Source organism: Mycobacterium hubeiense (genome assembly GCF_002838065.1).
Lineage (GTDB): Bacteria > Actinomycetota > Actinomycetes > Mycobacteriales > Mycobacteriaceae > Mycobacterium > Mycobacterium hubeiense.
This window is the reverse complement of the sequence record NZ_PIZU01000004.1, coordinates 56,694-110,961: the sequence shown is the minus strand read 5'-3', so window position 1 is coordinate 110,961 and position 54,268 is coordinate 56,694. Positions and strand designations below refer to the sequence as shown.

Genomic DNA, 54,268 nt, shown 5'->3' with positions numbered 1-54,268 from the left:
GCCGAACGCATTGTTTACGGTGCGCTCGAACAGGCCCGCGAGAAGACCGGCACCGATCCGGTCGTCACGCTCAAGCGCGCTCTCGACAACGTCAAGCCGGCGCTGGAGGTGCGTAGCCGCCGCGTCGGTGGCGCGACCTACCAGGTGCCCGTCGAGGTGCGTCCCGATCGTTCCACCACGCTGGCCCTGCGCTGGCTGGTCAGCTTCTCGCGGCAGCGCCGGGAGAAGACGATGGTCGAGCGCCTGGCGAACGAGATCCTCGACGCCAGCAACGGCCTGGGTGCCTCCGTCAAGCGGCGTGAGGACACCCACAAGATGGCCGAGGCGAACCGGGCCTTCGCGCACTACCGCTGGTGACCTAACGCGCCCGCGGCAGTGCTGCCGTCCGGCGCATTGACAGACACCAACCAAGCAAGCGAAAGAGAAGACTTCTGTGGCACAGAAGGACGTGCTGACCGACCTGACCAAGGTCCGCAACTTCGGCATCATGGCGCACATCGATGCCGGTAAGACGACGACCACCGAGCGGATCCTCTACTACACCGGAATCACCTACAAGATCGGTGAAGTCCATGACGGCGCCGCCACCATGGACTGGATGGAACAGGAGCAGGAGCGGGGTATCACCATCACCTCGGCTGCCACCACCACCTTCTGGAAAGACAACCAGCTCAACATCATCGACACCCCCGGGCACGTCGACTTCACCGTCGAGGTGGAGCGCAATCTGCGCGTGCTCGACGGTGCCGTCGCGGTGTTCGACGGCAAGGAAGGTGTGGAGCCGCAGTCCGAGCAGGTCTGGCGCCAGGCCGACAAGTACGACGTCCCGCGCATCTGCTTCGTCAACAAGATGGACAAGATCGGCGCCGACTTCTACTTCTCGGTGCGCACCATGGAGGAGCGTCTCGGCGCCAACGCGGTGCCGATCCAGCTGCCGATCGGCGCGGAGGCCGACTTCCAGGGCATCGTCGATCTGGTCGAGATGAACGCCAAGGTGTGGAGCGCCGAGACCAAGCTCGGCGAGAAGTACGACGTCGTCGACATCCCGGCCGATCTTGCCGAGAAGGCCGAGGAGTACCGCACCAAGCTGCTCGAGACCGTCGCCGAGAGCGACGAGACGCTGCTGGAGAAGTACCTGGGCGGCGAGGAGTTGACCGTCGAGGAGATCAAGGGCGCGATCCGCAAGCTGACGATCGCCTCGGAGATCTATCCGGTGCTGTGCGGCAGCGCATTCAAGAACAAGGGCGTGCAGCCGATGCTCGACGCGGTGGTCGACTACCTGCCGTCGCCGCTGGACGTGCCGCCGGCCGTCGGCCATGTGCCCGGCAAGGAGGACGAGGAGGTCGTGCGTCACGCGACGACGGATGAGCCGTTCGCCGCGCTGGCGTTCAAGATCGCCACGCACCCGTTCTTCGGCAAGCTGACCTACATCCGCGTGTACTCGGGCACCGTCGAATCGGGCAGCCAGGTCATCAATGCCACCAAGGGCAAGAAGGAGCGGCTGGGCAAGCTGTTCCAGATGCACTCCAACAAGGAGAACCCGGTGGAGCGGGCGTCGGCGGGGCACATCTACGCCGTCATCGGCCTCAAGGACACCACCACCGGCGACACCTTGTCCGACCCGAATGACCAGGTCGTGCTCGAGTCGATGACCTTCCCCGATCCCGTGATCGAGGTGGCCATCGAGCCCAAGACCAAGAGCGACCAGGAGAAGCTGGGCACCGCGATCCAGAAGCTCGCCGAGGAGGATCCGACCTTCAAGGTGCACCTGGATCAGGAGACCGGCCAGACCGTCATCGGCGGCATGGGCGAGCTGCACCTCGACATCCTCGTCGACCGGATGAAGCGCGAGTTCAAGGTCGAGGCCAACGTCGGCAAGCCGCAGGTGGCCTACAAGGAGACCATCAAGCGTCCCGTCCAGAACGTCGAGTACACCCACAAGAAGCAGACGGGTGGCTCGGGCCAGTTCGCGAAGGTCATCATCAACCTCGAGCCGTTCACCGGCGAGGACGGTGCGACCTACGAGTTCGAGAACAAGGTCACCGGCGGCCGCATCCCGCGCGAGTACATCCCGTCGGTGGACGCCGGCGCGCAGGACGCCATGCAGTACGGCGTGCTGGCCGGCTACCCGCTGGTGAACCTGAAGGTAACCCTGCTCGACGGGCAGTACCACGAGGTGGACTCGTCGGAAATGGCGTTCAAAGTTGCCGGTTCACAGGCGCTGAAAAAGGCTGCGGCCCAAGCTCAGCCGGTGATCCTCGAGCCGATCATGGCGGTCGAAGTGACCACACCCGAGGACTACATGGGTGACGTGATCGGTGACCTGAACTCCCGCCGTGGTCAGATCCAGGCCATGGAGGAGCGGGCCGGTGCGCGCGTCGTCAAGGCGCACGTGCCGCTGTCGGAGATGTTCGGCTACGTCGGAGACCTTCGGTCGAAGACCCAGGGCCGGGCGAACTACTCCATGGTGTTCGACAGCTATGCCGAGGTTCCGGCGCAGGTGTCGAAGGAGATCATCGCGAAGGCGACGGGGCAGTGAGGACACGAGGCCTGACCGGCCGAGGCCCGGAGCTGACCCGGAGCCGAGCAATGGATGGCGCGAAGGCGACGGGGCAGTGAGGACACGAGGCCTGACCGGCCGAGGCCCGGAGCTGACCCGGAGCCGAGCAATGGATGGCGCGAAGGCGACGGGGCAGTGAGGACACGAGGCCTGACCGGCCGAGGCCCGGAGCTGACCCGGAGCCGAGCAATGGATGGCGCGAAGGCGACGGGGCAGTGAGGACACGAGGCCTGACCGGCCGAGGCCCGGAGCTGACCCGGAGCCGAGCAATGGATGGCGCGAAGGCGACGGGGCAGTGAGGACACGAGGCCTGACCGGCCGAGGCCCGGAGCTGACCCGGAGCCGAGCAATGGATGGCGCGAAGGCGACGGGGCAGTGAGGACACGAGGCCTGACCGGCCGAGGCCCGGAGCTGACCCGGAGCCGAGCAATGGATGGCGCGAAGGCGACGGGGCAGTGAGGACACGAGGCCTGACCGGCCGAGGCCCGGAGCTGACCCGGAGCCGAGCAATGGATGGCGCGAAGGCGACGGGGCAGTGAGGACACGAGGCCTGACCGGCCGAGGCCCGGAGCTGACCCGGAGCCGAGCAATGGATGGCGCGAAGGCGACGGGGCAGTGAGGACACGAGGCCTGACCGGCCGAGGCCCGGAGCTGACCCGGAGCCGAGCAATGGATGGCGCGAAGGCGACGGGGCAGTGAGGACACGAGGCCTGACCGGCCGAGGCCCGGAGCTGACCCGGAGCCGAGCAATGGATGGCGCGAAGGCGACGGGTCAGTAGCCCGGTTGTCGAGCGGCGAACAACAACTGCAAAGATCAACCCTGCTTTAACAAGCACCAACAAGAAGTCCAGGAGGACACCACAGTGGCGAAGGCGAAGTTCGAGCGGACGAAGCCGCACGTCAACATCGGGACCATTGGTCACGTTGACCACGGCAAGACCACGCTGACCGCAGCAATCACCAAGGTTCTGCACGACAAGTATCCCGATTTGAACGAGTCGCGCGCGTTCGACCAGATCGACAATGCGCCTGAGGAGAAGCAGCGCGGCATCACCATCAACATCTCCCACGTGGAGTACCAGACCGAGAAGCGTCACTACGCGCACGTCGACGCCCCGGGCCACGCTGACTACATCAAGAACATGATTACCGGCGCCGCCCAGATGGACGGTGCGATCCTGGTGGTCGCCGCCACTGACGGCCCGATGCCGCAGACCCGCGAGCACGTGCTGCTGGCCCGCCAGGTGGGCGTGCCCTACATCCTGGTGGCGCTGAACAAGGCCGACGCGGTCGACGACGAGGAGCTCATCGAGCTCGTCGAGATGGAGGTCCGCGAGCTGCTGGCCGCCCAGGAGTTCGACGAGGAGGCCCCGGTCATCCGCGTTTCGGCGCTCAAGGCGCTCGAGGGTGACGAGAAGTGGGTCAAGAGCATCGAAGAGCTGATGGAGGCCGTCGACGAGTCCATCCCGGACCCGGTTCGCGAGACCGACAAGCCGTTCCTGATGCCCGTCGAGGACGTTTTCACGATCACCGGCCGCGGCACCGTGGTCACCGGTCGTGTGGAGCGCGGCGTGATCAATGTGAACGAGGAAGTCGAGATCGTCGGCATCCGCCCGGAGACCACCAAGACCACGGTCACCGGTGTCGAGATGTTCCGCAAGCTGCTCGACCAGGGCCAGGCCGGCGACAACGTCGGTCTGCTGCTGCGCGGCATCAAGCGTGAGGACGTCGAGCGCGGCCAGGTTGTCGTGAAGCCCGGCACCACCACGCCGCACACCGAGTTCGAGGGCCAGGTCTACATCCTGTCCAAGGACGAGGGCGGCCGGCACACGCCGTTCTTCAACAACTACCGTCCGCAGTTCTACTTCCGCACCACCGACGTGACCGGTGTGGTGACGCTGCCGGAGGGCACCGAGATGGTGATGCCCGGTGACAACACCGACATCCATGTCAAGCTGATCCAGCCCGTCGCCATGGACGAGGGCCTGCGCTTCGCGATCCGCGAGGGCGGCCGCACCGTCGGCGCCGGCCGGGTTACCAAGATCATCAAGTAACCCTTAGCTGCAGAAGCGGCGCTCACCTCACGAGGGTGGGCGCCGCTTTTGTGTACGACGGCTGTAACGCATGAGACTCGTGTGACGATGGTCATGGCAACGAGCTTGTGGGCCGGGCTTGTGGTCAGTGAAGGGTAGGGGGTCCGGGTGTTATCACGTTTAGGCGCGCTGAGCAGCGCAATCGCCATCGGTTCCGCGTTGTTCGGTCTGACGACCGGTATCGCGCACGCGGATCCCAGCTGTCCCGATGTCCATTGGATCGGGGCGGCGGGCTCGGGTGAGCGCGGTCCCGAAGCGACCCTCAACGGCGGGATGGGACGCGTGGTGTACCAGTCGTACAACGCGGTCAAAGAGCTCGTGGAGCGTGACGGCCGCACCATCACCGCCGAGGCCGTCGAGTACCCGGCGACCGAGGTGCCCGAAGACGGCGGCGTGCTGGATTGGGCCAACTTCATGAGCAGTGTCGACGCGGGTACCGCCGCGCTGGGCGGCCAGTACGCGGGGTTCACGCAGCGCTGCCCGGCGACCAAGGTGGTGTTGGCCGGTTACTCGCAAGGAGCGATGGTCGTGCACCGCAACCTGCATGCGCTCGGCGCGCATCCGAATCTGGCTGCCTCGCTGTTGATCGCCGACGGCGACCGGTTGCCGGCCGATCCCACCGTCAACATCGGTTCGGTGACGTCGGTACCGGGCCGCGGGAAGGGCGTCGCGCAGGATTGGCCGATCTTGGCCCATGCGCCGGCGCCGCTGCCCCCGGCGATCGGCGGCAAGACGATCAGCGTGTGCGACCTCGGCGACGTCGTGTGCGACTACCGCGAGGAATCCGAGGAAACCGAGGCGGTGATGGCCACCGCCGTGGCGATCCACACCGGCTACGACGTGACCACGCGTGCCGGCCAAGCCTGGACGTCCCAGCTGCACCAACTGCTCGGGCCGGCACCGGCGGCGCGCGAACTCGTTTTGGCCGGCGCGGACGGCACGCCTGCTGAGTAATCTGACACGCGAACCGCCGGCCAACCCGGGGAGCGTGGCTGATGTTGTGGCGTTATGTGAAGGCCCAACTCTGGGTTCTGTTGTGCGGCGGGTTGGTCGGGCCGATCTTCCTGGCGGTGTACTTCGCGACGGGCCAAGACAGCCTGCTGCGGTGGATGTTCTGGGTCGGCCTGCTGATCACCGCCGCCGACGTCCTGATCGCCTTGGCGCTGGCGAATTACGGCGCCCGCACGGCGGCGAAGACCCAGGTGCTCGAGCAGCAGGGCGTGCTGGCGCTGGCCGAGGTCATCGGAATCGGCGAAACCGGTACCCGCATCAATGACCTGCCGCTGGTGACACTCGATCTGCGGATCTCCGGGCCTGGCATCACGCCGTTCACCACCACCGACCGCGTGCTCGCATCGGTGTCGCGGTTGCCGATGATCACCAACCGCAAACTCGTCGCGCTCGTCGACCCAGCCACCAACGAATACCACATCGATTGGGAGCGAAGCAGTCTCGTCAGCGGGCTGATGCCTGCGACGTTCAACGTGGCCGAAGACAACACGACCTACGACCTCACCGGCCAAGCCGAGCCGCTGATGGAGATCCTGCGGATTCTCAAGGCCCACAACATCGGGCTGGACAACATGATCGATCTGCGGTCCAACCCCGCCGCTCGCCAGCAGGTGCAGGCCGTGGTCCGCCGCGCCGCCCCGCAGCAAGCTGCGCCGGCCGGAGTCCCTCAACCCGTGGCCCCGTACATCGCAGCGCCGGCCTCGTCGACCGCGCAGCGGTTGCAGGAGCTGGAGACCCTGCGCGCCACCGGGACGATCACCGAATCGGAGTACGCGGCCAAGCGCCAGCAAATCATCGCCGACTTGTAACCGGCTGGTACCCAACGCTGGCCTACCTGCCGTTCGCATTCTTCAACATCGCCACCCCGTTGCTGAGCGTGATCTACGGTTACATCGGCTTCGAGATCGTCAAGATACCGTCCACCGAGAAGGCCGGAGACGACAGATGGCGTCAACCGAACCGCGCATCGAGCAAGCCGGCGACAAGGTGAGCCTGCCAACCCTGACCGCGATGGTGGTCGGGTCGATGATCGGCTCCCGGCGCGGCACTGTATTTCGTCGCACGGCGTGAGCGCGGCCTGCGCGTCTTCACACCCGCCGAAGCGGTGCTGTTCGGCGTGATCGTCTTGGGGGCGGTCGCGGGGGTGGCGTCCCTGGCAACCGGCGCGATCGAAATCTAGAGACAGGAGCGACGATGACCAATCCATCCGCCACCTACGGTGTGCATTCCGAGGTGGGCAAGCTACGCAAGGTATTGGTGTGCTCGCCGGGTCTGGCGCACGAGCGGCTGACGCCCACCAATTGCGACGCATTGCTTTTCGACGACGTGCTGTGGGTGCAGAACGCGCGCCGGGATCACTTCGACTTCATGGACAAGATGCGCGATCGCGGCGTCGAAGTGGTCGAACTGCACGATCTGCTCACCCAGACCATGGAAATCCCCGAGGCCAAGGCGTGGCTGCTGGACCGCAAGATCGTGGCCAACGAGGTCGGGCTGGGCCTGGTCGACGACACGCGTGGCTTCCTGGACTCGTTGGTGCCACGCCGGCTGGCCGAACTGCTGATCGGCGGGATGTCCATTCGCGATCTGCCCGCCGAAATCCAGTCCGGCTACCGGGCATTGGCGCGCGAGGCCGCGGGCGTCACCGAATATCTGATGCCGCCGCTGCCCAACACGCTCTACACCCGCGACACCACCTGCTGGATCTACGGCGGCCTGACCCTGAATCCACTGTTCTGGCCGGCGCGTCACGACGAAACACTGTTGATGAAGGCCATCTACGAGTTCCATCCCGATTACGTCGGGTCGACGGTGTGGTGGGGCGACCCCGAACAGTCGTGGGGGCTGTCGACGTTCGAGGGCGGCGACGTTTTGGTGCCCGGCAACGGTGTGGTGCTGGTCGGGATGAGCGAGCGCACCTCGCGCCAAGCCATCACCCAGGTGGCCGCGAAGCTGTTCGCCGAGCAGGCGTCCAACAAGATCGTCGTCGCGGGGATGCCCAAGCTGCGGGCGGCCATGCACCTGGACACCGTATTCACGTTCGCCGACCGTGACGTGGTCACCATTTACCCCGATATCGTCGACTCGATCGAGACCTTTGTGCTGCATCCCGCCGACAACGACACCGGCGTGGAGGTGGAGACGGCCACCAAACCCTTCGTCGAGGTGGTGGCCGACGCTCTGGGTCTGGCGAAGCTGCGTGTGGTGGAAACTGGTGGCACCAAATACGATTCGGAACGCCAGCAATGGGACAGCGGCAACAACCTGGTCGCGGTCGAACCCGGCGTGGTGTTCGCCTACGACCGCAACACCCACACCAATTCGCTGCTGCGCAAGGCGGGCGTCGAGGTGATCACCATCGTCGGCGCCGAACTCGGCCGGGGCCGCGGCGGCGGGCACTGCATGACCTGCCCCATCATCCGCGATCCCATCTAGAACACGTTTCAGTTCGGCTGTTAGCCTGGTCCGCAAGCTGGCGATTTCGGCGCGCTGGGTCGCGCTGAGCGCAACCAGGCGCGCCGAAATCGCCGCGGACGAGAGGAGCAGCGGTGACGGCAGCTGGCGGACCCCTGGACGGACGGGTCGCATTCATCACCGGGGCCGCGCGCGGGCAGGGCCGCGCGCATGCGGTCCGGCTGGCCAGTGAGGGCGCCGACATCATCGCCATCGACATCTGTGGGCCGGTCTCCGACACCATCACCTACCCGGCGGCGACGCCCGAGGATCTGGCCGAGACGGTGCGCGCGGTGGAGGCCACCGGCCGCAAGGTGCTGGCGCGTGAGGTGGACATCCGCGACCTCGCAGCCCAGCAGCAGGTGGTCGCCGACGGCATCGAGCAGTTCGGCCGGCTGGACATCGTGGTGGCCAACGCCGGGGTGCTGAGCTGGGGTCGCATCGCCGAGATGTCCGCCGAGCAGTGGGACACCATCATCGAGGTCAACTTGAACGGCACCTGGCGCACGGTCCGCGCGGCCGTGCCCGCGATGATTGAGGCCGGCAACGGCGGGTCGATCATCATCGTCAGCTCGTCGGCCGGACTGAAGGCCACCCCCGGCAACGCCCACTACGCTGCGTCCAAGCACGGCCTGGTCGCGCTGACCAATTCGTTGGCACTGGAGGTGGGGGAGTATGGAATTCGGGTGAACTCAATCCACCCGTATTCGATCGACACCCCGATGATCGAACGCGAGGCGATGATGGCCGTCTTCGCCAAGCACCCGAGCTACCTGCACAGCTTCGCGCCAATGCCGCTGCACCCGGTGCAACACGAAGGCAAGAAGGGCCTCAAGGAGTTCATGACGCCCGAAGAGGTGGCCGACGTGGTGGCGTGGCTGGCCGGCGACGGCTCGGCCACCATCTCGGGCAGCCAGATCGCCGTCGACCGCGGCGTGATGAAGTACTAGCTCGGCAGCACCAGCACCGGAACGGGGCTGTGCCGGATGATCTTTGCGCCGTGTGAGCCGAGAAACACGCCCTTGATGCTGCGGCGGCTGGTGGTGCCCAACGTGAGCAACTCACCGTCTTCCCACTCGGCGCGGTCCAGCGCCTCGTCCCAACCGTTACCCGTAACCACTTGCAGCACAACATCTTCGCCGACGATGCCGTCCGACTTGAGCTTGGCCAGCATTCCGCGCAGCTGTTCTGCCCACGCCTCCAGCAGCGAATCCTCGGCGTGTAGGCCCACTTCCGGTGGGAACATGGTGCGCCCGCGGATGGCGAAACTGATAACCCGCATGGCGACGTCGAGCCGCGCGGTGAGAGCGACAACCCGCTCCACCACGCGGACGGATTCGGGTGTGCCCGAATAGGCACACGTGATGCGGGTCAGCGTGCCGGTGCGCACGCCGCGGTACCCCCGCGGGCTGATCGCCACCGGCACCGGGGAGGCGTGCAACAGCCAGTCGGTGGTCGATCCGAGAACGATCTGACCCAGCGCGCCGTTGGTCGACGACCCGACCACCAACACCTCGGCGTTCAGTTCTTCGGCGGCCTCGAGTAGACCTTCGCCCGCGGTGCGATTGGCCACCTTGTGATAGCCAATCTCCAAACCCTCGGCGATCTGGTCCAGGCAGTGCTTCGCCTCACGGTGCGACTCGGCGCCCAATTGGTCTGCCCACGCGGCATATTCGGCGTCGATGCGGGCCGGAGACGGTGTCATCCACGGCTTGGGCACCACGGTCACGACGGTCAGTGACGTCTTGAGCACCCGCGCCGCCTCGACCGCAAGATGCAGCGTGGAGCGTCCGCTTCTTCCGGCGAGATAGCCGACGACGATGGTCACGTCTGATCCTTCGGTGGGGTGACGAAGTGGTGATTCTCCGGTTCGGTGACGAACATGACGTCGTCGTCGCCCGGCACCGCCGATGGGATATAGCCGTCGCTGGCACCGGGATTCAGTGCGCTGTGATGCCGGCCCCAGAACACGTAGAACAACAGCGCCACCCCGACCCACACGCCGAACCACACCCAGGTGTACCAGCGCAGGCCCGACAGAATCCAAATGCACGCTGCGATAGACAGAATCGGTGTGATGGGATATAGCGGCACCTTGAACCCGCGTTCCAGATCGGGTTCACGCACCCGCAGGATGATGACGCCCAGCGACACCACGATGAAGGCCACCAGCGTGCCGATTGACACCATGTCGAGCAGGTAGTCCAGCGGGATGAATCCGGCCAGCAGAGCCACCACCACGGCCACGATGATGGTGTTGTTCACCGGAGTCATGGTGCGCGGATTGACTTTTGCGAACATCGACGGCAACAGGCCGTCGCGGCCCATCGCGAACAGGATGCGCGTCTGCCCGTACATCACGACGAGGCTGACCGAGAAGATCGAAATCACCGCGCCCGCTGCGAGAACCATGCTCGCCCACGTGCCCCCGGTGATGTTCTCGAGGATTACCGACAGCCCGGCGGTGGCCTGTTCCTCCGACGAGAACTCCGCGGTGGGTTGCGAGCCCAGCGCCGCAATGGCCACCAGGACATAGACGGTGGTGACGACGATCAGCGCGCCGATGATCGCGCGCGGCATGGTGTGCTGCGGGTCCTTGACCTCGTCGCCGGCGGTGGAGACGGCGTCCAGGCCGATGTAGGAGAAGAAGATGGTGCTTGCCGCGGCGGTAATGCCGGCGAAGCCCGAATCCCAGAAGCCGGCGAAATGGTCGGTGTTGAACGCCGTGAACGCGATGACCGCGAACATCAGCAGCACACCGAGTTTGATGATCACCATGATGGTGTTCACCAGCGCGGATTCGCTGGCGCCGCGGATCAACAGCAGCGCGCACATCGTGATGAGGATGACGGCAGGCAGGTTTACGAAGCCGGGATTGGCATCCCACGGCGCCGCCGACAGTGCCTGCGGGATCTGCACGCCGAACAGGTTGTCCAGCAGATTGTTCAGATAGCCGCTCCACCCGACCGCGACGGCGGAGATGGACACGCCGTACTCCAGCAGCAGGCAGGCGGCCACACCCATGGCCACGAATTCGCCGAGTGTGGTGTAGGCATAGGAGTAGGTGGAGCCCGATACCGGTACGGCAGAAGCCAATTCGGCGTAGCAGATCGCCGACAGACCGGCCGCGATACCCGCGATGATGAATGAGATGATGACCGCCGGGCCGGCCTCCGGGACCGCCGCGGACAGGACGAAGAAGATGCCGGTGCCGACGGTCGCGCCGACGCCGAACATCGTCAGTTGGAATGTGCCGATACTGCGTTTGAGGTGGTCGGATGCGCCGTGGGCGACCGGGGCGCCGATCACCGGACGGCGCCGCAACATCTGCTCGGAGAGGCTCATCGATGGGGCGGTCATGCTGCCTCCTGCCTAGTGCTATGTATCGGTCAAGTGTGAACCCGTTTCGGCCAGTACGTAGGCGAACTGGCCAACCGCCCAGTCGATTTCCTCAGCGGTGATCACCAGCGGTGGCGCGAAGCGCAACGTCGAACCCTGGGTGTCCTTGACCAGCACGCCGCGTTCAGCCAGCCGCAGGCTGATCTGTTTGCCGGTGCCGATGCGGGGGTCGACGTCCACGCCGGCCCACAGCCCCATACCGCGCACGGCGACGACGCCGCGTCCGATCAGTGCCCGCAGCCGCGCATGCAATCGTTCACCGAGTTCAGTTGAGCGGGCCTGGAATTCGCCGCGCTGCAGCATTGCGACGACGGTGCCGCCGATCGCGGCCGCGAGCGGATTGCCGCCGAACGTCGAGCCATGTTCGCCGGGATGCAGCACGCCTAGAACACCGCGATCGGCCACCACCGCCGACAGCGGGACCACCCCACCGCCGAGTGCCTTTCCGAGCAAATAGATGTCAGGCACGACGCCCCAGTGCTCGCAGGCGAATGTCCGGCCGGTGCGCGCCAGCCCGGATTGGATCTCGTCGGCGATCATCAACACATTGCGCTCGGTGCAGATTTCGCGTACCCGCGGCAGGTAGTCCTCGCGCGGCACAATGATGCCTGCCTCACCCTGGATGGGTTCGAGCAGCACGGCCACGGTGTGCTCGTCGATCGCTGCGGCCACCGCGTCGGCGTCGCCGAACGGCACCGGGCGGAACCCCGGGGTGAACGGCCCGAAGCCGCGACGGGCCACCTCGTCGTTGGAGAACGACACGATGCTGATCGTTCGTCCGTGAAAGTTGTTCTGCGCCACCACGATATTGGCCATACCTGCCGGCACGCCCTTGACGTCGGTGCCCCACTTGCGGGCCACCTTGATGCCGCTCTCGACGGCCTCGGCGCCGCTGTTCATCGGCAGCACCATGTCCTTGCCGCACAGCTCGGCCAGCGCCTGGCAGAAAGGTCCCAGCCGGTCGGAGTGAAACGCCCGGCTGACCAAGGTCAGAGCGTCGAGCTGAGCGTGTGCAGTCGCCGTGATCTCGGGGTTGCGGTGCCCGAAGTTCACCGCGCTGTAGGCCGCCAGGCAGTCCAGATAGCGTCGGCCCTGCACGTCGGTGATCCAGGCGCCTTGGGCGCTGGCGGCGACGACGGGCAGCGGCGAGTAATTGTGGGCGACATAGCGGTCGTCGAGTTCGATCGCGGCGTCCGTCATGCTTCGCGTCGTTTCCAGAATCGTCACGGGTGGACCTCCAACGTGCAGCACTTGACGGACCCGCCGCCCTTGAGCAGCTCGGACAGATCGATTGCGACGGGCCGGAACCCGGCTTGGCGCAGCTGTTCGGCGAACCCGGTGGCCGCCGCGGGGAGCACGACGTTGAGCCCGTCGGAGACGACGTTGAGGCCTAACACGTCGGCGTCGGCGCTGCCGACCTCGATGGCGTCCGGGAACAGCTCTCGCAGCCGCGCGCGGGCTTCATCGCTGAACGCCGGCGGGTAGTAGGCGATCGTGGTGTCGTCGAGCACGGCCAGGGCGGTGTCGAGGTGGTAGAACCGCGGATCGATCAGCTCCAGGCTGACCACCGGCATGCCCAGAGTCGCAGCGACCTCGTCGTGCGCGCGGCGGTCGGTGCGGAAACCGTAGCCCGCCAACATGATTGACCCGACGACGAGCATGTCGCCCTGACCCTCGTTGACGTGGCGGGTGTAGACGGGCTCTCGGCCGTGGCGGGCCATCCACTCGGCATAGGCGGCGGATTCGCCGGCCCGCTGAGGGAATGCGAACCGCGCCACAATGGCCTTGCCGTTGACGAGAACACCGCCGTTGGCGGCGTACACCATGTCGGGCAACCCGGCGACGGGCTCTACGAGTTCGACGGTGTGGCCCAACTCTTTGTAGGTCCGGCGCAGGCTCTCCCACTGGTCCATCGCGCGGTGAGGATCCACCGACGTCGCAGTGTCCATCCAAGGGTTGATGGCGTACTCGACGGCGAAGAACGTCGGCGGCGTCATCGCGTAGTGGCGGATGCGGGCGGAGCGTGCGCGCGGCAGCGCACTGGCGACCGGTGAAATCGTCATGAATCAACGATATGGCGGCGCGATTGCGCAATCAATCGTCGACTATTGCGTATAGCCCCACGAAATATTGCGTCAAGTCTAGAATTGCAGCAGTTTGTTGTGCGGAGGTGACCGTGGACCGTCTTGACGAGACCGACGAGCAGATCTTGGCCGAACTCGCCGACAACGCGCGGGCGACATTCGCCGAGATCGGGGCGCGGGTGAACCTGTCGGCGCCGGCGGTGAAGCGCCGCGTCGACCGGATGCTCGACACCGGTGTCATCCGGGGCTTCACCACCGTGGTCGACCGCAACGCCCTGGGATGGACGACAGAGGCCTACGTGCAGGTGTACTGCCACGGCACCATCGCTCCCGACCAGCTGCGTGCGGCGTGGGTGGGCATCCCCGAGGTCGTCAGCGCCGCGACGGTGACCGGTACCTCGGATGCGATCCTGCACGTATTGGCCCGCGATATGCGGCATTTGGAGGAGGCGCTGGAACGCATCCGCTCGAGTGCGGACATCGAGCGCAGCGAGAGCATCGTGGTGCTCTCCAACATCATCGAGCGGGCCCGGCCCTGAAGCGGGGGTGGCGCACCATCGTCGCAGCGCATCGTGTAGAAACGCCGCGTGAGCACATCAGGGGGCATCGTCATCGTCGGCGGCGGTCTGGCCGCGGCGCGCACCGCCGAGCAACTGCGGCGTTCGGAGTACAGCGGGCCGATCACCATCGTCAGCGACGAGGACCATCTGCCTTATGACCGGCCGCCGCTGTCCAAAGAGGTACTGCGCGCCGAGACCGACGACGTCACGCTGAAGCCGGCCGAGTTCTACGCCGAGAACGACATCACATTGCTGCTCGGCAAGGCGGCGACGTCGGTGGACACCGCCGCGCAGACGCTGACACTGGCCGACGGCAGCCAGCTCGGCTACGACGAGCTGATCATCGCGACGGGCCTTGTGCCCAAACGTATTCCGTCGTTCCCGGATCTGGAGGGGATCCGGGTGCTGCGGTCGTACGACGAGAGCATGGCGCTGCGCAAACACGCCGAGTCGGCGCGGCGCGCAGTGGTGGTCGGAGCTGGGTTCATCGGCTGCGAGGTGGCGGCGAGCCTGCGCGGCCTGGGCGTGGACGTCGTCCTGGTGGAGCCGCAGCCGGCGCCGCTGGCGTCCGTGCTCGGCGAACAGATCGGGTCGCTGGTGGCGCGGCTGCACCGCGACGAAGGCGTCGACGTGCGGTGCGGCGTCGGGGTGGCCGAGGTCCGCGGCGCCGAACAGGTGGAGAAGGTGGTGCTGGCCGACGGCACCGAACTCGATGCCGATCTCGTGGTGGTGGGCATCGGCTCCCATCCCGCGACTGGCTGGCTCGAAGGCAGCGGCATCGAGCTGGACAACGGCGTGGTCTGCGATGCGGCGGGCCGCACCAGCGCACCGCATGTGTGGGCGATCGGCGACGTAGCATCGTGGCGCAACACCTTCGGCCACCAAGTGCGCGTTGAACATTGGAGCAATGTCGCCGATCAGGCGCGGGTGCTGGTGCCCGCGCTGCTGGGCCAGGACACGGCGGCCGCCACCACGGTGCCCTACTTCTGGAGCGATCAGTACGACGTCAAGATCCAGTGCCTCGGTGAGCCGCAGGCCGATGACATCGTGCACCTCGTCGAGGACGACGGCCGTAAGTTCCTGGCCTACTTCGAGCGCGACGGCGTGGTCACGGGCGTGGTCGGCGGCGGGATGCCGGGCAAGGTGATGAAGACGCGCGCCAAGATCGCTGCGGGCGCACCCATATCCGACGTCCTCCCCTGAGCGATTTCGGCGTGATTTCCTGCGCCGAGCGCCGGTTATCACGCCGAAATCGCCTAGAACTGGCCGAGGTAGAAGCGCGCACCCTGGTCGTCGGTGCACTCGGCCATCAATCCGTACGGCTGCCGCGACGGCGCCTGGATGACGGTGCCGCCCGCCTCCCGAACCCGCGCCACGGCGGCGTCGATATCGGCGACGGTCCACATCGGTACAGTCACGGCGCGTTCACTGCCTCCCGCGACACCGGCCATCGGATGGGTCTCGGCGATCTGCCAGCCGTCCTCGACGCGGCCGGGGTCGAACGTCCAGTACAGCACCCGGCTGTAGAACGCCTTGAACGCAGCCGAATCCGGCACTTCGTAGGTGATGTACGAAAGTTCGCCCGGCCCAGCGCCGTTCAGCTCCGGGCGCGGCTGGCCCGGCGCAGGCTGGAAGACGGCGAACGCCGTGCCAAGTGAATCGGTGGCATCCAGCACGGTGCCGAAGTCGAACTCCTGCGCCTCGCCCGCCTGGCCGCCACCGGCCTCGATCGCCTGCCGGGCCGCCGCAAGATCGGCGACCGCGTAGCAGCACAGCAACGTCTGTCGGTCGGGCACCGGATAGATGCCGATGTGCTGTTTGGTGTTGGTGACCTGATGGGTGGCCCGGTCGTAGGTCCAGCCGAGCACATGGCCGTAGAACGCCGCGGCCCGATCGGCGTCGGGTGTCCACACGGACACGTAGCCGACATCGCCGTGCTGGATCGGTGTCACCGCACCCGTGCTGGGCCCGCTGAGCATCCAGCGATGCCCGAACGGGTCGACGATCGTGGCGTTGCGGGTGCCATACGATTCGTACACCTCGCGCTCGACGCGGGCGCCCTTCTCCCGCGCCGTCTCCAGAGCCGTGTCGGTGTCCGGCACATGCAGCATCAGACTCACCGAAGTCGACTGCGGCACTGGCGCTTTCAGTCCGAGCTCGGGATACTCGTCGGCCAGGTAGAGCACACCGCCGGCCAGCGCCAGCTCAGCGTGGCCGATGCGGCCGTCATCCATCACGATCGGCTCCCCGACCACCGAGGCGCCGAAGGCCTCGACATACCAGTCGATCGCATCACGGGCGTTGGCGACGGTGAGGTAAGGCAGCGCCGCGGGCCGGGGCGATGGCGCCGCCACGGCGGGCTCGTTGAGTTCGGCGATGGCGGTTTCGGTGCCACTCATGACAACTCCTCGGGTTCGATCAGGTTGGGACTCATACAGATTCACGGCCGTTTCCAGCCGGGACCGCAGCCGCGCCGCGAATTCCGGATCGGGCTGGACCGGAAGTTCGTCACCATGCAGCACGGTCAGCGGATCGATGCTGTTGTTCATGGCATCCCTCCTTCCGATCCTGGGTAGTGCGCTCGGAACGCCCGGCGGGCGCGAACCAGCAGCGCTTCGGTCGCGTGTACGGTGCGGCCGATCAACTCGGCGCATTCGGGCACCGAGCAGTCGTCCATGTAGCGCAGCGCCAGCACGGTCCGGTGCTGCTCGGGCAGCTTGGCCAGCACGCGCTCGGCGACGATGCGATCGAGCGCGGCGTCCCAGTCGTCTTCGGGTTCGACGGGCTCGGGCAGCTCGGCGACCGGCACGCTGAACCGGTCGTGTCGCCGGCGGTAGTGGTCGGCGAGCTTGTGCCGCGCGACGCCGATCAGCCACGGCACCGTCATCGGCGGTGGATCGGCTTTTCGGGCCGCATCCATCGCCGCCAGAAACGTTTCCGACGTCAGGTCCTCGGCGGTGCTGCGGTCCGCGCAGCGCCGTACGAAGTACCCGTACACGACCGGCAGGGCATCGTCGTACAGCGCCAGCAGGGCCCGCGGCGCGTCGTCGCGATCCGGTTCGGCCGTCACACCCCTATCGTCGCCATCCGGGCCCGAACTCCGACGGGGTTGCCGGAAAATAATTGGAGTCCGGGGGCGGAGTGCGCAATCGTGTGTTGCCGTGATCGATGTCGAGGCGTTCGTCCGGGACGGTTTCGTCAAGCTCGAGCAGGCGGTTCCCCGCGGTATTGCCGACGCGGCGCGGGATTTGCTGTGGAAGCAGATCGGGCTGTCGCCGCACCGGCCCGAGTCGTGGACCCAGCCGGTGGTGTGGGCGGCGGATCTGACCGGTGAGGGGCCCTTCGGCCAGTTGGCCCGCAGCGCGCGGTTGGCAAGCGCGCTGGATCAGTTGTGCGGGCAGTCGGGCTGGCTGCCGCGTAATGCGCTGGGACACATCCCGATCCGATTCCCGGTGAGTCCGCCCGCCGACGACCGCGGCTGGCACATCGACCTCAACACGCCGGTGTCGGCCGATGCGTGGGCCGTCAGCGGCCGGCCGCACACCATGTTGGTATTGACGCTGCTGTCAGCGGTCGGTCCCGACGACGCGCCGACACGCATCCGGGCGGGCTCACACCGCGATGTCGCAAAGGTCCTCGGCGAGGAGTCGGTCGACTTCATGGAGTCGGGCCCACTGGTGGATGACGCCAGCACCGGCCGCCCGGAGGTCACCGCGACCGGACTACCGGGCGATATGTACCTGGTGCACCCGTTCACCGTGCACGCCGCCGACGTGCACCGTGGTGCCACGCCGCGGTTCATGGCGCAGGGGCCGATCGTATTGACCCAGCCGCTCCGCCCCCAGAGCCCGTCGGCGCTGGCCAGGGTGTGGCACGAATAGCGTTGTCACGCTATGGCTCACGGCCGTTCCAGTGCGTCCAGTCCGGGACGGGCGATGATGTCGAACGCCTCGCCCAGCGCGACGGCCAACGCCACCGACTCGTCGGCCAGCCAGTGCTCGTAGGCCGAGAGCGCGACGCCCAACATCGTCCACGCCACCGTCTGGGGAACCAGATCGCCGACTTTCACCCCCAGCCTGCGCGCCACGAAGGCAGCGATCACGTCACGCCATCCGGCGTACATGGTCATCGAATAGGCCTGCAGTTCGGCGGTTTGCAGTATCACCCGCATCCGTTGGCGATGGCGGGCGGTCTCAGACTCGTCAAAAGTGTTGAACGTCAACAACGCATCGCGTAGAGCTGCGCCGAGCGGAACCGTCGCGTCCACCTGGTCGAGCAGCTCGCGCAGATACTGAAGGTGTGCGTCGAAATCGCCCCAGGGCAGCGCGTTTTTCGACGGGTAGTAGCGAAACAGGGTGCGACGCGCGATTCCGGCGGCGTGCGCGACGTCGTCGACGCTGACCTCGTCGAAGCCCCGGGCCGCGAACAGATCGATCGCGACATTGCTGATGTGGTCCCAGGTCGTCGAGCGGCGCCGGCCCACCCGGTGTGTGGAAACCGGCCTCATGACAACCCCACCCTTCCGTTCTGGCACTCAATGCCATATTATTGCGACCTCGATCACAATTGTCGAGATCCGTCCGACAGGAAGGTGCAGTTCATGGAGCCGAATCAGCACGTCGAGACCGAGACCGAACTCGTCACCGAGTCTCTGGTGGAAGAGGTCTCGATCGACGGTATGTGCGGGGTTTACTGACCGTGCCCGCGCCGGCGGCCCAAACGGCCGTCTTCGACCCCGACCTGCGCTGGCGGCTGCACCATCAGGTGGCGGTGCGCCCGGAGCCGTTCGGGGCGTTGCTGTATCACTTCGGGACGCGCAAGCTGTCGTTCCTGAAGAATCGGACGATCGTCGAGGTGGTCAAGTCTCTCGATGACCACCCCGACGCTCGATCCGCTTGCCGCGCTGCGGGAATCGACGACGCCCAGCAGGCGCCGTACCTGCACGCGCTGGGCGTATTGGCCCAGTCCCAAATGCTGGTGATCAAGGAGACGCAATGACAGCGGCGACAGCCCCCGTGCCCCGACTCGTCGAGCAGTTCGAACACGGTCTCGACGCGCCGATCTGCTTGACGTGGGAGCTCACCTACGCATGCAATCTGGCCTGCGTGCACTGCCTGTCCTCGTCGGGCAAGCGTGATCCCCGTGAGCTGTCCACCCAGCAGTGCAAGGACATCATCGACGAACTCGAACGCATGCAGGTGTTCTACGTGAACATCGGCGGCGGAGAACCCACTGTGCGGCCTGATTTTTGGGAGCTGGTCGACTACGCCACCGCGCACCACGTCGGCGTCAAGTTCTCCACAAACGGTGTGCGCATCACCCCGGAGGTGGCCGCCAAGTTGGCGGCCAGCGACTACGTCGACGTCCAGATCTCCCTCGACGGCGCCACCGCGGAGGTCAACGACGCGGTGCGGGGCGCGGGGTCCTTCGCGATGGCCACCCGGGCACTGGAGAACCTGGCTGCGGCCGGGTTCAAGGACGCGAAGATCTCGGTGGTGGTCACTCGGCACAACGTCGACCAGCTGGACGAATTCGCTGATCTGGCAGCGCGTTACGGCGCCACACTGCGGATCACCCGGCTGCGACCGTCGGGACGCGGCGCCGATGTGTGGGACGAGCTGCACCCCACCCCGGAGCAGCAGGTGACGCTCTATGACTGGCTGGTCGCCAAGGGGGAGCGGGTGCTGACCGGTGACTCGTTCTTCCACCTGTCCGGGCTGGGCGAGCCGGGCGCGCTGGCCGGGCTCAACCTGTGCGGCGCCGGCCGGGTGGTGTGCCTGATCGACCCGGTCGGCGACGTGTACGCCTGCCCATTCGCCATCCACGACCGCTTCCTGGCGGGAAATATCCTGTCCGACGGTGGTTTTGACAATGTCTGGAAGAATGCGCCGCTGTTCCGCGAGCTACGTGAGCCGCAGTCGGCAGGCGCCTGTGGCAGCTGCGGGCATTACGACAGCTGCCGCGGCGGCTGCATGGCGGCCAAGTTCTTCACCGGGTTGCCGCTCGACGGTCCCGACCCGGAATGCGTTGAGGGCTACGGTGTTCCGGCGCTGGCCCGCGAGCGCGACAAGCCCCGGCCCAGCCAGGACCACTCCCGAAGTGGTCCGGTGGCGCTCAAGCTTCTCACCACGCCTCCGAAACGCCTCTGCAACGAAAGTCCGGTCTAACTCATGGCACGCGATAAGTGGTTCGAGACGGTGGCGATCGCCCAGGAGCGGGCGCGCAAACGGCTGCCCAAGTCGGTGTACGGCGCCCTGGTGGCCGCCAGCGAGAAGGGCGTCACGGTATCCGACAACGTCGAGTCGTTCGCCGAGCTCGGCTTCGCGCCGCACGTGGTGGGCGCCGTCGAGAAGCGTGACCTCGCCACAACCGTTATGGGGCAGGATATTTCACTGCCCGTCGTGATCTCCCCGACCGGCGTGCAGGCGGTGCACCCAGACGGCGAAGTCGCTGTCGCGCGGGCGGCAGCGGCGCGTGGCACCGCGATGGGCCTGTCGTCTTTCGCGAGCAAGCCGATCGAGGAGGTCATCGCCGCCAACCCCAAAACCTTCTTCCAGGTTTACTGGCTGGGTGGGCGCGACGCCATCGCCGCGCGGGTGGAGCGCGCCCGAGCGGCCGGCGCGGTCGGTCTGATCGTCACGACCGACTGGAGCTTCTCGCACGGCCGGGATTGGGGCAGCCCGAAGATCCCCGAGCAGATGAACCTGCCGACCATCGTGCGGATGCTGCCGGAAGCCCTCACCAAGCCGCGGTGGCTCTGGCAATGGGGCAAGACGCTGCGTCCGCCCAACCTGCGGGTCCCCAACCAAGCAGCCAAGGGCGAACCCGGCCCGCCGTTCTTCAACGCCTACGGGGAGTGGATGGGCACGCCGCCGCCCACCTGGGAGGACATCGCGTGGCTGCGCGAACTGTGGGGCGGGCCGTTCATGCTCAAGGGCGTGATGCGCATCGATGACGCGAAACGTGCTGTGGATGCGGGTGTTTCGGCGATCTCGGTGTCCAATCACGGGGGCAACAACCTCGACGGCACACCCGCGTCGATCCGCGCGCTGCCGGCCATCGCCGACGCCGTGGGCGATCAGGTCGAGGTGTTGCTGGACGGTGGCGTGCGCCGCGGCAGCGACGTCGTCAAGGCGCTTGCGCTCGGTGCGCGCGCGGTCATGATCGGGCGGGCGTATCTGTGGGGGCTGGCCGCCGAGGGACAGGCCGGTGTCGAGAACGTGCTCGACGTACTGCGCGGCGGCATCGACTCGGCACTGATGGGATTGGGCCGCGCGTCGGTCCACGATCTGGTTGCTGGCGACGTCTTGGTGCCGCCTGGGTTCACCCGGGCGCTCGGGGTGCCTGCCGACCCGCAATCCTGACCCATCCGCTGGGCAGCCGAGCACACGGTGGTACGGGCGTGGCGCAAGGGGCTAACGGGGTCGGGCGTCAGGGCGTCGCGGAAACCCTCGGAAAATCAAATCCTACGTATCGGCCAACAATTGGCGCACGCCAGGTGAATTCGGCTTACCATCGGCGAGTGGCTTTCCCAAACGAACTTGGGAACTCAACGTCGAGACAGCTACACAGTATGTCCCCCACGTTGGTCGTCCCGGTAGGTTCCACCGAACAACATGGACCCCACCTGCCGTTAGACACCGACACCCGGATCGCGACGGCGGTCGGTCACGCGGTTGCTGACCGGCTGGCCGCCGAGCGCTCGGAGGGCTCCGACTGGCTCGTCGCGCCTGCGATCAACTATGGCGCCAGCGGCGAACACGAGAGCTTCCCGGGCACCGTATCCATCGGAACCTCCGCTCTTCGGCTTTTGCTGGTGGAATTCGGCCGGTCGGCGGCGAGATGGGCATCGCGCCTAGTGTTCATCAATGGGCACGGTGGAAATGTCGAGGCATTGGGCGCTGCGGCGGCTTTGCTTCGATACGAGGGACGCGACGTCGGATGGTGCTCCTGCAGCGTCGCGAACGCCGATGCACACGCCGGGCACACCGAAACGTCTGTATTGCTACATATTTCGCCAACCGATGTGTGGGCCGACGAGCGGTTGCCCGGCAACACCGCGCCCCTGGCCGAGCTGATGCCACAGATGCGTCGCGGCGGTGTGGCGGCGGTCAGCGCCCTCGGCGTGCTCGGTGACCCCACCACGGCCACCGCCGAGGCCGGCGCGCGTATATTTGCCGAGATGGTCAACGGCTGCGCGGATCGGGTGCGGCGATGGCGACCTGACCGCGACGGGATGCTCATATGACTGGACCGCGACTACCCGACGGATTCGCCGTTCAGGTGGATCGCCGGGTGAAGGTTCTCGGGGAGGGCTCGGCTCTGCTCGGCGGTTCACCCACCCGGTTGCTGCGCCTGGCTCCGGCCGCGCAGACCATGCTCAACGGCGGGCGGCTCGAGGTGCACGACGCGCTGTCGGCACAGCTGGCCCGCACGCTGCTCGATGCCACCGTCGCGCATCCGCGTCCGCCCAGCGGTCCGTCCTACCGCGACGTGACGGTCGTTATCCCGGTGCGCAACAACACTTCTGGCGCGCAACGGCTGGTCGCCACGCTGCGCGGGTTGCGTGTCATCGTCGTCGACGACGGTTCGACGCCGCCGGTTGCGCTGTCCGACTTCGCGGGTGTGCACTGCGACGTCCAGGTGCTGCGCCACGCCCAGAGCCGGGGTCCCGCGGCCGCACGCAACACCGGGCTGGCGGCCTGCGACACCGACTTCGTCGCGTTCCTGGACTCCGACGTGGTGCCCCGGCGAGGCTGGCTCGAGGCGCTGCTCGGCCATTTCTGTGATCCGGCCGTCGCACTGGTGGCGCCGAGGATCGTCGGGCTGCGACGGGCCGACAACCTGGTGGCGCGGTACGAGGCGGTGCGCTCATCGCTCGATCTCGGTCAACGCGAAGCGCCGGTGGTGCCTTACGGCACGGTGTCCTACGTGCCCAGCGCGGCCATCATCTGCCGACGCACGGTGCTCAACGAGGTCGGCGGATTCGACGAGACGCTGTCCTGCGGTGAGGACGTCGATCTGTGTTGGCGCTTCATCGAGACGGGCGCCCGACTGCGCTACGAGCCCGTGGCGCTGGTCGCCCACGACCACCGCACTGAATTGCGAGAGTGGTTGGCCCGCAAAGCATTTTACGGTGAGTCAGCGGCACCGCTGGCCGTGCGTCATCCCGGTAAGACCGCACCGTTGGTGATCTCGGGGTGGACGTTGGTGGTCTGGATTCTGTTAGGCATGGGCTCGTGCATCGGCTACCTGGCCTCGATGGTGATCGCCGCGATGACGGGGCGACGCATCGCCAAGTCGTTGAGCGCCGTCGAAACCGAACCCAAGGAAGTCGCAGTGGTGGCCGGTATGGGGTTGTGGTCGGCGGCCCTGCAGTTGGCCTCGGCGATCTGTCGGCACTACTGGCCGATCGCGCTCATCGCCGCGGTGCTGTCGCGGCGCTGCCGGCACGCGGTTCTGGTGGCGGCTATCGTCGACGGGGTGGTGGACTGGATCCGTCGCAACGGCAACGCCGATGACGACACCAAACCGATCGGCCTGATCACCTACATCCTGCTCAAACGGCTCGACGACATCGCCTACGGCACGGGCCTGTGGACCGGGGTGGTCCGCGAGCGCCACGTCGGAGCGTTGAAGCCGCAGATTCGGAACTGAAGCGCGCCTTGCACAGCGACGTGTTGATCGTCGGTGCCGGTAGCGCGGGATCAGTTCTGGCCGAACGACTTTCGGCAGATCCACAGCGACGTGTCACGGTGGTGGAGTCAGGTCCGGCACCGTCCGATCCGCGAGTACGGGCGCAGATCACCGACGGGCTGCGGCTGCCCATCGGCGCTGCCAGCTCCGTCGTCGCGCACTTCAACACGACGCTGACCGACGAGCCGATCCGGCGCACACAGATTACGCGCGGCGCCGTGGTCGGCGGTTCCGGGGCGATCAATGGCGGCTACTTCTGTCGCGGGCTGCCGGACGACTTCGATGGATGGGGACTGCCCGGCTGGGCGTGGGCCGATGTCTTGGAGCACTTCCGCGCGATCGAAACCGACGTCGACTTCACCGGCCCGCTGCATGGGTCGGATGGACCGATTCTGGTCCGCAGAGTGTCTGAATTCGACGGCTGCACAGCGTCATTCGTGCAGTCTGCCACCGATATGGGCCACCGCTGGGTGGACGATCTCAACGGGGCCGACGCCGGACGGCCGTGCCCGCCGGGGGTCGGGGCGGTGCCGTTGAACATCAACGGTGGCACCAGGGTCGGGCCCGGGGGCGCCTACCTGCAACCGGCGATGGAACGCTCAAACCTCACTGTGCTCGCCAACACCCGGGTACGCCGGGTGAGCATCGTCAACGGCCGCGCGCGCGGCGTCGAGTGCGTCGGGCGGAACGGCGCGGACGAACTGACCGCTGATCGAATTGTCCTGTCCGCCGGGGCAATAGGATCAGCACATCTACTGATGTTGTCGGGAATCGGCCCGGAGGACGTGTTGGCGGCCGCGGGCATTCCGCTGATCGCGGCGCTGCCGGTCGGCACGTCGTTCTCCGATCATCCCGAATGGGTGGTTTCCATCGATTGGTCACCCACCCACGGCCTGCCTCCACTGGAGGCGGTGCTGACCACACCGCACGGCCTCGAAATCCGGGCGTATACAGCAGGATTCGATGCTCTGGTGCACGGACCCGGCGATGATCCGGCCGATCACCCTCACCTGGGAGTGGCGCTGATGCAGCCGCAGTCACGAGGCCGCATCAGGCTGGCCTCCGCCGACCCGACGGTGCCCCCGATCATCGAACACCGCTACGACAGCGCACCCGCTGATGTCGAGTTGCTGCGCGCCGGAGCGGATCTCGCAAGGGAACTGGCCGGTCCGATAGCGCGAGTCGGACCGCCCTCGTGGTCGACATCGCAGCATCTGGCAGGTACGGCTCCCATGGGCGCCGATGGCGATCCCGCGGCCGTGCTGGATCCGCACTGCCGGGTGCGTGGGGTCGACAGCCTGTGGGTTGTCGACGGGTCCATTCTGCCGTCGATCACCAGTCGTGGCCCGCACGCCACGATCGCCATGATCGGCCATCGCGCGGCCGAATTCGTCGCTTAGCGACGGGAAATCAGCCGACGTACGACACGGAGCTGTTGGCCGTCGCGGCCGGGAGACCAGATGAACACGAACACCGCAGCCACGATCAGCGCGATGGACAGCACCAACAATGACGCGTCCATCGCCTCCAGGAACGCGGTGTTCGCGACATCGCGCAATTGGCTACCCTGCGGACCCATCTGGTCGGCGATGGCGAGCGCGTGGGCAAGCGAGTCCAGCGCCGAATTGCGAATCGGCTCCGGGAAGTTCGCGATCATCGGCGCGAGCTGGTGATGATACTGAGCCGCCAACACCGAGCCCGCGACCGCGATACCCAATGCTGCGCCGACCTCCCGTGTCGTGTCATTGACCGCGGACGCGACGCCCTGCTTCTCGTCGGGCACCGCGTGCATGATGGCGGTGGTGGTCGGCGCCGTACACAGCCCGATGCCGATCGCGGCCAGCAGGAACGGCCACGCCATTTCGGCATAGGGCGAATCGGCTTCGAGGGTTCGCATGCACAGTAGCCCGGCGGCGAGGAACAGCAGCCCGAGTGTCACCGCCACCCGCAGCCCGACCTTGGGCAGGTACAGGTGCAGTGTTCCGCCAAGTATCAGCACGGGTACCGCCAGCGGTGTCAGCGCGAACGCGGTTTGCAGCGGGCTGTAGCCCAAAACGAGCTGCATGTATTGCATTGCGACGAAGAAGAATCCGAAGTTCGCGAAGAACAGGAAGGTGATACCGACCGATCCGGTGGCGAAATCCGCCCGGCTGAACAGTCGCACGTCGAGCAGGGGATGGCGCCGCATCAGTTGCACGATCGCGAAGGCTGCCGACAGCGCAACACCCGCGGACATGCAGCCCCAGACGAGCGGATGGCTCCACCCGCGGACGGGCGCCTCGACGACCCCGAAGACGAATACCGCCACGGCCGCCCCGATGAGGACTGCGCCGATCCAGTCGACGGGCGTGGCGGTCTTGTCACGCGAGGAGGTGATCGTGCAGGTGAGCACGAACATCAACACCGCGCCGGCGGTGAACGCGTAGAAGATCGACTGCCACGACCAGAAGTGCAGCAGGACGCCGGTGCCGAGAAATCCGAACACCGCCCCCGACCCCGCCACACCGGCCCAGATCCCAACGGCCTTGTTGCGCTCAGATTTTGGGAACGCCGCGGTGAGCAGAGACAACGTCGCAGGCATGATGAACGCCGCGCCGATGCCGGCCACCGCGCGGGCAACGATGATCTGGACCGGGCTGTCGAAGAACACCGGTGCCATGGAGGCCAGCGCGAAGATGGCGAGACCGGCGAGCAGCGCGCCACGCCGTCCGTAGCGATCGCCGATCGCGCCCGCGGGCAGCAGCAGGCACGCCAGCACCAAGGTGTAGCCGTCGACGATCCAGGTCAATTGGCCCTGAGTCGCGTTGGTCTGCAACGCGATATCGGGCAGCGCGGCGTTCAGCGCGACCATGGAGGTGATCACCATCAACACGTCCACACTGGCCACCGCCAGCAACCAGACGCGCGCTCGCGAGGACAGCTTCGCGATGTTGGCGTCGATATCCTGATCTGACCGGGCGAGGGTGTCGACCATGGTCGTCGCTCTCCTTCGGTGGCGTACTTTTGAGACTAACAGTCTCGTAGCAAGACCGATAGTCTTCTTGGCTGGAGGTGAGACAAAACGAGTAACGACCCACGGCCGGCCCGCTCGCGCGCGCGGTTGCTCGAGGCGGCGACGGCGCTGCTGCGCTCGGGCGGCCCGAGCGCGGTGACCGTCGACGCGGTCACTCGTGGCGCCAACGTCGCCCGGGCGACGTTGTACCGCCACTTCCCGAGCGGAAACGACTTGGTGGCAGCCGCTTTTCACGCGTTGATGCCGGCCGCCCCGACACCGCCCGACGAAGGGTCGCTGCGGGATCGGTTGATCGCGTTGGTGCAGGCGCAGGCGGAGTTGATCGCCGAAGCCCCGGTCAGCATCATCGCGATGTCCTGGCTGGCGCTCGGCGGCGACATGCCGGACCTGCCCTGGGCCCGCCGTCGTGGTGCGCTCGACAGCCCCGAAGTGCGGACCCTGCGCGAGCGCGTCGCCGCGCAGTACGCCGTTCCATTCGACGCCATCTTCGACAGCCCCGACGCGATGGCACAACTGGGCGATATCGATCGTACGCGTGCGGCGGCGCTACTGCTGGGCCCCATCGTGCTGGGCAAGCTGAGCACGGTGACCGATTTCGACTACCGCGGATGTGCGCGCGCCGCGGTGGACGGGTTCCTGGCCACCCACCGCAAGTCGGCCGACAGCGTCAACGCAACGAGTACCGAATCGGCAGGTGCTTGAGCCCGCCGACGAACACCGTCGATGAAAGCTCCGGTTCACCAGTCAGCTCAATGGATTCCAGCCTGGGAACCAATTCGGTGAACAGGCTGTTCATCTCCATCCTCGCCAAGGCGGCGCCGAGACAGAAATGAACGCCGTACCCGAACGCCAGATGCTTGTTGGGATCGCGGCCGACGTCGAACCGGAACGGCTCGTCGAAGATCTCTTCATCCCGGTTGCCCGAAACGTAAGCGAGATAGACGGATTCACCCTTCGCGATCGGCACGCCGCGAACGTCGGTGTCATCGGCGGCCGTACGCATGAACTCCTTCACCGGCGTCGTCCACCGGATCATCTCTTCCACGGCGGTCGGCATCAGATCCATGCTGTTGCGCAATCGCTCTAGCTCGCCGGGGTTTTCGATCAATGCGAGCAACCCTCCCGAGATGGCGTCCTTGGTGGTGTCATGCCCGGCGGTGGCGACGATGACGTAATAGGACGCGGTGTCGACGTCCGACAGGGGTTCGCCGTCGATGCGGCCGTTGGCGATCGCCGACGCCAGGTCTTCGGTGGGATGCTCGCGCCGCGAGGCGGTCAGCTTGGAGAAGTAATCGAAGAAGTCCAGCAGCACCGCCATCTGTTCCTCGAGCGTGTTGCCGCGCTTGTACTCTTCGTCGTCGCCGCCGAATATCTCCTGGGTGAGTTTGTGCATGCGCGGGAAATCCTCTTCGGGTACGCCGAGCAGCGACATGATCACGTAGAGCGGGAAGTTGACGGCGATCTCGGTGACGAAATCGCACTCCGGGCCGATGTCGCGCATCCGGTCGACATAGCGCTTGGCGAGCTCGTCGACGCGGACCTTGAGATCGCGCATCGCCTTGGGGCGGAACCAGTCTGCGCCGATGGCCCGTACCTTGCGGTGATGCGGGTCGTCCATGTGGATCAGCGTGCGCAGCCCCATTCCGGCCTCGAGTTGCGCCTTGGCGAAGTCGTCGGCCTCGGCCGTCGCCAGGAGCGGACGGGGCTCGGAAAGGAACAGAGCGTTGGCCCGCTCGATGGCCATGATGTCGGCGTGCTTGGTGATTGCCCAGAACGGCCGATATGGCGGGTTGTCCACCCAGGCAACGGGATTGTTCGCCCGCAGATGCGCCAGCGACGCGTGAAGTCGGGGTTCGTCGGCATAGGCCGTCGGATCGGCCAAAACCTTCGCGGCTTCATCCATCGTCGGCGTGCTCATCGAGTCTCCTCACGTGTGGGCTGGACGAAACTTGACGGGTGTCAAGTTGCCAGTGTATGTGACGGACGCCACTCGGGGAAGGGGGGTGATTCGGGGCCTGGTTAGGCTCAAGCGTCGTGCTGTCCCGATCCGCCCGTCGTGCTCTCGCAGCGGTAGCCGTGGTGCTGCTCGCGGCGGGCTGCGCGCGCGGTGGGGGCGAACCGCCGCGGGCGGCAGTGCCGGCGCCGTCGAGCGATCCAGCGCTGGTGCAGACGACGACGGGAACGCTGCGCGGACAAGTGACCCGCGGCTACCGAGTGTTCGCCGGAATCCCTTATGCCGCCGCTCCAATCGGACCGCTGCGGTTCCAGCCGCCGGCGCCCGCGCCGGCCTGGGAGGGCGTGCGTGACGCCACTCGTCCGGGGCCTCGCTGCATCCAGGATCCGGGCGGCGATCCGGAATTCGGTCGACAAACCGACGAGGACTGCCTGACCGTCAACGTGTGGACGCCCGGCGGCTCGGTCGGTGCGCGCCCGGTGATGGTGTGGATCCACGGCGGCGGGTTCATCAACGGCAGCGGCGGGATGTTCGACGCGCGGTGGCTGGCGTCGCGGGGCGACATCGTCGTCGTCACCCTCAATTACCGCCTCGGCACGCTGGGTTTCCTGGCCCATCCGGACCTCGGGCCGGCCGGGGCCGTCGGCAACTACGGGCTGGCCGACCAGCAGGCGGCGCTGCGCTGGGTCCGTGACAACATCGCCAACTTCGGCGGCGATCCGGCCAAAGTCACCATCGCCGGTGAATCGGCGGGCGGCATGTCCGTGTGCGACCACCTCGTCGCGCCCGACTCCGCCGGATTGTTCCGGGCGGCCATCATCATGAGCGGGCCGTGTCAGGTGCAGGCCGATCTGCCCACCGCGGAACGGGCCAGCCTCGACTACGCGGCTGAGATCGGTTGCGGGGACCGGCAATCAGCGGCGCAGTGCCTACGCGATCTGCCCGTGGATAAACTGCGCAAGCCGATCCGCTACGTGCACCTCGGCGCCGAAACGATGTCGGGGCCGGTCACCGGAACCTCGGTGCTACCGGTGGACCCGGTCGCTGGTATGGCCGACGGCCGCGGCGCGCCGGTGCCGGTCATGATCGGCACCAACCGCGACGAATTCACCCTGTTCACGGGACTGCGCTATCTACGGCTCGGAGAGCGGTTCAGCGCCGAGGACTACCCCAGTCTGCTGGCAGAGATCTTCGGTCCAGACGCCGACGCGGTCGCGGCGCATTATCCCGTGGAGCGCTACGACAGTGTGCCGCTTGCCTATTCGGCCGCCGTCACCGACGGGATGTTCTCCTGCGTCGCCGACCGGATCGGCGACGAGCTGGCCGAGACCGCGCCCGTCTACGCCTACGAGTTCAACGATCGTGACGCCCCTGCGCCCGAACCGTTGCGCACCTTGCCGTTTCGGGTCGGCGCCAGCCACTCGCTGGAGCTGCGCTACCTGTTCGACGTCGGCGGGGCGCCGCCGTTGAGTGCGCCGCAGCAAGCGCTCTCCGACGCGATGATCGACTACTGGAGCGGCTTCGTCAGCACCGGCGTTCCGCGCGCGCCGGGGCAGCCGGAGTGGCCGGACGTCGACCCCGACGGCGCACGAATGTCATTGCAGCCGGATGGCAGTCGCGTCAGCACGACGTTCGACGACGCTCACCAATGCGAATTCTGGGCCAGCCTGGAAGGTTGACGACGCCGCCCGCGCCGCAGGCGTTCGCGAGACTGTCGTTATCGAGAGGTTTCTCGAGTGGGGGCCTCGATAATGACAGTCTCGCGGTCAGTGGGCTGGCGTCACCCAGCAGGTGATGTCGGCGTGCACGACCTCGACGCCGGCCCGGTCGAGCACGCTGACCGGCACCACCACGTCGACGCCCTCGGTGATCGCCTCGAAATCGGGGAGGGGTTCGAGGCGGGCCTGCGCCCGCAGCGACGTGGTGGCCTTCTCGAGGTAGTGCACGTTCATCGCCTTGGGGATCCACCGGTGCGACGTCGGCACGGTGGCCTCCATCAGCATGCCCATCGCCATCTCGGCGGCGTTGCACGACGCGATCGCGTGCACGGTGTGCAGGTGATTGTAGACGAAGAACCACTTCGGCACGGTGACCTCGGCCAGACCGGGTTCCATCCGCACCACATGCGGGGTGATGGAGGCGAAATAGGGCACCCGCGCTATCGCCGCCGCCGAGAACAACCGGCTGCCGCCGGGGCGCGCCGCGAGCCGTTTCCACATTCGATATGTCGTGGTTGGAGCCGCCATGCCCGCGTACCTTACTCTGGAGTAAGAACGCGGCGCGTCGTCGTGGTCACAGATTGGCCAGGGATTTGGATGACGCCCGGATCTAAGGCATACTGTTCGGGTTGCCTTGAGCCGGGTTCACGCCTGGTCGGGCACACAACCGGCGCCCTAGCGGGCGCTTCCGGTTCCAATCTCGATCGTGACGGATTTCCGAAGCGGCCGAGTGCGCGTCAGGGCGACACACCCGACCGCGGGGATCGGTGAACCACAGACAGGTAAACAGCGGCGGCATACCGGGTGCGATTGAGCGTGCGCGTGCCCCAAGCAGGAGTGAGGTAGGAGAAGCGTGGCGGGACAGAAGATCCGCATCAGGCTCAAGGCCTACGACCATGAGGCGATTGACGCCTCGGCGCGCAAGATCGTCGAGACCGTCACCCGGACTGGCGCCAGCGTGGTGGGCCCTGTGCCGCTGCCGACCGAGAAGAACGTGTACTGCGTCATCCGGTCCCCGCATAAGTACAAGGACTCGCGGGAGCACTTCGAGATGCGCACCCACAAGCGGCTGATCGACATCCTCGACCCGACGCCCAAGACCGTTGACGCCCTCATGCGCATCGATCTGCCGGCCAGCGTCGACGTCAACATCCAGTAGGAGATCCCAGAAAAATGGCTAGAAAAGGCATTTTGGGCACCAAGCTGGGCATGACGCAGGTGTTCGACGAGAACAACAAAGTCGTCCCGGTGACGGTCGTCAAGGCCGGCCCCAACGTGGTGACGCGCATCCGCACCCCCGAGCGCGACGGCTACAGCGCCATCCAGCTCGCCTACGGCGAGATCAGCCCGCGCAAGGTGAACAAGCCGGTGACGGGTCAGTACAAGGCTGCCAACGTCAACCCGCGCCGCCACCTCGCCGAGCTGCGGCTCGACGACGAGGCCGCCGCCGCGGAGTACGAGGTCGGCCAGGAGCTGACCGCTGAGATCTTCGCCGACGGCACCTACGTCGACGTGACCGGCACCAGCAAGGGCAAGGGCTTCGCGGGCACCATGAAGCGGCACGGCTTCGCAGGCCAGGGCGCCGCGCACGGTGCCCAGGCGGTGCACCGTCGTCCCGGCTCCATCGGTGGCTGCGCCACCCCGGGCCGCGTGTTCAAGGGCACCCGGATGTCGGGCCGGATGGGCAACGACCGGGTGACGACGCAGAACCTGTTGGTGCACAAGGTCGACGCCGAGAACGGCGTGCTGTTGATCAAGGGCGCCATCCCCGGCCGCAACGGTGGACTGGTGATGGTCCGCAGCGCAATCAAGCGAGGCGAGAAGTAAATGGCTGCCAAGACTCTCAAGATTGACGTCAAGACACCGGCAGGGAAGAACGACGGCACCGTCGAGCTGCCCGCCGAGTTGTTCGACGTCGAGCCCAACATTCACTTGATGCACCAGGTGGTGACGGCGCAGCTGGCCGCGGCCCGGCAGGGCACGCACTCCACCAAGACGCGTGGTGAGGTGCGCGGTGGCGGCAAGAAGCCGTACCGGCAGAAGGGCACCGGCCGCGCCCGTCAGGGCTCGACCCGCGCGCCGCAGTTCACCGGCGGTGGCATCGTGCACGGCCCGAAGCCGCGCGACTACAGCCAGCGCACGCCGAAGAAGATGATCGCCGCCGCGCTGCGCGGGGCATTGTCGGACCGCGCCCGCAACGGCCGTATCCACGCGGTCACCGAATTGGTGGAGGGGCAGACGCCGTCGACCAAGAGCGCCAAGGCGTTCCTGGCCACGCTGACCGACAACAAGAAGGTGCTTGTCGTTGTCGGCCGCAGCGACGAGACGGGCGCCCGCAGCGTGCGCAACTTGCCTGGTGTGCATGTCCTTTGGCCCGACCAGCTCAACACCTACGACGTGCTCAACGCCGACGATGTGGTGTTCTCCGTCGAGGCGCTCGATGCCTACATCAGCGCGAATTCCAAAGAGTCCCAAGAGGAGGTGTCGGCCTGATGGCAACCGTCACTGACCCCCGCGACATCATCCTGGCTCCGGTCATCTCCGAGAAGTCCTACGGATTGATCGAAGACAACGTGTACACGTTCGTCGTGCACCCCGACTCGAACAAGACCCAGATCAAGATCGCGATCGAGAAGATCTTCAACGTCAAGGTCGCGTCGGTGAACACCGCCAACCGGCAGGGCAAGCGCAAGCGCACCCGCACCGGATACGGCAAGCGCAAGGACACCAAGCGCGCCATCGTGACGCTGGCCGCGGGCAGCAAGCCCATCGACCTGTTCGGAGCACCGGCCTAGCCGGCAGTTAGGGATTGAACTGATATGGGAATTCGCAAGTACAAGCCGACGACCCCGGGTCGTCGCGGTGCCAGCGTCTCCGATTTCGCCGAGATCACCCGCTCGCGTCCGGAGAAGTCGCTGGTTCGCCCGCTGCACGGCAAGGGCGGTCGCAACGCGCACGGCCGGATCACCACCCGGCACAAGGGCGGTGGCCACAAGCGCGCCTACCGCGTGATCGACTTCCGTCGTCACGACAAGGACGGCGTCAACGCCAAGGTCGCGCACATCGAGTACGACCCGAACCGCACCGCGAACATCGCACTGCTGCACTACCTGGACGGCGAGAAGCGCTACATCATTGCGCCGCAGGGACTTTCGCAGGGCGATGTGGTGGAGTCCGGCCCCAACGCCGACATCAAGCCGGGTAACAACCTGCCGCTGCGCAACATCCCGGCCGGCACCGTGATCCACGCCGTCGAGCTGCGTCCCGGCGGTGGTGCCAAGCTGGCCCGCTCGGCCGGTTCCAGCATCCAGCTGCTGGGCAAGGAAGGCACCTACGCGTCGCTGCGCATGCCGTCCGGCGAGATCCGCCGCGTCGACGTGCGCTGCCGCGCCACCGTCGGCGAGGTCGGCAATGCCGAGCAGGCCAACATCAACTGGGGCAAGGCCGGCCGCATGCGGTGGAAGGGCAAGCGCCCCACCGTTCGTGGTGTGGTGATGAACCCGGTCGACCACCCGCACGGCGGTGGTGAGGGCAAGACCTCCGGTGGTCGTCACCCGGTCAGCCCGTGGGGCAAGCCCGAGGGCCGTACCCGCAAGCCGCACAAGCCGAGCGACAAGCTCATCGTCCGACGCCGACGCACCGGCAAGAAGCACCGGTAGGAGTTAGCTGATGCCACGTAGCCTGAAGAAAGGCCCGTTCGTCGACGACCATCTGCTCAAGAAGGTCGACGCTCAGAACGAGAAGAACACCAAGCAGGTCATCAAGACCTGGTCGCGTCGGTCGACCATCATCCCCGACTTCATCGGGCACACCTTCGCGGTGCACGACGGCCGCAAGCATGTCCCGGTGTTCGTCACCGAGGCGATGGTCGGGCACAAGCTGGGCGAGTTCGCGCCCACCCGCACGTTCAAGGGTCACATCAAGGATGACCGGAAGGCGAAGCGCCGGTAATGACTACGACGACTGAATATCCGTACGCCGTCGCGAAGGCGCGCTTCGTGCGCGTCTCGGCGACCAAGGCGCGCCGGGTCATCAACCTGGTGCGCGGCAAGAGCGTGTCCGAGGCGTTGGACATCCTGCGGTGGGCGCCGCAGGCCGCCAGCGAGCCGGTGGCCAAGGTCATCGCCAGCGCAGCGGCCAACGCGCAGAACAACGACGGGCTCGATCCGTCGACGCTTGTGGTGGCCACCATTCAGGCCGACGAAGGCCCGACCGCCAAGCGCATCCGGCCGCGCGCGCAGGGGCGTGCGTTCCGAATCCGCAAGCGCACCAGCCACATCACGGTGATCGTGGAGAGCAGGCCTTCGCGCGAGGACCGCGCATCCGCACGGTCGGCGCGCTCGCGTCGGGCCGAGGGCAGCAAGGCGGCCGCCGCGAAGAAGGCGCCGGCTTCTAAGGCTGCGGCCGAGAAGGCTCCCGCCAAAAAGGCGCCGGCCAAGAAGGCGGCGGCATCCAGCACAGCGAAGAAGGCGCCCGCGAAGAAGACGGCCGCTAAGAAGACTGAAGCTTCAGCGGAAGCGAAGGAGGGCTCGGAGTAGTGGGCCAGAAAATCAACCCGCACGGCTTCCGGCTCGGTATCACCACCGACTGGAAGTCCCGGTGGTACGCCGATAAGCAGTACAAGGACTACGTCAAGGAAGACGTGGCGATCCGTCGGCTGCTGGCCACCGGTCTCGAGCGCGCCGGCATCGCCGACGTGGAGATCGAGCGCACCCGCGACCGGGTCCGCGTCGACATCCACACCGCCCGGCCGGGCATCGTCATCGGCCGCCGCGGCACCGAGGCCGACCGCATCCGCGCCGACCTGGAGAAGCTGACCGGCAAGCAGGTGCAGCTCAACATCCTCGAGGTCAAGAACCCGGAGTCACAGGCGCAGCTGGTGGCTCAGGGTGTGGCCGAACAGCTTTCGAATCGTGTGGCATTCCGCCGGGCGATGCGCAAGGCGATCCAGTCGGCGATGCGCCAGCCGAACGTGAAGGGCATCCGCGTGCAGTGCTCGGGCCGTCTCGGCGGCGCCGAGATGAGCCGCTCGGAGTTCTACCGCGAGGGTCGCGTGCCGCTGCACACGCTGCGCGCCGACATCGACTACGGCCTCTACGAGGCCAAGACGACCTTCGGCCGGATCGGCGTGAAGGTGTGGATCTACAAGGGCGACATCGTCGGCGGCAAGCGTGAAGCGACCGCCACGGTGCCCACCGGCGCCGACCGTCCGCGCCGCGAGCGCCCCTCGGGTACCCGACCGCGCCGCAGCGGTGCCTCGGGCACGACCGCGACGAGTACCGAAGCCGGCCGCGCCGCATCGGGCACCGAAGAAGCGCCGGCTGCAGCCGAGGCGACCTCCGGTACCGAGGCAGCCGCGGGGGCCGCGGTCGAGACGCCGACCGAAAGCACGGAGAGCTGAATCATGTTGATTCCCCGCAAAGTCAAGCACCGCAAGCAACACCACCCCCGGCAGCGCGGCATCGCCAGCGGTGGTACCTCGGTGAGCTTCGGCGATTACGGCATCCAGGCACTGGAGCACGCGTACATCACCAACCGGCAGATCGAGTCAGCTCGTATCGCCATCAACCGGCACATCAAGCGTGGCGGCAAGGTGTGGATCAACATCTTCCCGGACCGTCCGCTGACCAAGAAGCCGGCCGAAACCCGCATGGGTTCCGGTAAGGGTTCGCCGGAATGGTGGGTGGCCAACGTGAAGCCGGGCCGGGTGTTGTTCGAGCTGAGCTACCCGAATGAGGAGATCGCGCGCGCCGCACTGACCCGCGCGATCCACAAGTTGCCGATCAAGGCACGCATTGTGACCAGAGAGGAGCAGTTCTGATGGCAGTGGGAATTACGCCTGGCGAACTGCGCGAACTGACCGACGACGAGTTGAAGGACCGGTTGCGCGAGTCCAAGGAAGAGCTGTTCAACCTGCGCTTCCAGATGGCCACCGGCCAGCTGTCCAACAACCGTCGGCTTCGCACGGTGCGGCAGGAAATCGCGCGCGTGTACACCATCTTGCGCGAACGTGAGCTGGGTCTGGCTTCCGGGCCCGCGGGTGAGGAATCGTAATGGCAGACAAGGCAACCAAGGCGGCCGGCTCGAAAGAGAAGGGCCCCAAGTACACTCCGCGTCAGGAGAAGCCGCGTGGTCGGCGCAAGACCGCCATCGGCTACGTCGTGAGCGACAAGATGCAGAAGACGATCGTCGTGGAGTTGGAGGACCGTAAGAGTCATCCGCTCTACGGCAAGATCATCCGGACCACCAAGAAGGTCAAGGCGCACGACGAGAACGGCGATGCCGGTATCGGCGACCGCGTCTCGCTGATGGAGACTCGCCCGCTGTCGGCCACCAAGCGGTGGCGACTGGTCGAGGTTCTCGAGAAGGCCAAGTAACCTTCTCGCGCGAGCAGACGCAAAACCCCCCATTTCGCAACGAAAATGGGGGGTTTTGCGTCTGCTCGGCACGCCGAGTCGGGCCTGAAATCACCGTGATTACAAGGGTGCCGCCGGTGCCGCAGGGTCTGTCCGCCAGCACGTGCACGTGGTCGGTTTCGCCGTTGAACTGAACCCACTCGGCGTTGAGGTGGCAGCAGACGCTGCGCGTGGTGTTGTCGCAGTGGGTGTGGGTGGCGTCGGACACCCGTCGCCGGTCGGTCGTGACGAACACCAGATGGCGTGCAGTGTCACGCTGTGGCGGGTGTGGCGGTAGGTCTGGGTTGTCAGAGGTGGTCTTTACAGTCGCCGGTATGCAGATGCGTTATCGGTATCGCATCGATCCGACATCGGCTCAGAAGGCGGTGCTGGCGCGGGTGTTCGGGTGCTGTCGGGTGGTGTTCAACGACGCGCTGCGGGTGCGCGAGGAGGCCCATCGGGCTGGCGTGAAGCTGTCCGACAGCGAGATTCAGCGTCGCGTGATCACCGCGGCCAAGACCACCGAGGCGCGCGCGTGGTTGTACGAGGTGCCCAGTGTGGCGTTGGTGCAGTCTGTCAACGACTCCCGGCGGGCCTGGCGCAACTTCTTCGACTCACACACCGGGAAACGCAAGGGCCGCAAGGTCGGTCGTCCCCGGTTCAAGTCCCGCAAGGATCACCGGCAGTCGTTTCGGCTCACCCGCAACGGATTCAGCGTGCGGCCCAACGGCCGGTTATATCTGGCGAAGGTGGGCGAGGTGGCGGTGCGGTGGTCACGCGAGCTGCCGTCCGAGCCGTCGAGCGTCACGATCATTCGGGAGCCCGACGGGCATTGCTACGCCAGCTTCGTCGTCGACGTACCGCCGTCACCACGAGCCTGTCACGAATTCTGTGTAAGTCAGAGGTGACTTGACTACGAGTTGTATTCTAACACAATGGAATTCGGCCCCGGGAAAAGCCTGGCGAGTGTGTTCAACGCCACAGTCCAATTGTAGGTCCCGGTGCCCGAGAAACCTCCCCTCTCGCTGGAGATGTTGCGCAGCCCCAGATACAGCAACTTCATCGCGGCGTCTTTGTCGGGGAAATGGCCGCGGTTCTTGGTGATCTTGCGCAGCTGGAAGTTGATCGACTCGATGGCATTGGTGGTGTAGACGATCTTGCGCAGCTCCACCGGATAGTCCAGGAACGGCACGAACTCCGGCCAGGCGTTGCGCCACACGTCAATCGCGCCGGGGTACTGGGCGCCGAAGGCGGTGTCGAAGTCCTTGAGCGCGAGCTCGGCGGCCTCCACGGTCGGCGCGCCATAGATCGCGCGCATCGAGGTGGCGACCTTCTTGCGGTCCTTGTAGGACACGAACCGCATGGCGTTGCGGATCACTCGCACCACGCAGGTCTGCACCACGGTGTCGGGGTAGGTCGAGCGGATCGCGTCAGGCAGCCCGGTCAGCCCGTCGCAGCAGGCGATCAGGATGTCGCGCACCCCGCGGTTGCGCAGGTCGATGACCACCTTCTGCCAGAACTTCGCACCCTCGGAGTCTTGGATCCACACCCCCAGGGCGTGCTTGCGGCCCTCCAGATCCACCCCGATCGCCAGATAGGCGACCTTGGTGGTGATCACCCCGTTGTCCTTGATCCGCAGCCGCAGCCCGTCGATGTAGAGGATCGGATAGACCTCATCGAGGGGGCGCGATTGCCAGGCCTTGATCTCATCGACGACCACCTCGGTGATATTGGAGATCAACTCGCGCGACACACTGGCTCCATACACCTCCTCGAGGTGGGCCTCGATATCGCGGGTGGTCATGCCCCGCGAATACAGCGACAACACCACCGAATTGATGTTGTTGAGCCGGCGGGTCTTCTTCGGCACGATCGCCGGCTCAAACGACCCGTTGCGGTCGCGGGGAGCGTCGATCTTGACCGGGCCGTTGACTGTGGTCACCGTTTTCGGCGTGGTGCCATTGCGGGAATTACCCGAGCCGCGCCCGGCCGGATCGCCGGCCTCATAGCCCAGATGATGGGTCAGCTCCGAGTTCAGCGCCCGCTCCAGCACCGCCTTGGTCAGCTCATTGAGCAAACCATCAGCACCATCGATCGGCGTGCCGGACTTCACCGCATCCTTGATCAACGAATCCAGCGTCTCTTCCGAAAACGTCTCAGCCAACTGCCGAGCGGCCGACTTCTCCTGCCGTCCAACCGATGTCGCCTTCGTCACAAATCACTCCTTCTGCCCGCCCGAATAGCGGTCCGATGATGGACCACCCCGGACTTACACAGATGGAATGACACGCCCGTCACCACTGCCGGCTGTTGCCCGCGAGGCTGGAGTGGATCTGGGGATCGCGCGGCTAGCCGCGATCGCCACAACAGATGGCGTGCGGTCAGAGGTCGCCAATCCGAAGCATTTGGGCCGCAAGCTACGCAAACTGGCGCGGTTGGAGCGGGAGAAGTCCCGCCGGCAGAAAGGATCGAACAACAGGGACAAGTCGCGGCGCAAAATCGCCGTCGCGCACGGAAAAGTGGCGCGCGCACGGCGGGACTATCACCACAAGCAGGCCTTGGCGTTGGTACGCGACAACCAAGTGATCCACGTCGAGGACCTCAACATCGCCGGCATGGTCAAAAACCGTCGGCTCGCCCGCGCCATCAGCGATGCGGGGTGGGGTCAATTCGTGCGAATCATCGGCGAGAAGGCCGACCGCTACGGACGGACCGTACACACGGTGTCGCGGTGGTTGGCGTCGAGCAAGACCTGCTCGGGCTGTGGGCACCGGCTGGCCGAACTCCCGCTGCAGGTCCGAACATGGACGTGCCCGGCGTGCCGGGCCGTGCACGATCGCGACCACAACGCCGCCAAGAACATTCTCGCTGCCGGGCGGGCAGAGAGACTAAACGCCTGCGGAGCCCCGGTAAGTCCTCCCACCACTCGCGAGGCGCGGGGCGATGAAACAGGAAGCACCCCAACCGCGGCATAGCCGCACGGGAATCCCACCATCGACGGCGGGGAGCACGTCAAATGTACAAGTACATGCACAGTCCGTCTGTTGAACCAGGGCTATATCGGCTGAACATCACCATGAACGTCAACTTTACCGATCAGCCGCACTCAAATACGCGCCAGCGCCGATCCCCGAACGCAACGTCGCCGTCACCCTGGACGCGAGCGCCCAGAACAACCTCACCATCGACGGTAATCGCGAATCGTTCAACGAGTTCATGGGGCTGCTCGACACATTCCCGTTCTGGTTCAACATCGTGACGCCGTGACCGCTTACGCGCGATGCCCGGGCTCTGCGCTGCGCATCTGCGCGGCGATGCCGTCGAGCAGCAGGCGCAGACCGGAGTGAAACTCGGCAACAAATTCGTCGCCGCCGTCGAGCACCCCAGCGTCGAGCGCGGCCGCCAAGGCAGGAAAACGTCGCGGGTCCAACAGTTTTCGCAGTAACTCCGGATACACAGGACTGTCGACGCCGCTGGCTTCGATGGCCAACGCTGCTGCCCCTCGCACGTAATGCAGGATCGCCGTAACCGCGGTCAGCTTGACCCGCTCGGCCAGGCGGGTGCCGCCCAACGTCGCTAGCCCGGCGTCCAACCAGGCCAGCTGACCCGGGTCCAACGGCGGACCGGACGCGGCGGTGTGCAGGATCCACGGATGGCGGTGATACACCTCCCAAAGGCCGAGAGCCCAATCGGTCAGTGCGCCACGCCAATCCGCCGCATCGGTGAACGCGGGCGGTGGTGCGGGCACGGCCGACAACATGAACGTCAGCAATTCGTCTTTGTTGGCCACGTGCCGGTACAGCGACATGGTGCCGCAGCCGAGACGCTCAGCCAGCCGCGCCATCGACAGCGCGCCGAGGCCGTCGCGGTCGGCCAAATCGATCGCCGCGGCCACGATGCGCTCACGGCTCAGCCCGCCGGCCTTCCGGGTCGACGTTTCATCCCGCCACAGAATCTCGAGTGCGCGGGGGAGCGGGGCATCGCTGGCCATCGAGGGACAGCCTAATCGACTGGGCCAGCGGATGCGTATGGCGTACGCTCACGCGTATGGCATACGCAATCCGTCGTCCTTCTTGGCCCTCTATCGTCCTCGGCCTCGTCGTCCTCGCCTTCTTGGTTTTCTCGCTGCCGCCGTACTTCATCGGCGACACCCGGGTCCCCGCCACGTTCGCATTGCATTACCCGCTGCTGGTCGGCCATGTCATGTTCGGGGCGGTGGCGATGGTGTGCGCCGTCGCGCAGATCTGGCCCGGCTTGCGCCGTCGCCGCCCGGTGCTGCACCGACGGACCGGCCGGGTCTACGTCGCCACCGCAATTCCCGCCGCGGCGTGCGCGATGGTGATCGGTGCGGCCACCCCATTCGGCCCGATCCTTGCCGTCAGCAATGTCCTACTCGCCGCCCTGTGGCTGTGGTTCACCATCCGCGGCTACCTCGCCGGACGGGCGCGTCACTTCGGGGAGCATCGCCGCAACATGGTGTACAGCGCGACACTGGCGTTCTCGATCATCACCAACCGGCTGTGGACTCCGGTGCTCTACATCACGTTGAATCCTTTGCAACACAGTGTCTTTGACGGAAACGAAGAACACTTCCTCTGGGTGGTGGCCGGTGTCGGCGCCTGGTTGGGCTGGACGATTCCGCTGGCCGCCGTGCATTGGTGGATGCGCAGGAGACCGGCCATCGAGCCGTCGTCCATTCCGCGGACCACTGCTACGGAACCGGTGTAACCTCCGAGCCACTGACACAAGCGTTCTCGGGGGGCTGACCGGATGCGATATCTGTGCCTACTGCTCGGAACGGGCGCCGCGGTGGCGGGTTTGATTGCCGGCTGCCAGAAGTCCAGCGAAGGCACCGCCGTGAGAGCGGAGGCGCCGATCGCGACGTCGGCCACGGCGTCACCCGCGGAGGTGCCCGGCGTCAAAGAAACGCTGCGCGAAAGTATCCCGCCGAATGCGTTCCTCTGCTTCCCGAAGCCTGGTGCAGGTCGGGCCACGCCCGCCACGATCGCCGACGCCGCCGCCCCCAGGGTCACCATCAGCTTGCCGGACGGCTGGACCTCGAAGCCCGGCACCGGTGACGTCGCACTGAATCTGCAAGGGCCCGAAGGGATGTCGGGCACGGTGAGCATCGTCCGCACAACGCTGGACCCTGCTGCGGCGTTCGACAAATACGCCGACGACCTCGCCAAGAAGGCGGCGCTGTCCGTCATCAACGTACGCCCCGCCGAGTTCTGCGGGTACAGCAGCCAGAAGCTGTTCGGCAACCTTTCTGGTCCGCCCGAAGGGCCCGTCGACTTCGCGGACCGCATCACGCACATCTGGACCAACACCGACGACTACGTGGTGGCAATCCACCTGCAGGCTCCGCCACGGGCCGCGGGATTCGAGAATGCGAAAAACGTGCTGATGCAAGACTTCGCCGTCGTCCTACCCTGAAGTCATGCTGACCGAGCTGGTCGACCTGCCCGGCGGATCATTCCGGATGGGCTCAACGAGCTTCTACCCCGAAGAGACGCCGGTGCATACGGTGTCCGTCGCGGCATTCGCGATCGAAAAGCACCCGGTCACCAACGCCCAGTACGCCGAGTTCGTCGACGACACCGGCTACGTCACCGTCGCCGAACGCCCCCTCGACCCGGCGCTCTACCCCGGCGTGCCACCTGAGGATCTGCAACCCGGGGGACTGGTTTTCCGGCCGACGAGCGGTCCCGTCGACCTGCGCGACTGGCGCCAGTGGTGGGACTGGGCGCCCGGCGCCTGCTGGCGTCACCCCTTCGGGCCCACGAGCACGATCGACGACCGACTCGACCACCCGGTGCTTCAGGTGGCGTACGCCGACGCCGCCGCCTACGCGGAGTGGGCGGGCCGACGGCTGCCCAGCGAGGCCGAGTGGGAGTACGCGGGGCGCGGCGGCACCGACACCACCTATCCGTGGGGCGACGACGCCACGCCGGGCGGGCAGCTGATGGCCAACACCTGGCAGGGTCGCTTCCCGTACCGCAATGACGGATGGGGCGGCACCTCGCCCGTCGGCACCTTCCCGCCGAACGCCTTCGGCCTGCTCGACATGATCGGCAACGTCTGGGAGTGGACGACGACGGAGTTCTCGGCGCACCACCGACCGGCCAAGCCGGCGTGCTGCCCGCCCACCGATGCGGACCCGTCGATCAGCCAGACGCTGAAGGGCGGCTCACACCTGTGCGCGCCGGAGTACTGCCACCGCTATCGCCCGGCCGCGCGATCGCCGCAGTCGCGGGACAGCGCGACAACGCATATCGGATTCCGCTGCGTGGCTGCCTTATAGGTCATCCAGTAGCAGCGCGACCCTGGGTTCGTCGATGTCGAGTGACTGCGCAAACGCTAGGCAAATCTGAATGTCAGCCCCGGCACCTGCTGGATCTGTCGCCAACCCCACACGGCGCACACCGCCACGGTCGCAACCGTCAACAGCGTGCTGAGCAGACCTCGGGACAGCAGGCCGGCGTCGACGCCGAAGTGCAGGCTGCCCATGCTCATGCCGACGTCGATCAGCCGGGACACACCCCAGATCAGCGAGACGTTGATGAAGATCCGACGCACCCGTCGATCACTGAACACGTGCGCCGGCAACGCCACGAAATCGCGGGCGAGCGGCACCGTCACCGGTTTGCCGATCGCCGCACTGCCGAGAAACAGCACCGCCATACACAGCGAGCCGAGGATCGGCTGGAAGAGATAGAGGTACATGTTGGAGAACGCCAACGCCACGGTGGTGCGCCCGACCAGGCCGCAGAGCGCGAACAGCAGCATGCTGGGCACCCGCTGGCGCAGCGTCACCCGGGCGCCGACGCACAGCGCGCACCATCCGAACACCGCGACCAGCCCCCACATGCTGCCGACGGTGACCGTGCACGCGTAGAGCAACAGCGTCGGCACGACGGCCGTCTCCACCAGCAGCAGCGCGGCCCGGATCAGCGTCGGTTTGAGCTTGTCCAGCTCGACGACGTGGTGTTCGGGCTCGGCCCGGTCAGAAAGCACGCGGAACACTGTCGCATGCGATCCTGAGAATCAGCACGCTCGTGCCAGACGGGCCAGCACGTGCAATTTGGTGCATTGCCCGTGCTCACCTAGTATGTAGGGGTTGCCTTGGGCAGACCTCGGCTGGCTTTCGCGAGTTGGCCCCGCGTGCCCTTCGGTGACACAAGACCGCGCACGACCAGGTCGGTATCTGGCGTGCATACAAAACCAGGTCAGGAGATCGAGTGATTCAGCAGGAATCGCGGTTGAAGGTCGCCGACAACACGGGCGCCAAGGAGATCTTGTGCATCCGCGTGCTCGGCGGCTCGTCGCGGCGCTACGCCGGAATCGGCGACATCATCGTCGCGACCGTCAAGGACGCCATTCCCGGCGGCAACGTCAAGCGTGGCGAGATCGTCAAGGCCGTGGTGGTGCGCACCGTCAAGGAGCGCCGCCGCGCCGACGGCAGCTACATCAAGTTCGACGAGAATGCCGCCGTCATCATCAAGCCCGACAACGATCCCCGCGGCACCCGCATCTTCGGCCCGGTCGGCCGCGAACTGCGTGAGAAGCGCTTCATGAAGATCGTCTCGCTGGCTCCGGAGGTGCTGTAGATGAAGGTCCACAAGGGCGACACCGTGCTGGTCATCTCCGGCAAGGACAAAGGCGCCAAAGGCAAGGTGCTGCAGGCCTATCCGACCCGCAACAAGATCCTCGTCGAGGGCGTGAACCGGATCAAGAAGCACACCGCGATCTCGCGCAACGAGCGTGGTGCGCAGTCCGGCGGCATCGTCACCCAGGAGGCGCCGATCCACGTGTCCAACGTGATGCTCATCGACTCCGACGGCAAGCCCACCCGCGTCGGCTACCGCCGCGACGACGAGACCGGCAAGAAGGTCCGCATCGCCAAGACCAACGGCAAGGACATCTGACATGACTACAGCTGAAAAGACTCTGCCTCGTCTGAAGCAGCGCTACCGCGAGGAAATCAAGGAGTCGCTGCAGAAAGAGTTCGGCTACGCCAACGTCATGCAGATCCCCGGCGTGGTCAAGGTCGTCGTCAACATGGGTGTCGGTGACGCCGCCCGCGACGCCAAGCTGATCAACGGCGCCGTCAACGACCTCGCGCTGATCACCGGCCAGAAGCCGGAGATCCGCCGGGCCCGCAAGTCCATCGCACAGTTCAAGTTGCGCGAGGGCATGCCGATCGGCGCGCGCGTCACCCTGCGCGGCGACCGGATGTGGGAGTTTTTGGACCGGCTGATCTCGATCGCGCTGCCGCGTATCCGCGACTTCCGTGGTCTGAGCCCCAAGCAGTTCGACGGCACCGGCAACTACACCTTCGGGCTGACCGAGCAGTCGGTGTTCCACGAGATCGACGTGGACTCCATCGACCGGCCCCGCGGCATGGACATCACCGTCGTCACCTCGGCGACGACCGACGACGAAGGACGAGCGCTGTTGCGGGCGCTGGGCTTTCCGTTCAAGGAGAACTGAGCAGATGGCAAAGAAGGCACTGGTCAACAAGGCCAACAAGAAGCCGAAGTTCAAGGTGCGCGCCTACACCCGGTGCAGCAAGTGCGGTCGCCCGCACGCGGTTTACCGCAAGTTCGGGCTGTGCCGCATCTGCCTGCGCGAGATGGCGCATGCCGGCGAACTGCCCGGTGTGCAGAAGTCCAGCTGGTAACGGCCCACAACTACAGACCTATTCGAAATAAGTTGCGGTAGGCCCTGATACAGGGAACCGCCGCGAGGAAGGTGAATCCCGCTGTCATGACTGCGATGACGACGATGCGGAGCGTAGCGACGAAGAGGAGCAGCGCTCGATGACTATGACGGACCCGATCGCAGACTTTTTGACACGTCTGCGCAACGCCAATTCGGCGTACCACGACGAGGTGTCCCTGCCGCACTCGAAGATCAAGGCCAACATCGCCGAGATCCTCAAGAAGGAGGGCTACATCGCCGACTACCACGTCGAGGATGCCCGCGTGGGCAAGGCGCTGGTAGTGCAGTTGAAGTACGGCCCCAGCCGGGAACGCAGCATTGCGGGTCTGCGCCGGGTGTCCAAGCCCGGTCTGCGGGTGTACGCGAAATCCACCAATCTGCCGCGGGTGCTCGGTGGCCTGGGTGTGGCGATCATCTCCACGTCCTCGGGCCTGAAGACCGATCGCCAGGCGGCCCGAGAGGGCGTGGGCGGCGAAGTCCTCGCTTACGTGTGGTGAGGGGTAACTAGACATGTCGCGTATTGGTAAGCAGCCGGTTCCGGTTCCCGCCGGGGTCGATGTGACGATCGACGGGCAGAGCGTGTCGGTCAAGGGCCCCAAGGGCACCCTGTCGCTGGATGTCGCGGAGCCCATCAAGGTGGCCCGTGACGATGACGGCGCCATCGTGGTGACCCGGCCCGACGACGAGCGGCGCAACCGCTCGCTGCACGGGTTGTCGCGCACGCTGGTGTCCAACCTGGTCACCGGTGTCACCGAGGGTTACACCACCAAGATGGAGATCCACGGCGTCGGCTACCGCGTGCAGCTCAAGGGTCAAAACCTCGAGTTCGCACTGGGATACAGCCATCCCGTGGTGATCGAGCCGCCCGAGGGCATCACGTTCGCGGTCGAGTCGCCGACGAAGTTCTCCGTGTCGGGGATCGACAAGCAGAAGGTCGGCCAGATCTCCGCGGTGATCCGCCGCCTGCGCCGCCCCGACCCGTACAAGGGCAAGGGCGTGCGCTACGAGGGTGAGCAGATCCGCCGCAAGGTCGGAAAGACAGGTAAGTAAGTCATGGCTACTGAGACGAAGCGTAAGACGGTGGGGCAGAGCGTGTCGCAGGCCCGCCGCACCGCGCGGTTGCGCCGGCACGCCCGGCTGCGCAAGAAGATCTCCGGGACGGCCGAGACGCCGCGCCTGGTGGTGCACCGCTCCGCGCGGCACATCCACGTGCAGTTGGTCAACGACCTCAACGGCACCACGCTGGCGGCGGCGTCGTCGATCGAGCCCGATGTGCGCGCGATCGAGGGCGACAAGAAGGCCCACAGTGTGCGCGTCGGTCAGCTGATCGCCGAGCGCGCGAAGGCCGCGGGAATCGAAACGGTGGTGTTCGACCGCGGCGGCTACACCTACGGCGGACGCATCGCGGCACTGGCAGATGCGGCCCGCGAAGGCGGGCTGAAGTTCTGATGATGAAGACGTACAACGAAGGGATTAACTGATGGCCGAGCAGCCAACTGGCGCCGGCGGGCCAGGAACCACGGACGGCCGACCCCCTCGGGGCGACCGGGAGGGCCGGGGTCGCCGTGACGACCGTGGCGGCCGCGGCCGTGACGGTGGCGACAAGAGCAACTATCTCGAACGCGTCGTCGCGATCAACCGAGTTTCCAAGGTGGTCAAGGGCGGTCGGCGGTTCAGCTTCACCGCGCTGGTGATCGTCGGCGACGGCAACGGCATGGTCGGTGTCGGCTACGGCAAGGCCAAGGAGGTGCCGGCCGCGATCGCCAAGGGTGTCGAGGAGGCGCGCAAGAACTTCTTCCGCGTTCCGTTGATCGGCGGCACCATCACCCATCCAGTGCAGGGTGAAGCCGCTGCGGGTGTGGTGCTGCTGCGCCCGGCCAGCCCGGGTACCGGTGTGATCGCCGGCGGTGCCGTTCGTGCGGTGCTGGAATGCGCTGGCGTGCACGACATTTTGGCCAAGTCGCTGGGTAGCGACAACGCGATCAACGTGGTGCACGCCACCGTTGCCGCGCTGAAAATGCTACAGCGCCCGGAAGAGGTGGCGGCCCGACGTGGCTTGCCCATCGAGGACGTCGCGCCGGCCAGCATGCTCAAGGCGCGGCGCGAGGCCGAGGCGCTTGCCGCGTCGGCCGCACGTGAAGGGTCGGCATAGCCATGGCAGAGCTTCGGATTACTCAGGTACGCAGCACCATCGGCGCGCGCTGGAAGCAGCGCGAAAGCCTGCGGACGCTGGGGCTGCGCAAGATTCGCCAGTCGGTGGTCCGTGAGGACAACCCGCAGACGCGCGGATTGATCAAGACCGTGCATCACCTCGTCGAAGTTGAGGCGGTGGAGACCAAATGATCAAATTGCATGACCTGAAGCCGGCACCCGGCAGCAAGACCGCGAAGACGCGCGTCGGCCGCGGTGAGGGATCCAAGGGTAAGACCGCCGGCCGCGGCACCAAGGGCACCAAGGCCCGCAAGAACGTCCCCGTGACGTTCGAGGGTGGCCAGATGCCGATCCACATGCGGCTGCCCAAGCTCAAGGGCTTCCGCAACCGGTTCCGCACCTCCTACGAGGTCGTCAACGTCGGCGACATCAACAAGCTGTTCCCCAAGGGCGGCGACGTCGGCCTGGACGAGCTGGTGGCCGCGGGTGCCGTCCGCAAGAACTCACTGGTCAAGGTGCTCGGCGACGGCAAGCTGACCGCCAAGGTCAACGTCACCGCGCACAAGTTCAGCGGTGCGGCGCGGGAGAAGATCACCGCCGCCGGCGGCTCGGTGACCGAGCTGTAGTTTCGCTTGACGCGAAAGGCCCCGCATTGGCGGGGCCTTTTGCGTGGGGTCCCGGTTTCGCCACTGTGCGATTTGATACGCCTCCGGCGGCGGGTCGCGTATGAAACCGCACAGTCGGCGCCCAACCCTGCCCTATCGCGCGCGTCGGTAGGCTCGGAGCATGTTCTCCTTCTTGTCCGGTCTCCCCGGCGCCGACGAACTTAGGAACCTTGTGCGCAAGGTCGACACCGCCCGCCATCACGGTGTGCCCAGCGGTTGCGTGCTCGAACTCGACCTGCTGTCGGTGCCCGCCGAGACCGGTGGCTTCGACCCGTTCGCGATCATCGCCAGCGGCGGTCGCCCGCTGATCCTGCGCGAGGCCGTCGCCGCCATCCACCGCGCCGCCGAGGATCCGCGCGTCGAAGGACTGATCGCACGGGTGCAGATCCCGGCCGCCGCGGCGGGCCCGATACAGGAACTGCGGGAAGCGATTTCGGCGTTCAGCGACGAGAAGCCGTCGCTGGCGTGGGCCGAGACCTATCCGGGCACCCTGTCGTACTACCTCGCCTCGGCATTTCGCGAGGTGTGGATGCAACCGTCGGGGACGGTCGGTCTGGTGGGGTTCGCCACAAATGCACTGTTTTTGCGCGACGCGCTGGACAAGGCCGGCATCGAGGCACAGTTCGTCGCCCGCGGTGAATACAAGTCCGCGGCAAACCTTTTCACGCAGGACCGCTACACCGATGCGCACCGCGAGGCCGACAGCCGGCTGATCGAAAGCCTGCACTCGCAGGTGGTGCAGGCCGTCGCCGAGTCCCGCCATCTCGAGCCCGATGTGGTGAACGCCTTGGCCGACAAGGCGCCGTTGATGCGCGACGACGCGGTGAGCGGCGGGCTGATCGACCGGATCGGCTTCCGCGACGAGGCGTACGCGCGGATGTGCAATCTCGTTGGGGCGCGAGATGTTTCGCCCGATGACGATGACGCCCCGCCGCGGCTGTACCTGTCGCGTTATGCCCGGGCGACCGCGCCCAAACCCACGCCGCAACTGCCGCCGCTGCCGGGCCGCAAAACCAAACCCACGATCGCGGTGGTCACCCTGCACGGTCCGATCGTCAGCGGCCGCGGCGGGCCGGGGCTGCTCCCGCTGGGAGGGTCGAGCGCCGGCGGGGACACCATCGCCGCGGCGTTGCGCGAGGCCGCCGCTGACGACTCCGTGGCGGCGATCGTGCTGCGGGTGGACAGCCCCGGCGGATCGGTCACCGGCTCGGAAACCGTGTGGCGCGAGGTGAATCGGGTGCGTGACGGCGGCACGCCCGTCGTCGCGTCGATGGGTGCGGTGGCCGCGTCCGGCGGCTACTACGTGTCGATGGGCGCCGACGCGATCGTCGCCAACGCCGGGACCATTACCGGCTCGATCGGCGTGGTGACGGGCAAGTTGATCGCGCGCGAGCTGAAGGGCCGCATCGGTGTCGGCTCGGATTCGGTGCGCACCAACCCCAATGCCGACGCGTGGTCCATCAACCAGCCCTTCACCGACGAACAGAAGGCGCACGTGGAGGCTGAGGCCGACATGTTCTACACCGACTTCGTCGAGCGGGTTGCCAAGGGCCGCAAGCTGTCTGTCGAGGCCGTCGACGCGGTGGCCCGCGGCCGGGTGTGGACCGGCGCGGACGCCAAAGAACGCGGCCTGGTCGACGAACTCGGCGGCCTGCGCACCGCGATCGACCGCGCGAAGGTGCTGGCGGGCCTGGATCCCGACGCCGACGTGCGACTGGTGAGCTACCCCGGCTCGTCGCTGCTGGAGTTCCTGCGGCCCAAGCAGTCATCGCAGCCCGCGGCCGCATCGCTGCCCGACGCGCTCGGCGCGCTGGTGGGCCGGTCAGTCCTCGGCCTGGTGGATCAAGCCGAGCGGTCTTTCAGCGGCGTCAACGCACTGTGGCTGGGGGAGTACCGCTTCTAAGTGGCGGAATTACATTTCGGCGTCAAGCCAGCGTGCCGCTGACGTAGACGATCTCGCCGAGCGGGTCGTCGTCGCCGAAATCGGGTACCGCAAGGCGGTGCCGGGCGAACAGGTCCGAACGCGGAATGCCCTGCACCCGCCAGTCTTTCGACGCCAGGTAATCGACGACGTGGTTGCGCTCGCCGTGGTAGATCAGCGACGGCATGTCGATGTCGAGGCCGAACTGGCGCATGCTCTCGGTGGCAGCGCGCGCTTTCTCGGGATCGAAATCCTTGATCCCCGGCACATATTCGGTGGCGATGGTGCTCCCACGGGCACTCAGCGCGGTGATGTTGTCGAACAACCGGTCCTGAGCCTCGGGCGGAAGGTAGATCAGTAGGCCCTCCGCGCACCACGCCGTCGGTGCGTCGACGTCAAATCCCGCGGCCCGCAAGGCCGCCGGCCAGTCGTCGCGAAGATCAATCGACACGGTGCGCCGCTCGGCGGTGGGCTGCGCACCAATTTCGGCCAAGGTCTGAGTTTTGAACTCGATGACGTCGGGTTGGTCGACCTCGTAGACGACGGTGCCGTCCGGCCAGGCCAGCCGGTAGGCGCGCGAGTCGAGGCCGGACGCCAGGATCACGGCCTGCCGTATACCGGTGCCGGCGGCGGTTTCGAAGTAGTCGTCGAAAAACCGTGTGCGAACTGCCATTTCGTCGATGTTGGCCTGTACTCGGGGTGCCTGGTCGGGAGCAATAGCGGTGAGGTCGACCTCGCCGTCGACCATCTTGGTGAAGAATTCGATGCCGACCGCCCGCACCAGCGGGGCGGCGAACGGATCGTTGATCAACCCGCGTGGGTCTCGGCTGGCGATGGCGCGGCCCGCCGCCACCATCGTTGCCGTCGCGCCGACGCTGGAGGCCAGGTCCCAACTGTCGTCATGGGTGCGTGCCATTTATCTCTCCGCGCTGATGTAGAGCACTTCGGCAAAGCGGGCATCGTCATCCTCGGGGACCGGCAAGCCGGCGCGCGCCAACAGCTCGTTGGCGCCGATGCTTGTCGTGCGCCAGCCGTGTCCCTCGAGATAGTGGGTGACATTGGCGCGGTCGTCGAGATACACGAGTTCGGTGAAGTCGAGGTCGAACCCGTGCGCCCGCCAGCGGTCGGACACCTCTTTCATGCGCGCCTTGATCGCGTCCTCGTCGACGTCGGCGGCGTTGAGCACGCCTTCCGCGCCGACCCGGCTGCCGGGCGCACTCAGGTCGGTAATCTGATCCAGCAGCCGGTCCTGGGCTTCTGGCGGCAGATAACCGAACAGCCCCTCGGCGATCCAGGCCGTCGGCTTGGCCGGGTCGAAACCGGCCTCCAACAGCGCCGCGGGCCAGTCGCCCCGCAGGTCGATCCCCACCGCCCGCCGGTCGGCGGTCGGGGCGAACCCGAGGTCGGCCAACGTGGTGGTCTTGAAGTCGATCACCGACGGCTGGTCGATTTCAAACACCACGGTGCCCGCCGGCCACGGCAGCCGGTACGCGCGGGCGTCCAGTCCCGACGCCAGGATCACCGCCTGCCGGATGCCGGCTCGGACGGCGTCGAGAAAGAAGTCGTCAAAGAAGCGGGTGCGCGCGGCCATGCCGTTGGCGAACCGGGACACACTGACGGCCGAGTCGCCGTCGAGATCCTCGTCGCTGATCTCGCCGTCGACGAGTTTGGTGAAGAAGTCGACACCGACGGCGCGGACCAGCGGTGCGGCGAAAGGGTCGTCGATCACCGGGTCCGGGCTGTTGGACGCGACTGCGCGGGCCGCAGCCACCATCGTCGCCGTCGCTCCCACGCTGGATGCCAGATCCCAGGTGTCGTTGTCCGTACGCGCCATTGATCAACCCCGTCCACGATGTTACTTAGCCGACATAACAACTGTACGCCTCCGCATTGGACCGCAGCTTGTGTCATCGATGCGGGCCGGGGCGGGCGCAACTGTTACTCTCGTAGACTGTTTGACGCGTGACTCCGCAGGCTGCGCGCCTGACGGGGGTCGCCACCGGACTTAACCAATACGCTGGTCGAAACCAGCCCCATTTGGCACGCCGCGATATGAGGTCGGCTGCACAGGAGGAAGAGTGCTCTCGGCTTTCATCTCGTCACTTCGGACGGCCGACCTGAGGCGCAAGATCCTGTTCACGCTAGGCCTGGTGATCTTGTACCGGGTCGGCGCGTCGATCCCGTCGCCGGGCGTCAACTACCCCAACGTGCAGAAGTGCATCGAGCAGGTCAGCGGCGGTGACTCGGCGCAGATCTACTCGTTGATCAACCTGTTCTCCGGCGGTGCGCTGCTGCAGCTGAGCGTGTTCGCGGTCGGCATCATGCCCTACATCACCGCGAGCATCATCGTGCAGCTGCTGACTGTGGTGATCCCGCGCTTCGAACAGCTGCGCAAAGAGGGTCAGGCCGGGCAGGCCAAGATGACGCAGTACACCCGCTACCTGTCCATCGCATTGGCGATGCTGCAGGCCACCAGCATCGTGGCGCTGGCCGCCAACGGCGGGCTGCTGCAGGGCTGCACGCTCGACATCATGGCCGACCAGTCGATCTTCAGCCTGGTGGTCATCGTGATCGTGATGACCGCGGGTGCGGCCCTGTTGATGTGGATGGGCGAACTGATCACCGAGCGCGGCATCGGCAACGGCATGTCGCTGATCATCTTCGCCAGCATCGCCGCAGCCATCCCCGGCGAGGGCAAGATGATCCTGGAGAGCCGCGGCGGCCTGGTGTTCACCGCGGTGTGCGTGGCCGCGCTGGCCATCATCATCGGCGTCGTCTTCGTCGAGCAGGGCCAGCGGCGTATCCCGGTGCAGTACGCCAAACGAATGGTCGGCCGTCGCATGTACGGCGGCACGTCGACGTATCTGCCGTTGAAGGTCAACCAGGCCGGCGTCATCCCGGTGATCTTCGCGTCGTCGCTGATCTACATCCCGCTGCTGATCACCCAGCTGATCGAGAGCGGCAGCGCCAACCCCGGCACCGGGTGGTGGGACCGGTTCATCGCGAACTACCTGACCAACCCCGCGGACCCGGTCTACATCGCGATCTACTTCGGGCTGATCATCTTCTTCACCTACTTCTACGTGTCGATCACGTTCAATCCCGATGAGCGTGCCGACGAGATGAAGAAGTTCGGCGGCTTCATCCCCGGCATCCGGCCGGGCCGCCCGACCGCCGACTATCTGCGCTACGTGCTGAGCCGGATCACCCTGCCCGGCTCGATCTACCTGGGCGTCATCGCCGTGCTGCCCAACCTGTTCCTGCAGGTCGGCTCCACCGGCACCGTCCAGAATCTGCCGTTCGGCGGCGTTGGTGTTCTGATCCTGGTTGGCGTCGGGTTGGATACCGTCAAGCAGATCGAGAGCCAACTGATACAACGCAACTACGAAGGGTTCCTGAAGTGAGGGTCGTTCTACTCGGACCGCCTGGGGCGGGCAAAGGCACGCAGGCGCAGAAGCTGTCCGAGAAGCTCGGCATCCCGCAAATCTCGACCGGGGACCTGTTCCGTAAGAACATCAGCGAGGGCACACCGCTCGGCGTGGAGGCCAAGCGCTACCTCGACGCCGGCGACCTGGTGCCCTCGGAGCTCACCAACAAACTGGTCGAGGACCGCATCGAGCAGCCCGACGCGGCCGACGGGTTCATCCTCGACGGCTATCCCCGCTCGGTGGAGCAGGCCAAGGCGCTCGACGACATGCTCAAGGCGCACAACACCAAGCTCGACGCCGTCGTGGAGTTCCAGGTGTCCGAGGAAGAGCTGCTCAAGCGGCTCAAGGGCCGCGGGCGTGCCGACGACACCGAAGAGGTCATCCACAACCGGTTCGTGGTCTACCGCGAGGAGACAGAGCCGCTGCTGGAGTACTACCGTCA

At 66.4% G+C, this 54,268-nt stretch carries 64 protein-coding genes and 2 pseudogenes (2 of these 66 only partly in view); 50 read left to right on the top strand and 16 right to left on the bottom strand.

What is annotated here, in order from left to right; genetic code table 11:
* The 8 genes from rpsG to CWS39_RS05210 form a co-directional block, all read left to right on the top strand.
* Positions 1 to 357, top strand: partial view of a 30S ribosomal protein S7 gene (gene rpsG / locus CWS39_RS05245; RefSeq protein WP_097944018.1) — the 3' portion only. Its footprint begins 114 nt before the window's first position; 357 of the gene's 471 nt are visible here — the last part of the coding sequence; its start codon lies off the left edge, out of view; the stop codon is at positions 355 to 357.
* A gap of 76 nt (positions 358 to 433) precedes the next feature.
* Complete coding sequence (fusA, locus tag CWS39_RS05240; protein ID WP_102141848.1) at positions 434 to 2,539, top strand: elongation factor G; 2,106 nt, start codon at positions 434 to 436, stop codon at positions 2,537 to 2,539.
* Positions 2,540 to 3,423: 884 nt separating this feature from the next.
* Positions 3,424 to 4,614, top strand: a complete 1,191-nt coding sequence (gene tuf, locus CWS39_RS05235) for an elongation factor Tu (RefSeq protein WP_102141847.1) — start codon at positions 3,424 to 3,426, stop codon at positions 4,612 to 4,614.
* 147 nt (positions 4,615 to 4,761) lie between these two features.
* Positions 4,762 to 5,607, top strand: a complete 846-nt coding sequence (locus CWS39_RS05230; protein ID WP_102141846.1) for a cutinase family protein — start codon at positions 4,762 to 4,764, stop codon at positions 5,605 to 5,607.
* A gap of 41 nt (positions 5,608 to 5,648) precedes the next feature.
* Entirely contained in the window at positions 5,649 to 6,473 is an 825-nt protein-coding gene (locus CWS39_RS05225) for an SHOCT domain-containing protein (RefSeq protein ID WP_102141845.1), read from the top strand.
* 136 nt (positions 6,474 to 6,609) lie between these two features.
* Positions 6,610 to 6,735 (top strand): hypothetical protein, encoded by a 126-nt coding sequence (locus CWS39_RS30010; RefSeq protein ID WP_255412966.1) that lies wholly within the window; start codon positions 6,610 to 6,612, stop codon positions 6,733 to 6,735.
* A gap of 123 nt (positions 6,736 to 6,858) precedes the next feature.
* Positions 6,859 to 8,100, top strand: a complete 1,242-nt coding sequence (locus CWS39_RS05215; RefSeq protein ID WP_102141844.1) for an arginine deiminase — start codon at positions 6,859 to 6,861, stop codon at positions 8,098 to 8,100.
* A gap of 113 nt (positions 8,101 to 8,213) precedes the next feature.
* Positions 8,214 to 9,068, top strand: a complete 855-nt coding sequence (locus CWS39_RS05210) for a mycofactocin-coupled SDR family oxidoreductase (RefSeq protein WP_199177974.1) — start codon at positions 8,214 to 8,216, stop codon at positions 9,066 to 9,068.
* Here CWS39_RS05210 and CWS39_RS05205 read toward each other — a convergent pair.
* From CWS39_RS05205 to ddaH, 4 genes are read right to left on the bottom strand one after another with little or no spacing between them, the layout of a single operon-like run.
* Complete coding sequence (locus CWS39_RS05205; protein WP_102141843.1) at positions 9,065 to 9,946, bottom strand: universal stress protein; 882 nt, start codon at positions 9,944 to 9,946, stop codon at positions 9,065 to 9,067. The two genes, CWS39_RS05210 and CWS39_RS05205, sit on opposite strands and share 4 nt — an antisense overlap.
* Complete coding sequence (locus CWS39_RS05200) at positions 9,943 to 11,478, bottom strand: amino acid permease (RefSeq protein ID WP_102141842.1); 1,536 nt, start codon at positions 11,476 to 11,478, stop codon at positions 9,943 to 9,945. The genes CWS39_RS05205 and CWS39_RS05200 overlap by 4 nt, the downstream gene beginning before the upstream one ends.
* A gap of 18 nt (positions 11,479 to 11,496) precedes the next feature.
* Positions 11,497 to 12,717, bottom strand: a complete 1,221-nt coding sequence (gene rocD, locus CWS39_RS05195) for an ornithine--oxo-acid transaminase (protein ID WP_102141945.1) — start codon at positions 12,715 to 12,717, stop codon at positions 11,497 to 11,499.
* Positions 12,718 to 12,740: 23 nt separating this feature from the next.
* On the bottom strand, positions 12,741 to 13,580 hold the full coding sequence (gene ddaH / locus CWS39_RS05190; protein ID WP_102141841.1) for a dimethylargininase: 840 nt from the start codon (positions 13,578 to 13,580) through the stop codon (positions 12,741 to 12,743).
* Positions 13,581 to 13,693: 113 nt separating this feature from the next.
* On the opposite strand from ddaH, the gene CWS39_RS05185 reads away from it, so the two are divergent.
* Both CWS39_RS05185 and CWS39_RS05180 read left to right on the top strand, forming a co-directional pair.
* A complete protein-coding gene (locus CWS39_RS05185; RefSeq protein ID WP_102141944.1) occupies positions 13,694 to 14,140 on the top strand; it encodes an Rv2324 family transcriptional regulator in 447 nt (148 codons plus the stop codon).
* 48 nt (positions 14,141 to 14,188) lie between these two features.
* Positions 14,189 to 15,364, top strand: a complete 1,176-nt coding sequence (locus tag CWS39_RS05180; protein WP_102141840.1) for an NAD(P)/FAD-dependent oxidoreductase — start codon at positions 14,189 to 14,191, stop codon at positions 15,362 to 15,364.
* A 53-nt stretch (positions 15,365 to 15,417) separates the two neighbouring features.
* On the opposite strand, the gene CWS39_RS05175 is transcribed toward CWS39_RS05180, so the two are convergent.
* Both CWS39_RS05175 and CWS39_RS05170 read right to left on the bottom strand, forming a co-directional pair.
* Positions 15,418 to 16,710 carry a VOC family protein gene (locus CWS39_RS05175; protein WP_102141839.1) on the bottom strand — a complete coding sequence of 431 codons (1,293 nt, stop codon included), beginning with the start codon at positions 16,708 to 16,710 and terminating at the stop codon, positions 15,418 to 15,420.
* Positions 16,707 to 17,231, bottom strand: coding sequence for an RNA polymerase sigma factor (locus CWS39_RS05170; RefSeq protein WP_102141838.1), 525 nt, complete (start codon positions 17,229 to 17,231; stop codon positions 16,707 to 16,709). The genes CWS39_RS05175 and CWS39_RS05170 overlap by 4 nt, the downstream gene beginning before the upstream one ends.
* A gap of 91 nt (positions 17,232 to 17,322) precedes the next feature.
* On the opposite strand from CWS39_RS05170, the gene CWS39_RS05165 reads away from it, so the two are divergent.
* Positions 17,323 to 18,042, top strand: coding sequence for a phytanoyl-CoA dioxygenase family protein (locus CWS39_RS05165; protein ID WP_102141837.1), 720 nt, complete (start codon positions 17,323 to 17,325; stop codon positions 18,040 to 18,042).
* Positions 18,043 to 18,059: 17 nt separating this feature from the next.
* On the opposite strand, the gene mftR is transcribed toward CWS39_RS05165, so the two are convergent.
* A complete protein-coding gene (gene mftR, locus CWS39_RS05160) occupies positions 18,060 to 18,668 on the bottom strand; it encodes a mycofactocin system transcriptional regulator MftR (protein ID WP_102141836.1) in 609 nt (202 codons plus the stop codon).
* Positions 18,669 to 18,761: 93 nt separating this feature from the next.
* Here mftR and mftA point away from each other — a divergent pair, with 93 nt between their 5' ends.
* The 7 genes from mftA to mftG all read left to right on the top strand — a co-directional run bounded on the left by mftA (position 18,762) and on the right by mftG (position 25,257).
* Entirely contained in the window at positions 18,762 to 18,857 is a 96-nt protein-coding gene (mftA, locus tag CWS39_RS28830; RefSeq protein WP_158240320.1) for a mycofactocin precursor MftA, read from the top strand.
* Positions 18,842 to 19,159, top strand: coding sequence for a mycofactocin biosynthesis chaperone MftB (mftB, locus tag CWS39_RS05150; protein WP_199177973.1), 318 nt, complete (start codon positions 18,842 to 18,844; stop codon positions 19,157 to 19,159). Before mftA ends, mftB begins: the two co-directional genes overlap by 16 nt.
* Positions 19,156 to 20,328 carry a mycofactocin radical SAM maturase gene (mftC, locus tag CWS39_RS05145; protein ID WP_102141833.1) on the top strand — a complete coding sequence of 391 codons (1,173 nt, stop codon included), beginning with the start codon at positions 19,156 to 19,158 and terminating at the stop codon, positions 20,326 to 20,328. Before mftB ends, mftC begins: the two co-directional genes overlap by 4 nt.
* Before the next feature lie 3 nt (positions 20,329 to 20,331).
* Positions 20,332 to 21,525, top strand: coding sequence for a pre-mycofactocin synthase MftD (mftD, locus tag CWS39_RS05140; protein WP_102141832.1), 1,194 nt, complete (start codon positions 20,332 to 20,334; stop codon positions 21,523 to 21,525).
* A gap of 134 nt (positions 21,526 to 21,659) precedes the next feature.
* Positions 21,660 to 22,409, top strand: a complete 750-nt coding sequence (gene mftE / locus CWS39_RS05135) for a mycofactocin biosynthesis peptidyl-dipeptidase MftE (protein WP_102141831.1) — start codon at positions 21,660 to 21,662, stop codon at positions 22,407 to 22,409.
* Entirely contained in the window at positions 22,406 to 23,818 is a 1,413-nt protein-coding gene (mftF, locus tag CWS39_RS05130; RefSeq protein WP_102141830.1) for a mycofactocin biosynthesis glycosyltransferase MftF, read from the top strand. The genes mftE and mftF overlap by 4 nt, the downstream gene beginning before the upstream one ends.
* An 8-nt stretch (positions 23,819 to 23,826) precedes the next feature.
* Positions 23,827 to 25,257, top strand: coding sequence for a mycofactocin dehydrogenase MftG (mftG, locus tag CWS39_RS05125; protein WP_102141829.1), 1,431 nt, complete (start codon positions 23,827 to 23,829; stop codon positions 25,255 to 25,257).
* Positions 25,258 to 25,259: 2 nt separating this feature from the next.
* Here mftG and CWS39_RS05120 read toward each other — a convergent pair.
* Positions 25,260 to 26,831: pseudogene (locus tag CWS39_RS05120) on the bottom strand (MFS transporter); the annotation flags it as partial.
* A 126-nt stretch (positions 26,832 to 26,957) separates the two neighbouring features.
* Here CWS39_RS05120 and CWS39_RS05115 point away from each other — a divergent pair.
* The gene (locus CWS39_RS05115; protein WP_102141827.1) at positions 26,958 to 27,572 is read left to right on the top strand and encodes a TetR/AcrR family transcriptional regulator; all 615 of its coding nucleotides are present in this window, start codon (positions 26,958 to 26,960) and stop codon (positions 27,570 to 27,572) included.
* On the opposite strand, the gene CWS39_RS05110 is transcribed toward CWS39_RS05115, so the two are convergent.
* Positions 27,538 to 28,788 (bottom strand): cytochrome P450, encoded by a 1,251-nt coding sequence (locus tag CWS39_RS05110; protein ID WP_102141826.1) that lies wholly within the window; start codon positions 28,786 to 28,788, stop codon positions 27,538 to 27,540. The genes CWS39_RS05115 and CWS39_RS05110 overlap by 35 nt on opposite strands.
* Before the next feature lie 116 nt (positions 28,789 to 28,904).
* Here CWS39_RS05110 and CWS39_RS05105 point away from each other — a divergent pair, with 116 nt between their 5' ends.
* On the top strand, positions 28,905 to 30,503 hold the full coding sequence (locus CWS39_RS05105) for a carboxylesterase/lipase family protein (protein ID WP_102141825.1): 1,599 nt from the start codon (positions 28,905 to 28,907) through the stop codon (positions 30,501 to 30,503).
* An 87-nt stretch (positions 30,504 to 30,590) separates the two neighbouring features.
* Here CWS39_RS05105 and CWS39_RS05100 read toward each other — a convergent pair whose 3' ends face one another.
* Positions 30,591 to 31,070 (bottom strand): hotdog fold domain-containing protein, encoded by a 480-nt coding sequence (locus CWS39_RS05100; protein WP_102141824.1) that lies wholly within the window; start codon positions 31,068 to 31,070, stop codon positions 30,591 to 30,593.
* Between the two features lie 325 nt (positions 31,071 to 31,395).
* Between CWS39_RS05100 and rpsJ the strand changes: the two genes are divergently transcribed.
* The 11 genes from rpsJ to rpsQ are packed head-to-tail and all read left to right on the top strand — an operon-like array spanning position 31,396 to position 36,919.
* Entirely contained in the window at positions 31,396 to 31,701 is a 306-nt protein-coding gene (gene rpsJ / locus CWS39_RS05095; protein ID WP_003883485.1) for a 30S ribosomal protein S10, read from the top strand.
* A gap of 14 nt (positions 31,702 to 31,715) precedes the next feature.
* Positions 31,716 to 32,369 (top strand): 50S ribosomal protein L3, encoded by a 654-nt coding sequence (gene rplC / locus CWS39_RS05090; protein WP_102141823.1) that lies wholly within the window; start codon positions 31,716 to 31,718, stop codon positions 32,367 to 32,369.
* Entirely contained in the window at positions 32,370 to 33,035 is a 666-nt protein-coding gene (rplD, locus tag CWS39_RS05085; protein WP_102141822.1) for a 50S ribosomal protein L4, read from the top strand.
* On the top strand, positions 33,035 to 33,337 hold the full coding sequence (rplW, locus tag CWS39_RS05080) for a 50S ribosomal protein L23 (RefSeq protein WP_102141821.1): 303 nt from the start codon (positions 33,035 to 33,037) through the stop codon (positions 33,335 to 33,337). Before rplD ends, rplW begins: the two co-directional genes overlap by 1 nt.
* Before the next feature lie 24 nt (positions 33,338 to 33,361).
* The gene (gene rplB, locus CWS39_RS05075; RefSeq protein ID WP_102141820.1) at positions 33,362 to 34,201 is read left to right on the top strand and encodes a 50S ribosomal protein L2; all 840 of its coding nucleotides are present in this window, start codon (positions 33,362 to 33,364) and stop codon (positions 34,199 to 34,201) included.
* A gap of 10 nt (positions 34,202 to 34,211) precedes the next feature.
* On the top strand, positions 34,212 to 34,493 hold the full coding sequence (rpsS, locus tag CWS39_RS05070) for a 30S ribosomal protein S19 (RefSeq protein WP_007167837.1): 282 nt from the start codon (positions 34,212 to 34,214) through the stop codon (positions 34,491 to 34,493).
* The gene (rplV, locus tag CWS39_RS05065; protein WP_102141819.1) at positions 34,493 to 35,080 is read left to right on the top strand and encodes a 50S ribosomal protein L22; all 588 of its coding nucleotides are present in this window, start codon (positions 34,493 to 34,495) and stop codon (positions 35,078 to 35,080) included. Before rpsS ends, rplV begins: the two co-directional genes overlap by 1 nt.
* The gene (rpsC, locus tag CWS39_RS05060; protein ID WP_102141818.1) at positions 35,080 to 35,943 is read left to right on the top strand and encodes a 30S ribosomal protein S3; all 864 of its coding nucleotides are present in this window, start codon (positions 35,080 to 35,082) and stop codon (positions 35,941 to 35,943) included. The genes rplV and rpsC overlap by 1 nt, the downstream gene beginning before the upstream one ends.
* A 3-nt stretch (positions 35,944 to 35,946) precedes the next feature.
* A complete protein-coding gene (gene rplP / locus CWS39_RS05055) occupies positions 35,947 to 36,363 on the top strand; it encodes a 50S ribosomal protein L16 (protein ID WP_102141817.1) in 417 nt (138 codons plus the stop codon).
* A complete protein-coding gene (gene rpmC / locus CWS39_RS05050) occupies positions 36,363 to 36,596 on the top strand; it encodes a 50S ribosomal protein L29 (protein ID WP_102141816.1) in 234 nt (77 codons plus the stop codon). The genes rplP and rpmC overlap by 1 nt, the downstream gene beginning before the upstream one ends.
* Complete coding sequence (rpsQ, locus tag CWS39_RS05045) at positions 36,596 to 36,919, top strand: 30S ribosomal protein S17 (RefSeq protein ID WP_102141815.1); 324 nt, start codon at positions 36,596 to 36,598, stop codon at positions 36,917 to 36,919. The genes rpmC and rpsQ overlap by 1 nt, the downstream gene beginning before the upstream one ends.
* Positions 36,920 to 37,007: 88 nt before the next feature.
* Here the strand turns inward: rpsQ and CWS39_RS30255 are convergent.
* A pseudogene (locus CWS39_RS30255) lies at positions 37,008 to 37,193 on the bottom strand (transposase); the annotation flags it as partial.
* A gap of 79 nt (positions 37,194 to 37,272) precedes the next feature.
* On the opposite strand from CWS39_RS30255, the gene CWS39_RS05030 reads away from it, so the two are divergent.
* The gene (locus CWS39_RS05030; protein WP_233213365.1) at positions 37,273 to 37,845 is read left to right on the top strand and encodes an RNA-guided endonuclease InsQ/TnpB family protein; all 573 of its coding nucleotides are present in this window, start codon (positions 37,273 to 37,275) and stop codon (positions 37,843 to 37,845) included.
* 5 nt (positions 37,846 to 37,850) lie between these two features.
* On the opposite strand, the gene CWS39_RS05025 is transcribed toward CWS39_RS05030, so the two are convergent.
* Positions 37,851 to 39,101 carry an IS256 family transposase gene (locus CWS39_RS05025; RefSeq protein WP_102141943.1) on the bottom strand — a complete coding sequence of 417 codons (1,251 nt, stop codon included), beginning with the start codon at positions 39,099 to 39,101 and terminating at the stop codon, positions 37,851 to 37,853.
* Positions 39,102 to 39,219: 118 nt separating this feature from the next.
* Between CWS39_RS05025 and CWS39_RS05020 the strand changes: the two genes are divergently transcribed.
* Positions 39,220 to 39,912, top strand: a complete 693-nt coding sequence (locus tag CWS39_RS05020) for a transposase (protein ID WP_233213364.1) — start codon at positions 39,220 to 39,222, stop codon at positions 39,910 to 39,912.
* 82 nt (positions 39,913 to 39,994) lie between these two features.
* Entirely contained in the window at positions 39,995 to 40,204 is a 210-nt protein-coding gene (locus tag CWS39_RS30145) for an alkyl sulfatase C-terminal domain-containing protein (protein ID WP_102141942.1), read from the top strand.
* 4 nt (positions 40,205 to 40,208) lie between these two features.
* Here the strand turns inward: CWS39_RS30145 and CWS39_RS05010 are convergent, their stop codons facing one another.
* Positions 40,209 to 40,928, bottom strand: a complete 720-nt coding sequence (locus tag CWS39_RS05010; RefSeq protein ID WP_102141813.1) for a TetR/AcrR family transcriptional regulator — start codon at positions 40,926 to 40,928, stop codon at positions 40,209 to 40,211.
* A 56-nt stretch (positions 40,929 to 40,984) separates the two neighbouring features.
* Between CWS39_RS05010 and CWS39_RS05005 the strand changes: the two genes are divergently transcribed.
* The 3 genes from CWS39_RS05005 to CWS39_RS04995 are packed head-to-tail and all read left to right on the top strand — an operon-like array spanning position 40,985 to position 43,241.
* The gene (locus CWS39_RS05005) at positions 40,985 to 41,665 is read left to right on the top strand and encodes a DUF2306 domain-containing protein (RefSeq protein ID WP_102141812.1); all 681 of its coding nucleotides are present in this window, start codon (positions 40,985 to 40,987) and stop codon (positions 41,663 to 41,665) included.
* A 42-nt stretch (positions 41,666 to 41,707) separates the two neighbouring features.
* A complete protein-coding gene (locus CWS39_RS29465) occupies positions 41,708 to 42,373 on the top strand; it encodes a hypothetical protein (protein WP_233213363.1) in 666 nt (221 codons plus the stop codon).
* Between the two features lie 4 nt (positions 42,374 to 42,377).
* Entirely contained in the window at positions 42,378 to 43,241 is an 864-nt protein-coding gene (locus CWS39_RS04995; protein WP_102141811.1) for a formylglycine-generating enzyme family protein, read from the top strand.
* 56 nt (positions 43,242 to 43,297) lie between these two features.
* Here the strand turns inward: CWS39_RS04995 and CWS39_RS04990 are convergent, their stop codons facing one another.
* Positions 43,298 to 43,954: a DUF3159 domain-containing protein gene (locus CWS39_RS04990; protein WP_199177972.1), complete on the bottom strand. Its 657-nt coding sequence runs from the start codon at positions 43,952 to 43,954 to the stop codon at positions 43,298 to 43,300.
* A 224-nt stretch (positions 43,955 to 44,178) separates the two neighbouring features.
* On the opposite strand from CWS39_RS04990, the gene rplN reads away from it, so the two are divergent.
* The 11 genes from rplN to sppA all read left to right on the top strand — a co-directional run bounded on the left by rplN (position 44,179) and on the right by sppA (position 50,380).
* Positions 44,179 to 44,547, top strand: a complete 369-nt coding sequence (gene rplN, locus CWS39_RS04985; RefSeq protein WP_102141809.1) for a 50S ribosomal protein L14 — start codon at positions 44,179 to 44,181, stop codon at positions 44,545 to 44,547.
* Positions 44,548 to 44,865, top strand: coding sequence for a 50S ribosomal protein L24 (gene rplX / locus CWS39_RS04980; protein ID WP_102141808.1), 318 nt, complete (start codon positions 44,548 to 44,550; stop codon positions 44,863 to 44,865).
* Between the two features lies 1 nt (position 44,866).
* On the top strand, positions 44,867 to 45,430 hold the full coding sequence (rplE, locus tag CWS39_RS04975; RefSeq protein WP_102141807.1) for a 50S ribosomal protein L5: 564 nt from the start codon (positions 44,867 to 44,869) through the stop codon (positions 45,428 to 45,430).
* Positions 45,431 to 45,434: 4 nt separating this feature from the next.
* Positions 45,435 to 45,620, top strand: a complete 186-nt coding sequence (locus tag CWS39_RS04970; RefSeq protein ID WP_067804051.1) for a type Z 30S ribosomal protein S14 — start codon at positions 45,435 to 45,437, stop codon at positions 45,618 to 45,620.
* Positions 45,621 to 45,759: 139 nt separating this feature from the next.
* Positions 45,760 to 46,158, top strand: a complete 399-nt coding sequence (gene rpsH / locus CWS39_RS04965) for a 30S ribosomal protein S8 (RefSeq protein WP_102141806.1) — start codon at positions 45,760 to 45,762, stop codon at positions 46,156 to 46,158.
* A 13-nt stretch (positions 46,159 to 46,171) separates the two neighbouring features.
* Positions 46,172 to 46,711 carry a 50S ribosomal protein L6 gene (rplF, locus tag CWS39_RS04960; RefSeq protein ID WP_102141805.1) on the top strand — a complete coding sequence of 180 codons (540 nt, stop codon included), beginning with the start codon at positions 46,172 to 46,174 and terminating at the stop codon, positions 46,709 to 46,711.
* Positions 46,712 to 46,741: 30 nt separating this feature from the next.
* Entirely contained in the window at positions 46,742 to 47,110 is a 369-nt protein-coding gene (gene rplR, locus CWS39_RS04955) for a 50S ribosomal protein L18 (protein ID WP_199177978.1), read from the top strand.
* A gap of 31 nt (positions 47,111 to 47,141) precedes the next feature.
* Positions 47,142 to 47,813: a 30S ribosomal protein S5 gene (rpsE, locus tag CWS39_RS04950; RefSeq protein WP_102141803.1), complete on the top strand. Its 672-nt coding sequence runs from the start codon at positions 47,142 to 47,144 to the stop codon at positions 47,811 to 47,813.
* Positions 47,814 to 47,815: 2 nt separating this feature from the next.
* On the top strand, positions 47,816 to 48,004 hold the full coding sequence (gene rpmD / locus CWS39_RS04945) for a 50S ribosomal protein L30 (protein ID WP_102141802.1): 189 nt from the start codon (positions 47,816 to 47,818) through the stop codon (positions 48,002 to 48,004).
* Positions 48,001 to 48,438, top strand: coding sequence for a 50S ribosomal protein L15 (gene rplO, locus CWS39_RS04940; protein WP_102141801.1), 438 nt, complete (start codon positions 48,001 to 48,003; stop codon positions 48,436 to 48,438). Before rpmD ends, rplO begins: the two co-directional genes overlap by 4 nt.
* Positions 48,439 to 48,598: 160 nt before the next feature.
* Positions 48,599 to 50,380 (top strand): signal peptide peptidase SppA, encoded by a 1,782-nt coding sequence (gene sppA, locus CWS39_RS04935; protein WP_102141800.1) that lies wholly within the window; start codon positions 48,599 to 48,601, stop codon positions 50,378 to 50,380.
* A 22-nt stretch (positions 50,381 to 50,402) separates the two neighbouring features.
* Here the strand turns inward: sppA and CWS39_RS04930 are convergent, their stop codons facing one another.
* Both CWS39_RS04930 and CWS39_RS04925 read right to left on the bottom strand, forming a co-directional pair.
* The gene (locus CWS39_RS04930) at positions 50,403 to 51,314 is read right to left on the bottom strand and encodes a class I SAM-dependent methyltransferase (RefSeq protein ID WP_102141799.1); all 912 of its coding nucleotides are present in this window, start codon (positions 51,312 to 51,314) and stop codon (positions 50,403 to 50,405) included.
* Positions 51,315 to 52,232, bottom strand: coding sequence for a class I SAM-dependent methyltransferase (locus CWS39_RS04925; RefSeq protein WP_102141798.1), 918 nt, complete (start codon positions 52,230 to 52,232; stop codon positions 51,315 to 51,317).
* 244 nt (positions 52,233 to 52,476) lie between these two features.
* Between CWS39_RS04925 and secY the strand changes: the two genes are divergently transcribed.
* Positions 52,477 to 53,802 (top strand): preprotein translocase subunit SecY, encoded by a 1,326-nt coding sequence (secY, locus tag CWS39_RS04920; protein WP_102141797.1) that lies wholly within the window; start codon positions 52,477 to 52,479, stop codon positions 53,800 to 53,802.
* Positions 53,799 to 54,268, top strand: the 5' portion of a protein-coding gene (locus tag CWS39_RS04915) for an adenylate kinase (RefSeq protein WP_102141796.1). 79 nt of this gene lie beyond the right edge of the window; 470 of the gene's 549 nt are visible here — the first part of the coding sequence; it begins with the start codon at positions 53,799 to 53,801; its stop codon lies beyond the right edge, outside the window. The genes secY and CWS39_RS04915 overlap by 4 nt, the downstream gene beginning before the upstream one ends.

Excerpts from the sequence above, each read along its gene's own strand:
- CWS39_RS05225 (WP_102141845.1), top strand. The coding sequence starts at position 5,649 with ATGTTGTGGCGTTATGTGAAGGCCCAACTCTGGGTTCTGTTGTGCGGC.
- CWS39_RS30010 (WP_255412966.1), top strand. The coding sequence starts at position 6,610 with ATGGCGTCAACCGAACCGCGCATCGAGCAAGCCGGCGACAAGGTGAGC.
- CWS39_RS05215 (WP_102141844.1), top strand. The coding sequence starts at position 6,859 with ATGACCAATCCATCCGCCACCTACGGTGTGCATTCCGAGGTGGGCAAG.
- CWS39_RS05200 (WP_102141842.1), bottom strand. The coding sequence starts at position 11,478 with ATGACCGCCCCATCGATGAGCCTCTCCGAGCAGATGTTGCGGCGCCGT.
- rocD (WP_102141945.1), bottom strand. The coding sequence starts at position 12,717 with ATGACGGACGCCGCGATCGAACTCGACGACCGCTATGTCGCCCACAAT.
- ddaH (WP_102141841.1), bottom strand. The coding sequence starts at position 13,580 with ATGACGATTTCACCGGTCGCCAGTGCGCTGCCGCGCGCACGCTCCGCC.
- CWS39_RS05175 (WP_102141839.1), bottom strand. The coding sequence starts at position 16,710 with ATGAACAACAGCATCGATCCGCTGACCGTGCTGCATGGTGACGAACTT.
- mftR (WP_102141836.1), bottom strand. The coding sequence starts at position 18,668 with ATGAGGCCGGTTTCCACACACCGGGTGGGCCGGCGCCGCTCGACGACC.
- mftA (WP_158240320.1), top strand. The coding sequence starts at position 18,762 with ATGGAGCCGAATCAGCACGTCGAGACCGAGACCGAACTCGTCACCGAG.
- mftC (WP_102141833.1), top strand. The coding sequence starts at position 19,156 with ATGACAGCGGCGACAGCCCCCGTGCCCCGACTCGTCGAGCAGTTCGAA.
- mftD (WP_102141832.1), top strand. The coding sequence starts at position 20,332 with ATGGCACGCGATAAGTGGTTCGAGACGGTGGCGATCGCCCAGGAGCGG.
- mftF (WP_102141830.1), top strand. The coding sequence starts at position 22,406 with ATGACTGGACCGCGACTACCCGACGGATTCGCCGTTCAGGTGGATCGC.
- CWS39_RS05110 (WP_102141826.1), bottom strand. The coding sequence starts at position 28,788 with ATGAGCACGCCGACGATGGATGAAGCCGCGAAGGTTTTGGCCGATCCG.
- CWS39_RS05100 (WP_102141824.1), bottom strand. The coding sequence starts at position 31,070 with ATGGCGGCTCCAACCACGACATATCGAATGTGGAAACGGCTCGCGGCG.
- rplC (WP_102141823.1), top strand. The coding sequence starts at position 31,716 with ATGGCTAGAAAAGGCATTTTGGGCACCAAGCTGGGCATGACGCAGGTG.
- rplD (WP_102141822.1), top strand. The coding sequence starts at position 32,370 with ATGGCTGCCAAGACTCTCAAGATTGACGTCAAGACACCGGCAGGGAAG.
- rplW (WP_102141821.1), top strand. The coding sequence starts at position 33,035 with ATGGCAACCGTCACTGACCCCCGCGACATCATCCTGGCTCCGGTCATC.
- rplB (WP_102141820.1), top strand. The coding sequence starts at position 33,362 with ATGGGAATTCGCAAGTACAAGCCGACGACCCCGGGTCGTCGCGGTGCC.
- rpsS (WP_007167837.1), top strand. The coding sequence starts at position 34,212 with ATGCCACGTAGCCTGAAGAAAGGCCCGTTCGTCGACGACCATCTGCTC.
- rplV (WP_102141819.1), top strand. The coding sequence starts at position 34,493 with ATGACTACGACGACTGAATATCCGTACGCCGTCGCGAAGGCGCGCTTC.
- rplP (WP_102141817.1), top strand. The coding sequence starts at position 35,947 with ATGTTGATTCCCCGCAAAGTCAAGCACCGCAAGCAACACCACCCCCGG.
- rpmC (WP_102141816.1), top strand. The coding sequence starts at position 36,363 with ATGGCAGTGGGAATTACGCCTGGCGAACTGCGCGAACTGACCGACGAC.
- rpsQ (WP_102141815.1), top strand. The coding sequence starts at position 36,596 with ATGGCAGACAAGGCAACCAAGGCGGCCGGCTCGAAAGAGAAGGGCCCC.
- CWS39_RS05030 (WP_233213365.1), top strand. The coding sequence starts at position 37,273 with ATGCAGATGCGTTATCGGTATCGCATCGATCCGACATCGGCTCAGAAG.
- CWS39_RS05020 (WP_233213364.1), top strand. The coding sequence starts at position 39,220 with ATGACACGCCCGTCACCACTGCCGGCTGTTGCCCGCGAGGCTGGAGTG.
- CWS39_RS05010 (WP_102141813.1), bottom strand. The coding sequence starts at position 40,928 with ATGGCCAGCGATGCCCCGCTCCCCCGCGCACTCGAGATTCTGTGGCGG.
- CWS39_RS05005 (WP_102141812.1), top strand. The coding sequence starts at position 40,985 with ATGGCATACGCAATCCGTCGTCCTTCTTGGCCCTCTATCGTCCTCGGC.
- CWS39_RS29465 (WP_233213363.1), top strand. The coding sequence starts at position 41,708 with ATGCGATATCTGTGCCTACTGCTCGGAACGGGCGCCGCGGTGGCGGGT.
- CWS39_RS04995 (WP_102141811.1), top strand. The coding sequence starts at position 42,378 with ATGCTGACCGAGCTGGTCGACCTGCCCGGCGGATCATTCCGGATGGGC.
- rplX (WP_102141808.1), top strand. The coding sequence starts at position 44,548 with ATGAAGGTCCACAAGGGCGACACCGTGCTGGTCATCTCCGGCAAGGAC.
- rplE (WP_102141807.1), top strand. The coding sequence starts at position 44,867 with ATGACTACAGCTGAAAAGACTCTGCCTCGTCTGAAGCAGCGCTACCGC.
- CWS39_RS04970 (WP_067804051.1), top strand. The coding sequence starts at position 45,435 with ATGGCAAAGAAGGCACTGGTCAACAAGGCCAACAAGAAGCCGAAGTTC.
- rpsH (WP_102141806.1), top strand. The coding sequence starts at position 45,760 with ATGACTATGACGGACCCGATCGCAGACTTTTTGACACGTCTGCGCAAC.
- rplF (WP_102141805.1), top strand. The coding sequence starts at position 46,172 with ATGTCGCGTATTGGTAAGCAGCCGGTTCCGGTTCCCGCCGGGGTCGAT.
- rpsE (WP_102141803.1), top strand. The coding sequence starts at position 47,142 with ATGGCCGAGCAGCCAACTGGCGCCGGCGGGCCAGGAACCACGGACGGC.
- rpmD (WP_102141802.1), top strand. The coding sequence starts at position 47,816 with ATGGCAGAGCTTCGGATTACTCAGGTACGCAGCACCATCGGCGCGCGC.
- rplO (WP_102141801.1), top strand. The coding sequence starts at position 48,001 with ATGATCAAATTGCATGACCTGAAGCCGGCACCCGGCAGCAAGACCGCG.
- sppA (WP_102141800.1), top strand. The coding sequence starts at position 48,599 with ATGTTCTCCTTCTTGTCCGGTCTCCCCGGCGCCGACGAACTTAGGAAC.
- CWS39_RS04930 (WP_102141799.1), bottom strand. The coding sequence starts at position 51,314 with ATGGCACGCACCCATGACGACAGTTGGGACCTGGCCTCCAGCGTCGGC.
- CWS39_RS04925 (WP_102141798.1), bottom strand. The coding sequence starts at position 52,232 with ATGGCGCGTACGGACAACGACACCTGGGATCTGGCATCCAGCGTGGGA.